A 40,526-nucleotide genomic window follows, 5' to 3' on the forward strand; every position below is an offset into this window, starting at 1 on the left:
GCTTCCTCACGAAACACGGCATCATATTTTCTTCTGGGCGTGGACATCTGAAACGAATCTCCCATCAAGCTGTCTCAGAAAACCATACGACCGCAACCCGGCCAACCGTGAGAGAGCGACCCCAAAAACCCGGCCAACCATGAGAGAGCGATCAGGCTTCGGCTTGGCGGTCCTCCACGAGCTTCTGCAGCGCCGGGAACAAAGGGTGGGCCGGCGTCAGTTCGGTGACCCGCTCCACCAGTTCGGCAGCATCGAGTTCGGCCAGCATGTTGGTGAGCTCCACGGCTTCGTCGTCCGATCCGTCGTCGAATCGAAGGGCAGCAGACATGGCCTCAAGCAACGCAACCGGGGTAACTCCGCGCTCGGCGAGTTCCGCCGCTGGCCCGACAAACCGCTCATGCCGGCCCAACTTCCGCAGCGGAGCACGGCCAACACGCACCACGGTGTCGGGCAGGTACGGGTTGGTGAAGCGCGACAGGATCTTCTGCACATAGGCCTCCTGCTCCGCTTCGACGAAACCGTGCTTCGCCACCAGCAGCTCCTTGGTTTCCTCCAGGACAGCCCGGACCTTCGCCGCAACGGAAGGCTCGGCCATGGCATCCGAGATCTTCCCAAGCCCTGCGGCATACCCGAAGTACGCTGCGGAAGCATGCCCGGTGTTCACAGTGAACAGTTTGCGCTCAATGTACGGGCCCAGCTCATCCACAAACGTGGCCCCCGGAATGCGCGGGGCATTGTCGCCGAACGGAGTGCGGTCGATCACCCACTCGTAGAACGTCTCCACCGTGACATCCAGACCCTGCCCGGGAGCCTGGTTGGGCACGATGCGGTCCACAGCAGTGTTGGCAAAAACCGCGACGGCGTCCAACTCACCAGCCGATTCGTCCCAGGCAGCCTTGATTTCCTGGTGCAGGAGGTCCGTGGCGTTGATCGCGTTCTCGCATGCCATGACCTGCAGGGGAGGCAACTCGGCGGAGCGTGCGGCCAGCCCGCGGGCGATCACGGGTGCCACGAACTTCAGGATGTGCGGCCCCACCGCCGTGGTGACCACATCCGCCGTCGAAATCTCTTCAACAACGGCGTCTTCCTGCGTACCGGAGTTCAGGGCGCGGAACCCGTCCACGGTCTTGACCGCGGGGTTCTCGCCCACCTCATGAACGTCGTAGCTGCTCGCGGATGCCAACTGGCTGATCAAGGCGTCCGCCACATCCGCGAACACCACCTCGTAGCCGGCCTCGTGCAGCAGGAGCCCCACGAATCCGCGTCCGATGTTGCCCGCCCCAAAATGGACCGCCTTCACTATGCGTTGACCTTTCCGAACAGCTCCAGGACTTCCTCAACCGTGGTGGCCTCCTCCAACTGGGCAACCTGGGCTTTGTTGGTGAAGATCTTGGCAATGGAGGAGAGGATGTGGAGGTGCTCATTGTTGAGGCCAGCGACGCCGACCACGAACTTCACCTGCTTGCCGCCCCAATCGATACCCTCGGGGTAGCGGACGATCGACACAGCCGAATGCTTGATGTGCTCCTTGGCGTCGTTGGTGCCGTGCGGGATGGCCAGGAAGCTGCCCATGTACGTTGACACGGATTCCTCGCGTTCGTGCATCGCGTGGACGTAGCTGACATCCACGGCGCCGCGGTCCAGCAGGAGCTGCCCTGCTTCGTCGATCGCGGTGTCGCGGTCACGCGCCTTTCCGTTCAGGACCACACTTTCGCGGAGCAGGACTCCCTTGCCCCCGACGGCGGCAGTCGGCTCAGCGGCATGCGCGCCGTGGCTGGGGGCTGCTGTTGCTTCGGCAGCACCGGTGGGGTGTGCCGCGGCCGGCCCCTCGGTGTTGCTGGTCTTCACAAGCTCCACAATTTCGTCGTACTTGGGGCTGTTCATGAAGTTGTCCACCGAGTAGTGCACGGCGCTGCTGGTTCGCGGCTGCGCGCGCTCGGTGAGGTCCTGGTGTGTGACCACGACGTCGTACGTATCGTTCAGGTTTGCAATGGCCGAGTTGGTGACCTTGACGTCCGGGAAGCCCGCCGCCTTGATCTTGTTGCGGAGTACGGAGGCACCCATGGCACTCGAGCCCATGCCGGCGTCACAGGCGAAGACGATGTTCTGGACGGGGCGGGTGAGGACCGCCACGTCGCTGCGCTCAGCACGGTCGCCCACGAGGGTCGAGGAGACGGAGCTCTTCTTGCCCTTCATGGCTTCCATCCGGGCCGTGGCCTCTGACAGATCTTCCTCGCCCCTGTTCTTGGACGTGCGCAGGATGAGGGACGCGATCAGGAAGGAAACCGTGGTGGCAAGGACCACCGCGAGAATCACGCCGATGTAGCTGTCCCGGGACGTCTGCGCGAGCACGGCGATGATGGAACCTGGCGCTGCCGGAGCCACGAGGCCGGAGTTGGTAATGGCCAGGGTTGCAATGCCGGTCATGCCGCCGCCGATGGCAGCGAGGATCAGGATCGGCTTCATCAGGACGTACGGGAAGTAAATCTCGTGGATACCACCGAGGAAGTGGATCACTGCGGCGCCGGGTGCCGAGGCCTTGGCAGCACCGCGGCCGAAGAACATGTACGCCAGCAGGATGCCGAAGCCCGGGCCGGGGTTGGCCTCCAGCAGGAACAGGATGGACTTGCCCTGCTCCAGCGACTGCTGGATTCCCAGCGGCGTGAGCACCCCATGGTTGATGGCGTTGTTGAGGAAGAGGACCTTGGCAGGCTCGATGAAGATGCTGGTGAGGGGAAGCAGGCCGTTGTTGACGAGGAACCCGACAACAGCTCCGGCTCCCTCGGTGAAACGCTGAACAATCCAGGAAAGACCGTAGAAACCGGCCAACGCCAACGCGGCACCCCAGATACCGGCCGAGAAGTTGTTCACCAGCATTTCGAAGCCGGGCCGGATCTTGCCTTCCCACAGGCGGTCGATCTGCTTCATGGTCCATCCACCCAAGGGACCCATGATCATGGCACCGATGAACATCGGCGCGTCCGTGCCCGCGATGACACCCATGGTGGCGATGGCACCCACCACGCCGCCCCGGACGTCATAGACCATCCGGCCGCCGGTGTAGGCGATCAGGATCGGAAGCAGGTACGTAACCATGGGGCCGACAATGCCCACATTCTTGGCTCCCTCGGCGTCGGTGCCGAAGCCGCCCAACTCGGCTACTGGAATCCAGCCCTTCTCGATGAACAGGGCCGTGATCAGGCCCCAGGCGATGAACGCGCCGATGTTGGGCATGATCATCCCGGACAGGAAGGTTCCGAACTTTTGGACGCCAACGCGCAGGCTGGTGCGAGGCTTCGCAACGGTCTCTGTTGCCATGTGAATTCCTAACGTGTGTCCCGCGGCGGCGCGGGGTCAGTCGATATAGATCGAGAGAGAACAGCTTTAGGAGCTGCTGGAAATACGGTGAAGCCACTCAAGGAAGAGCTTCAATTCAGAGCTGGATAATTGGTCCGAATGCGAGGCCTGCAGTGCCGCATTCAGGGCGATTGCCGCAACAACTACCGAGGACTTGCCGGAGTCCTCCGCTGCGGCGCCACGGGCGGTTTCCGTGGAGACGGCAAAGATCATGGAATCCCGGGTCATCGTTGAGAGCTCGAGGTTCCTCTCTTCCACCGGTTCGGCGATGAGCATGAGCGTAACGCCCACGTTGGCCGCGAGGATGCTGCGTGCCGCTTCGCGGGGCGGCACGTTGATCTGACCGGCGATAGCGGCCTTGTTCAGCATTTCCTCCAGGAGCGCCTCAGCGTCAGCCACGATCGCAGGGCGGCTTTCCGGACGGATGTTGCCGAACATCACCAGATACAGATGGGGTTGGGTGAGGCCGAACTGGACGTGGTTGTCCCACATCCGCCGGACGTCTTCCAAGGGCTCCCCGGACGGTGCAAAATCGCGCTCCCCCGCCACGTACTCTTCAAAGCCGGCTGAAACGACGGCGTCGAACAGCCCTTCTTTGTCGCCGAAGTGGTGATAGAGCGTTGGCGCCGTGACCCCGGCAAGCTTGGTGATCTGGCGCGTAGAGACCGCTGACCCCTCCGAATTCGCCAGCAATTCGGCAGCTGCACGGAGCAACCGAATTTTGGGCGGAAGCTGGTCATCGAAACTCATAACCGCTACCCTAGCACCTATAGCGTTGCTATATGAAGTGGCTCACAACAGAAATTTGTAGGCTTTCTTCACAGGCTCTCGGTGCCGTAGCCGGCGGGTCTTGACCAACCAGCAGGAACAGAGGATTCAGTGCAGAATTTCCAAGGAGTAGGGGTAAGCCCAGGCCGCATCATCGGTTCTGTTCGCCAAATGCCCAAACCGGTGAGCGAACCGCCGTCGGGAGAGCGGTTGGCCGCAGCCGCCAGTCCGGAAGACGCCGTCGCGGGTTTGAAAGCCGCAGCACAATCCGTCCATGACGAGCTGAAACGCCGGGCAGACGGCGCGACCGGCGACGGCAAAGCCGTCCTCGAGGCCACCGCCCTCATGGCTAAGGACACCATGCTTCTGAAGTCCGCCACCAAATTGATCAACGCGGGCTCTTCCCCGGAACGGGCCATCTGGGAAGCCGGCGCCTCTGTCTCCGAAATGCTGCACAACCTGGGCGGCTACATGGCCGAGCGCGCCACCGACGTGCTGGACGTTCGGGCCCGAATCGTGGCCGAGCTTCGTGGAGTTCCTGCACCGGGTATCCCTTCGTCGACAACGCCATTCATCCTCGTGGCCGAAGACCTCGCTCCTGCCGACACCGCAACCTTGGACCCCGGCCTGGTGCTGGCATTGGTGACGTCCGGTGGCGGACCGCAGTCGCACACCGCGATCATCGCGCGCTCCCTTGGGCTCCCTGCAGTTGTCGCAGCCCACGGTGTCGACTCGATTGCTGACGGCTCCGAGGTTTACGTGGATGGCGCTGCAGGTTTTGTGGCCGTATCGCCCTCCGAGGAACAGCGCTCTGCTGCCGCCGCTTGGGCGGAAACTTCCGCTACGCTGGCGTCCTTTGACGGAAACGGCACGACGGCGGACGGCCACTTGGTGCCGCTCCTTGCCAACGTCGGAGGTGCCAAGGACGCCGTGGCAGCTGCAGGCCTTGGCGCCCAGGGTGTTGGCCTGTTCCGCACTGAATTCTGTTTCCTGGAACGGGACACCGAGCCCTCCGTGGACGAGCAAGCCGCAGCGTACAAGGCCGTGTTCGATGCATTCCCGGGCAAGAAGGTGGTCCTGCGGACGTTGGACGCGGGCGCGGACAAGCCACTCCCCTTCCTCACGGACTCCACTGAACCCAACCCTGCACTGGGCGTCCGCGGATACCGTACGGACTTCACCACGCCCGGTGTTTTGGAACGCCAACTCTCGGCGATTGCGCGTGCGGCGTCCGAATCCGAGGCCGACGTGTGGGTCATGGCTCCCATGATCTCCACTGCTGAGGAAGCCGGCCGGTTCGCTTCATTGTGTGCCGCGGCCGGCATCCGCACACCGGGGGTCATGGTGGAGGTACCCTCGGCCGCATTGACCGCCGCCACAGTGTTGAGGGAAGTCGGATTCGCTTCGCTCGGAACCAACGACCTCACGCAGTACGCCATGGCCGCCGACCGGCAACTCGGCCCGCTCGCCGAACTCAACACTCCGTGGCAACCAGCCGTGCTCCGGCTCGTACAGCTCACTGTGGAAGGCGCTGCCCTCGAAGCGTCCGGGCGCGGGAGCAGTCCGAAGCCTGTGGGAGTCTGTGGCGAGGCTGCCGCGGACCCGGCCCTCGCCGTCGTACTCACGGGCCTGGGTGTCAGCACGCTGTCCATGACCGCGCGGTCCCTGGCCGCCGTCGGGACCGTGCTGAAGACTGTCACGCTGGAGCAGGCGCAGGAACTCGCCCGGCTGGCCCTATCCGCGCCCAGCGCAACCGAGGCCCGCGATTGGGTCCGTGCCAAGCTTCCCGTGCTCGAGGAGCTCGGCCTTTAACCTCTGTTTGTTTCGTCATCAAGGAGAAACCCATGCCCGAACGCACAGCCACCATCGCCAGCAGCTCCGGCTTGCACGCCCGTCCCGCCGCACTCTTCGCGGAGGCAGCGGGAGAGCAGCCCGTGGACGTCACGATCGCCATGCAGGGCGAGCCCGCCGATGAAGCCCTCGACGCCGCCAGCATCCTTTCGCTCATGACGCTCGGGGCCGCGAAGGGCGACGTCGTGGTGCTGCGGGCCGAGGGCGATGGTGCAGACGCGGCCTTGGACACGCTGGTGAAGTTGCTGGAGACGGATCTGGACGCGGTGTAACTCCCCGCGTTGCCCGAGCTGTCCGATTCGTGGTCTTGCTGCGTACTGTGCCGCGCGCACGGCACAGTACGCAGCGAACCAACGAAATGGGTGGCTACGGCAGCGCGGTCACCACGACGTCTTGGTACGCGGCACGCCCGTCGAACACGTTCACGCCGACTTTCCCTGAGCCAAGTGCTGAGTCCGTCACGTCAAGGAGCTGCACGCCATCGACGGATACCGTGATCCGGCTCCCGTTGACGGAGGCGTCCAGCGCGTACCCCACCCCATGGCTCAGCGCCGCCGGAACACCCGCGATCACATTGAACACTCCGTTGACCAGCTTGAACACGCGCACCTCGCGGAGGTTCGGGTCCAGGTTCACGTAGTACGCGCTGGAACCGTCCGCCGAGGATCTGAGCAGCACCGAGCCCGCGCCGCCGTACCCCTTCTCCGGAGCCAGGTCCCGGTTGAGCAGCTCGCCGTTGAACGGTTCGCCGCCGAACCGCACGGTGGCCTGCAGGCGCACGTTGCTGTAGGACGACGAACTCATGGCCGTGGAGTCCTTGTCGAACGTCCCTGCCAGTCCAGCGCCCGAGCTTTCCCACTTTCCAGCGGGAACCACGGCGTAGGAGCCGAGGTTGTGGCGGGCCGTTCCGGTCGCTTGGGGCAGAACGTTCGACGGCGGCGCCGTGGTCAGGCGGGCAGTGTCGCTGAGCTGGTGTACTTTGACGGACACCAGCCGCGCATTCCCACCCGTTGCGGAGAAGGACAGCCCTGTGGACGACGGGTCCGGGAAGATCAGCGACGTGATGGCTGCAGTGCCGTTTCCGCCGAAGACCTCCACCGAAGATGCGTCTACGAGGATCCGCAGTTTGACCCTCCGCTCGGATCCGACGGTGCTGGAGGCCCAGGGTGCGGTGGTGTTGTCCGCCGCTGAACCTGCGAAGTACCGGGTGAAGTCCTCCCGCCCGGCGGTTCCGCGATCCACCGTGATGGCGGCAGCACCGGCGTCGTACGTCACACGGGTCTCCTGGGCGCCGGTTGAACCGGTGCCCTTCCGGAGCCCGAACGTGAAGGACGTCGCACCGCCGGAGGAAGGAACTCCCACCTCGGCTTCGAGCTCGAAGGACCGGCCGGAGGCATTCGCGAGCGCGTTGCCTGAGGTTGGGGTTACCGTGACATCGGCCGTCTGCCAGGTGTTGGATCGGAGTGACTCTTCCTCCACAATGGGAGCCTGGGTCAACCGGAGCCCCGTGCCCGGGATATCCACAAGCTTGATCTCGCGCGGCACTGACAGCTGCCCGTTCCAGCGGCCCGTAGGCGGGCTGAAGGCGTAGTCCCAGTTGGACATCCATCCGAGCATGATCCGCCGGTTGTCCGGTGCGCCGAAGAAGCTCATCGCGGCGTAGTAGTCGCGTCCGTGGTCAGCCTGGAGCACCGTGGAGGCGGGTGTGTCCGGGGTGAAGGACGTGCCGTTCCATGTGCCCGTGACGTACTGCGCTGCCGAACCGTTCGTGGCACGGACCGCCCCGGTGCTCCACCACAGGACCCAGCGTTTTACGCCGGACTGTCCCTCCACAGGGAGTTCGAAGAAGTCGGGGCATTCCCACACGCCGCCGCGGACCCAGTCGCCATAGCCAAAGGTACTGGCGAACGTCCAGTGGATGAGATCTGTGGAGGAGTAGAAGCGGATATGGTCCCCGCCGGCCACCACCATGACCCACTTGTTGGAGGCCGCATCCCAGGTGACTTTGGGATCGCGGAAGTCCCAGCCCCCGTTAGGGCCGCCAGGGTTCTCCACCACGGGAGCCGCCTGGACGGTCTGCCAGGTGCGGCCCTTGTCCTTGCTGTAGGCGGCGCGGACGGACGGGTTTCCGTTCCATGCGTCGTGGTTGAAGCTCGTGTAATAGGCAATGAGTCCGGAGCCGCCAGGGAACAGGCCGCTCGCGTTGGATGCATCCACCACCGCTGAGCCGGACCACGACTCCCCCGCCGCCATGTGCGGCAAGGCGATGGGCAACTGCTTCCAATGCATCAGGTCCGCGCTGACGGCGTGCGCCCAACGGCCACGGTCCTGGTGGAAGAGGTGGTATTCACCGTCGTAAAACACCAGGCCGTTGGGGTCGGAGCTGTTCCCCGAGTTCTGCGTGTAGTGGTATCCGGGCTGGTAGAGGCCGTTCATGTACTGGTCCACGTTGTCCGCGCGGACGTTCTGGAACCAAGCGGTTCCGGTGGCCAGCAGGGCGGTTCCCGCGCCTGTGGCCGCCGGAACTGTCCCATTTAGCACGGGTGTGCCATTAATCAGTGCCGAAGCCTCCGTACCGCGGACCGTGAACTGCACGCGGTTGAGTTGCCCCGCCTTGAAGCTGTGGGCGGGCAAGGTCCCCTCGGTCAGAAGCGCCGGTGTCGCCCTGTTGTAGAGCCTCGCCTTTCCGGCGCCCGGGTCGAGTTTCAGTTCCAGGCCGCCGGTACCGTCGGTACCGCTGCGGGCCACAACCGAAGCAGTCGCCGGGGAGGTGACGGTAACGTCCAAGGAGGCAACGACGTCGGGCGCCACCGACGGGACGAACCGCACCGCGGTGCCGCTCGCCACCGTGGCGCGCATGCCAGCGGCATCCGGCTCCCACGAACCCGACGACGTGCGCCAACCTTGAAGGGACGTCTCCAGACCGCGAAGCGTCATGCTCTGGAACACGGCGGTCCCGTTATAGGAGCCCAGGCCCACGTGTCCGGCGGCCTGTGTCGAATCAGTTGCCGTGATGGCGGGAGTGGCGCCGTTCGGGTCCAGGAAGTCCGTCTGCCAGTGCACCGCCAACTGATTGCCCAACGCCGTGACCCGCAAGCGATAGACCTGGTTGAGCGTGATGGTCGTTGCGAAGGTGCCCAGCGTGGCGTTGTCCGAGACCCGGAAGAGACGGAGCCTGCCCGCGTTCGGGTCCACTTCTGCGGCGTAGCCCGCGGTTCCGGCGGCGTTGGTTCGAAAGAGGACCGTGCCGACGCCGTATTGGGACGTGACCTGGATATCTGTGGAAAAGTCGACGTCCGTTGGCGACTGGCCGGTGGCGATGGCTCGGATGTTGGTGTTTGCCGGTGCAGCGCCCTTGAAGCCGGTGGCCGTGGCGGACCAGCCATTGCTGGTGAGGCTCCAGCCGTTCACGTTGGCGTCAACTGTCCTGACGCCAGGAGTGCCGAACGCTACTGTGCCGTTGAACGCATGAAGTCCCACGCGGCCGGACTCGTATCGGAGATCCGTGGTGTCAATCCGTGCCACGCCATCCACGGCAACGTAGATCCGCGGACCATCCACATGGACATCCACTGTGTATGGCTGCCCCGTGTTCAGCGGCAACGGCACGGGCGCCACAATATCCTGGCCGTCTGCGAGGTCGAACAGCCGCACACGATCGAGGTTGGGATCGATCGTCGCCGCGTATCCCGCGCTGGCGTCCGGAGTTGTGCGGAACAGAAGCGCACCCACGCCAAATGGGCTGCCGGCGTCGATCTTTACCGAGGCGGTGTAACGGGCGGTACCGGCCACCACTTGCTCGCTGGTGGCGGCCGCGTTCTGCCCCGAAGGCGCGACGGCGGTGTACCCGCCTTGCGCTGTCCGGGTCCACGACCCGGTGACGCCGACGGCGTCCGGGATGGGACTGGTGGTGCTGTTGAGGGTGACGGGCGAGGGGTTGAGGGCCACCGCCGGAGCAGTGACCCCCGTCCCCACGATCCCGACACCCAGGACTGCCGCTGTGAGGCCGGCAACTATCTTCCTGTTTACCTTGGGTGTGTGCATTCAGATCGCCTTTGATCGCGGTAGGTGAGCGAGCGTTCCCCGGGAACGTCGAAAAGGTGAGAGAGCGTTGGTCCTATGGGAAGAGGGTGCGGGGGCCTCCTTGGATGTCGGGGGTGGTGATGTCGGGGGTGGTTTGGATGTCGGGGGTCCAGATGTCGGCCATGGTCCAGGCATCGAAGCTCAGGAGGCGGACTGTTCCCTCCGTGGCGGAGAGACTTACGTGCCCGCCACCCAGCGTCGGGTAAATGCGTGCCGTGAGGGGCTTGCCGTTGGCGAAGATTTCGACGGCGGAACGGTCCACCAGGACGCGCAGCTTCACCCTGCCATCGGGCATCGAAACGGGCCCCGACTTGTCCTCCACATCCACGGCGGCGTCCAGGCTGCTGCGGGTGCGGTCGAGGCGAAGGGTGCCGACGCCTTCGTGCCCACGACTGAGCTCGATCACCGTCTCCTCAGCGCCATCCCGCTCCCCCGGGACGCCGGACTTAGGGTCGCGGGACCCCAGCACACCCAGCCGCAGCACCGCGCCAGGGGCCAACTGCACGTCGAGTTCCAGATCCAACTGGTTCCCGGCAACCCCGGTTTCCAGCGGCGTTCCCGCACCCACCAGCACGCGGCCAGTCACACTCACGTGGTCCCGTCGCAGCGACTCGAGCTCCGGAACCGGGGCGAAGCGCAGCGTCCCGTCGTCCGCAAGGCTGGTCACACGCGGCAGGCTCATCACGCCGGACCACCCGGCCTCCACCATGGCGGCATCGCTCCGGCCTTCTTGCAGCCAGCCGAACATGATGCGTCGGCCCGACTCGTCCAGGAAAGACTGCGGGGCGTAGAAGAAACGGCCACCAAAGTCCAAGCGGTGCAGGCCCGAGGGCTCGAACGAATCCCCGGAGTAGCGTCCGGTCCAGTACAGCGGGTGGCGCGTATCGCCGTCGTCCCACGCGGAAAAGACCAGCACGTCCGGCGAGCCGTCCACCGCAAGGGATCCAAACGCCGAACCGTCCGCCCGGAACAGGTCCACGCATTCCCACATGGTCCCGGTCCAGTCCGTATCCGCGGGATCTCCCTGCGATGCGTCGCCGATGAACAGCGGCCCCACATACTCCCACGAACGCAGGTCAGTGGACTCGTACAGGAACGCCGTCCCACCACGCCCGCGGATGCCCGACCCCACCAGCTGACGCCAGACGGCGCCCTCCCGCCACACACAGTGGTCCCGGTAAGCGGTGATGTCCACACCTGCCGGAGGAGCCGAAATGACAGGGTTTTCCGGAACCTTGGTCCACGTGAGCAGGTCCGGAGATCCCACGGCAACGCACGGCAGTTCGTGCTCGCCGACGCGGCCCGAATAGACCAAGGTGGGCGTGCCGCCGTCGTTCACCAACACGCCGGACCAGCAGCCGTCGGCGTCCGGACCCGCCGACGGTTCCAGTGCCACCGGCTGGTCCGTCCACGTAACCAGGTCCGTGCTGGTGGCGTGGCCCCAATGGATCCGGTGGTGGAACGCGCCCTCCGGGTTGTACTGGTAGAAGAGGTGATAAGTGCCGTTCCACTGGCTGACGCCGTTGGGGTCGTTCAGCCAGCCGGCCGGGGACACGAAATGGAAGCGTGGCCGGAGGGGGTCGGCCTCGGCGCGGGCAAGCAACTCGTTCCGCGGGACGGTGGCGAGCGGGTGGGTCAGTTCAGTCATGCGGAAGCCTTCTGTTCGTTAAGGTTCGACGCCGGGTGGCCGGGTTGGGCGGCGCTGCCGGCCGTGGGTGCGCCAGCCGCGGCGGTGCCGGACGCCGGGTCGTCCACGGCAGGTTCTGTCGCCAGCGCGTGGCCACCCGCGCCTGCGCTTGGGCGGTACAGGTGGCAACGCACCCAGTGGCGGTTGGCGGGGTCGCCTACCTGGTGCCGGACGGGTTCGGTAGCCGAGCACTGCTGGTGGGGGTCGCCGTCGAAGGCGCACGAGGTGGAAGCCATGACGGCACGGCGAAGTTCGGCTCGCCGGACGGGATCATAGGATCCGGCACGGGCGGGATCGGGAACGGCAGAGACCAGCAGCTGGGTGTACGGGTGGGCGGGGTTGGCCAGCAGGTCCAGGGACTCGCCCTCCTCCACGAGCTCACCGGCGAACATCACCGCGGTCCGGTCCGCGAGGTAGCGGGCCGACGCGAGGTCGTGCGTGATGTAAAGCATGGAGATGCCCTGCTCGTCGCGGAGTTTCCGCATCAGGTTCAGCACACCGATCCGGACCGAGACGTCAAGCATGGAGGTGGGCTCATCGGCGAGGATCACCTGGGGTTCCACCGCGAGCGCCCGCGCGATTGCGACGCGTTGCCGCTGGCCGCCGGAGAGTTCGTGCGGGTAGGAATGCAGCATGTCCGCCTGCAGGCCAACGATGGTCATGAGTTCTTCAAGGCGATGCTGGATCGCGGCCTCGGAACCGCGGCGGGAACCCTTGCCGGAGCCGCCCTTGCCGTGGATCGCCAAGGACCTCCGCAGGAAATGTTCAATCCGGTGCGCCGGATTCAACGAACCGAACGGGTCCTGGAACACCATCTGCAACTGTGAACGGTAAGCGCGTGAGGCTTGGAAGCGGTCGCGCTTGAGGACGTCCACCCCGTCCAGCAGGATCTCGCCTTCGCCCGGTTTTTCCAGCCGGGCAACGCAGCGGGCCAAGGTGCTCTTCCCGGAACCGGACTCCCCCACCAGCGCCACGATTTCTCCGCGGCCGATGGCAAGGTCCACGCCGTGCAGGGCCCTGACGGAGTGCCGCGAGAACAACCCGCCGATGGGGAAGGACTTGCCGAGTCCGCGGACTTCGAGGGAAGGGGTGCCTGTCGCGAGGTCGGGGCGGCGGGTGGACAGGACCGAGTGGCTCATCGTGCCGCTCCTTCCAGGACTGGTGCTTCGGTGTCGGCACCGAACGGTGCCACGAGGTGGCCGGGTGCCGCCTCGGTGAGGTCGGGGATGTTCCGGAACTTCACGCCGTCGGGCAGTCCTGTGAGCGGAACCCGCGGCCCGGTAAGCGGCGGAAACGCGCCCATCAGCGCCTGGGTGTAAGGGTGGCGGGGGTTGGCGTAGACGTCCTGGGCTTTGGCGGTTTCGACGATCCGCCCGCCGTACATCACGGCCATCCGGTGTGAGAGCTCCACCATGAGGGACATGTCGTGCGTGATGAAGAGGACGGAGAAGCCGAGTTCGCGCTGGAGTTCCTTGATCTGGGCCATGATCTCCTGCTGCACCACCACGTCCAGGGCGGTGGTGGGCTCGTCGAGGATCAGCAGCGACGGCTTCAGCGCTACTGCCATGGCGATCACCGCCCGCTGCCGCATCCCGCCGGAAAGCTGGTGTGGGTAGGCCTTGAGGCGTCCGGCGTCGATCCGCACAAGCTCCAGCAGTTCTCCTGCCCGTCGGAGCGATTCCTTGCGCGAGTAGCCTGCGTGCGTGGTGAAGATGTCCACGATCTGCTCGCCGATGGTCAGCACCGGGTTGAGCGAGTTCATGGCCGACTGGAACACCATGGCCACGTCCTGCCAGCGGAAACGACGCAGTTCTTCCGGGCTCATGGCCAGGACGTCCTTGCCGCCAAAGGAGATGCTGCCGCCGTCGATCTTCGCGGGATCCTTAAGGAGCCGCATGATCGAGTTGGCGATGGTCGACTTTCCGCAGCCCGATTCACCCGCCAGGCCGAACACCTCGCCGGTGCCGATGCTGAAGGAAACACGGTCGACGGCGGTGGTTGAGCGGGTATCGCCGACGTACTTGACGGTGAGGTTCTTGACGTCGAGGACGGGCTCGTGGGAGCCGAACGAAACCTGGGAAACGGTCATTTGGCGGCGCTCCTTTCGAGGGCGGGTTCCGCGGGGGACGACGTTGCCGGGGTTGGAGTCATCGGCTTGCGGATCTTCCGCAACCGCGGGTTGGTGACCTCGTCCACGGCATAGTTGATGAGGGCAAGGGCAAATGCGACCAATGCGATGCAGACACCGGAGGGTACGAACACCCACCAGCTTCCGGTGAGCAGGGCGCCTTCGTTTCCGGCCCAGAACAGGTTGTTGCCCCAGGAGACGGTGCTGACGTCGCCAAGTCCCAGGAACTCCAGCCCGGCCTGGGCGCCGATGCCGTAGATCACGCAGGCCAGCAAGGTGCCCATGACGATCGAGGCCATGTTCGGAAGGATCTCGCGGAACATGATCCGGCCGGCCCTCTCCCCGGAGACCACGGCCGCAGCAACAAAATCCTTGGAACGGATGGACAGTGCCTGCGAGCGCAGTACGCGGGCCGATCCCGCCCAGCCCGTCACGATGAGTACCAGGATCACTGTGCCCAGGCCGGGTGGCAGGAACGCTGCAAGGATCACGAGCAGGGGCAGGCCGGGCAGGAGCAAGAAGACGTTGGTCACCAGTGACAGGGCTTCGTCGATGAACTTGCCGAAGTAGGCAGAGGCCAGGCCCACCAGGATGCCGATGAACGTTGACGCGAAGCCCACGGTGAGGCCCACCAGCAGTGAACTGCGGGCACCGTGGATGGTCAACGCCAGAACATCCTGTCCCTTGGCGGTGGTGCCGAGCAGGTGCTCTGCGTCGGGTTCCATGGAGGCCATGGCTGTGATCCTGGACGGGTCACCCGGGAAAAGCACCGGTGCCAGCAGAGCCAGGACAATGAAGACGAGCATCACGGACATTCCCAGCAAGGCTTTCTTGTTGGTGAGGAGCCCGTGGATGAAGCTGCGGTTGGGTTTACGTTGGTTCATGGTTGTTCCCTCAGTTGCTGCGCACGCGCGGGTCGAGGCGGACGTAGAGGATGTCCACCAGGAAGTTCGCCAGCAGCACGGCGGCTGTGATGGTCAGGAACAACCCCTGCATGAGCGGATAGTCGAGGCCTTGGACGGCGTTCAGGAGCTGGTAGCCAACGCCGGGATAGGCGAAGACCACCTCAGTAAGGAGTGCGCCGCCCACTACGAATCCGAGTCCCATGCCGAAGCTCGTCACGGATGGCAGCATCGCGTTCCGTGCTGCGTAGCGGAGCATGATCCGGCCCGGCCGGAGGCCCTTGGCCTCGGCCATGGTGATGTAGTCCTCGGAGTTCGTGGCGATCATGGTGTTCCGCATTCCCAGCATCCAGCCCCCAATGGACACCAGCACGATCGTCAACGCGGGCAACACAAGGTGCGCCCCGACGTCGCCGATGAACTCCCACGTGAACCCGGGCTCCAAGCCGTCCGAGAACGCGTGGCGGATCGGGAACCAGCCCAGCACCACGCCGAAGAGGTACAGCGCGCCCATCGCGAGCCAGAAGTACGGGAACGATCCGATGAAGACCAGCACGGGCGGAAGCGCCGAGTCGATCGCGCCACCGCGACGCCAAGCGGCCAGGATCCCCAGCAGGTTACCCACGACGGCGGCAATGACCAGAGCGGTTCCGCCCAGCAGGAGGGTCCACCCGATCTGGGACGAGATGACCTCAGTGACCGGCGTGGGGAAACGGGAGATGGAGACGCCCATCTGGCCGGAAAAGATGTTGCCCAGGTAGCCGATGTACTGCTCCCAGAGAGGACGGTCGTCCACCCCGAGCAGCCTTCGCAGGGCCTCGATCTGTTCGGGCTGCATTCTGTCCTGGGATCGGGCGAACATGCGGGAAACAGGGTCGCCGGGCATGAAGCGCGGGAGCAGGAAATTCAGGGTGATGGATGCCCAGAAGGCGATCAGGTAGAAACCCAGTCGGCGCAGGATGAAGCGCACGGTTTCCCTCCGTTCGGGAATTGCGGAAAGTGTGGAGGCACGCCCGGCGGGGTTGTCCTTCAGCGATGCGAAGCACCGCCGGGCGTGCAGTGTGTGGCGGCAGGATTAGCTGCGTGGTTCCAGCGTGGTCAGCACCAGGACCGTGGTGGGTGCCCGTACCGAGAGAGTCGCGTACGGGTTGGCTTCAGTGGGCCAGCCGGTGAAGCGGGTGTCGTTGAAGGCACCCCATTCCGGGCCGGAGAAGAGCGGGACCAGCGGTGCGACGTCGTTGTACTGTTCCTGCAGCTTGTTGGCGATGTCCTTTTGCTTGGACTCGTCTGCTTCTGCGGCAAACTCGGCGAGCAGGGCATCGGCCTTGGGATCCCCGAAGCGGTGGTAGTTGTCGAACGTCTTGGTGCCCACGGGCTTCACGGTTGCCGTGCCCATGGAGGTGTTGAAGTACTTGTAGGGGCTGGGATCGTTGGCGCTCCAGACGATGCCGGAGTCGAAGTCACCGGTTTCGTAGCCTGCAACCACGGCAGCCCAGTCCGGGGAGTCCACCTTGGCCGTGACGCCGACCTCTGCCAGGTTCTGCGCGATCACGTTGGCTACGGACAGCCAGTCGGACGAGGAAGCCCCCACGGAGATCTTGAACTCGAACGGCGAACCGTCCTTGAGCGTGCGCTTGCCGTCGGCACCCTTGGCGTAGCCGGCTTTGTCCAGCAGCTCATTGGCCTTCTGGACGTCCAGCTTGGTCCAGGTGCAGTTGTCCTTGACCTCAGCGTTCTTCCAGGTCTCGTAGTTGCCGGACAGGCCCGTGCAGTCTGCGGGCTTGGCGTAGCCGCTCATGCCGATCTTGGTGACCTGGTCACGGTCGACGGCCATGCTCAACGCCTTGCGGACCTCAACGTCGTTGAAAGGTGCCTTGGTGGTGTTGAGCTGCCAGTTGATCATGGCACCCGTGGCCGGGAACCAGTACTGACGGTGTTCCTTGTCCTTGGCGATGAACGTCTTTTCGATGTTCGGGATGTACTGCGGGGCCCAGTCGACGTCGCCGTTCGCGGCGGCGAGGTTGGCGCCGTCGTTCCCTGCGAAGGCGAGCATCTTGATGCCGGCGATCTTCTGCTTCTCCGGCTGCCAGTAGTTGGGGTTTTTCTTCAGTACGAAGGACTGGGCCTGGAAGCTGTCCACCTCCGTGTACGGGCCGGTGCCTACGGGCTTGGCGTTGGCGTCCTTCTCCGGATCGGCCAGTGCGGACCAGATGTGCTTGGGCAGGATGGTGAGCTGTCCGACGTCGTACAGGGCGGGGGACCACGGCTTGTTGAAGTTGAAGGTGACCTTGTTGCCCTCTGCGGTGACGGTGTCCAGGTACTCGTAACCGCCCTTGATCTTCTTCTGCAGCTCGAACGTGTAGGCAACGTCGTCAGCAACGAACGGCTGGCCGTCGGACCACTTCACGCCGTCCCGGAGGGTGAACGTGATGGACTTGCCGTCATCGGCGGCCTTCCACTCGGTGGCGAGCCACGGCGTCGTGTTTCCCTTGGCCGGATTGAAAATCAGGAGCGATTCGTAGATCGACTGCTGGACCATCGGGTTCACGGTGGGAGCGAACGGGTTGAAGTTCTGCACGAACGTGCCCATGTCTTCGCGAGGAATGGTCAGGAACGCGCTCGCGTTCGCTCCGGCGTCGTTGGTCTTTTTCTCTCCGGTGGCGGCGCAGCCGGTCAGCAGCATCGCGCCCACGGCCAGGCTTGCCGCCGTGATGCGGGCAGCCCTGAAAAATCGGGGTTGTGTCATGATGGTTATCTCTTTCCTGTCTTCATCGTCCGAGGTGAAGGAATGGGTGAGGGGTTTGCTCTTCGGAAGTGATTTCGCGGTCAGACCGAGGAGCGTTCTAGCAGCGGACAGTCGACCAATTGCTGGTCGGCAGTGATCGGCTGTCCTGCTGTGAGAGCGGCGAGCGTCTGGACTCCCAGGGCGCCCATTTTTTCGAACGGCAGCGCAACCGTGGTCAGTTTGGGCCTGAGGTAGGCCGCAATCAGTTCCTGGTTGTCGAAGCCGATCACAGCGATGTCTCCGGGGATGGTCAGGCCCCGTTCCTTGATGGCGTCGTAGGCGCCCATCGCCATGCGGTCGTTGAGGCAAAACAATGCGGTTGGCCTGCCTGCGTTGTGTGGATAGTGGTCCAGAATCGCACAGGCGGCCTCGTAGCCGCCGTCAGCCGTGGCGTTTCCGGACACCACCAGCTCCGGGTCGAGTTCCAGTCCGGCGCCGGCCAGTGCTTCGCGGGCGCCCTCCAAACGTCCCACAGCTGCGGGGATGTCCGGGTCCAGGTTGATGATGCCGATCCTGGTGTGGCCCGCTTGGAGCAGACGTTGGACGGCGACCCGTCCACCGGCTCTCTCGTCCGGGACGATCGAGGGCAATCTTCCGTCGGCGTCAAAGCAGTTGATCAGGACGGTGGGTACCTCGTTGGCGCTTTCCGGAACGTGAACGCCGCGGTGGTACGTGGCCGCGTAGAGAAGTCCTTCCACTCGTTGTTCCAGCAGCTTTTCTATGGCTGCGTCTTCCATGCCTTGGTTGGGCCCTTGCGCATCGGCCTGGTCGGAGGGCGCGATGAGCAGGAACCGCCGATCAAGCCACGCTTGATCCTGCGCACCTTTGATGATGTCCACGGCGAACGGTGCCGTGACGATCTCGGTGACGATCCCGTACCAATCACTGCGCTGTGATGCCAGTGCCCTGGCTCCGGCGTTCGGGCGGTAGCCCAGTGCTTGCACGGCGTCGTTGATCCGTGTACGGGTTTCCTCGGAGATGCTGGCGTTTTCGCGGTTGCTCAGCACAAACGAGACTGCAGTCCTGGAGACGCCGGCATGTTTGGCGACGTCATTCATGGTGACTCCCCTTGGCCGCCCGGGTACGGGCTGCTTGGAGGTGGTGCTTTTCGCCATTGAATGCTCCGGATGCTTGGATAGTAGGTAACGCGCGTTACTTCGAGCGTGTGAATTAGGTTACGCGCGTTACCTCAGAACTGTCAACGCTTATTTTTCTCCATTTCGTTGCCTCGCTGCGTACTGTGCCGCACGTACGGCACACTGCGCAGCGAAGCAACGAAACGGGCTGCCGGCACAGAGCTCCCTGCCCCCGCGTTAGGCTTCTGCCATGGCATTGATAGCTCCCCGCGTCACGGCCGGGCTCCCCGCCGATGAAGCCCGGAATCTGGCACGCTCCCTCCAGGACAGCGACGACATCACCGTGTTCGTGGATGGCACCGTCCACCGCCTCCCCGACCAGGCGAGGGACGCCGTCGTCGACCTTCTCGCGAGGCTGGGCCGAGGCGAAACCGTGACCGTAAGCAGCGTGGAGGAAATGCTCACTACCTCGCAGGCGGCCGAACTCGCCGGCATCTCGCACACCTACCTGCGCAATATGACCGACCGCGGCGAGATCCCGGTGGAGTACCGCGGAACCCACCGCAGGATCCGGCAGGCAGCCATCATGGAGTGGCTCGAAACGCAGAAGAGGAAGCAGGCCGAGGCGGCTGCCGGGCATGGCGCCGCAGATGACGCCGACACCCACTAAAGTGTCGGAGTGATAAGGATCAAGCAACGATCCCAGCCAACGGACCAGCACCTGTAAAACCCGGGGTTACGCTTGTTTGGTGGGCAATTTCAAAGGGTGGCATATAGTGGCCGGGGTGGCCGCAATGGCCCTTGCCGCACCCTTGGGTTCCGCCATGGGATTGAACTTCGTTGCCACCTTCATGTTTGCATGCGTCGTGTTCGTCGCCGTCGCCATGTGGACCGAGTCCAAGATTGCCCGACGCCGGGACGCCGCTAACGCTGCTGCATCACCTGATGCCCCGCACCCTGCAGGCGACCCCGCCGAATCCGACGACGCTGCCCGGGAGTAAACACTGACAGCACTACTATCCGCCGACGTCGAAGCGCGCGGCCTGACGGGCCGGATCCTCTGGACGAATGGAACGCCGCCGCCGGGCGCCCAGGCAAATGGCGAGCCCGTGTACGTTCTCATCCACGGCATCGGCGTTTCCCATCGCTACCTCGCAAGGCTGCACGCCGTCCTCGCAGCCGGTTCACCCACGTATTCCTTGGACCTTCCGGGCTTTGCAGGAACCCCCAAGCCCGGCCGCCAACTGTCAGTCGAGGACTATGGCGCGTACATTGCTGAGGCACTCAAGTCCTGCGGCATCGAATCATACGTGCTTGTGGGCCACTCCATGGGTGTGCAGTTCGCCATCGAGGCAGCCTTATGCGAGCCCGAACGGGTGCAACACCTGGTGCTCATGGGTCCCGTGGTGGATTCGCGGCACAAGAACATCGGGAGACAGTCCCTGGCCTTGTTCCTGGACGGCCTCCTTCGCGAAAGCCCGTCCTCCAACTGGATCGTGGTCACCGATTACCTTCGTTGCGGCCCCCGCTGGTACCTGACTGAACTACCCGTGATGATGGAGTACCCCACGGAGAAACGACTGGCCAACGTGGACGTCCCGGTCCTGATCCTTCGCGGCAGCAGGGATCACGTGGCTGGCCCCGAATGGTCGCTGCGCCTTTCGCGGGCAGTACCGCAGGGCAGGCTCGTGGAGATCAACGGCGTCGGCCATGTAGCACAGCACATGCGCCCTCAAGCGGTAGCCGATGCCATCCGGAGCTTCGTCTCGGCAACATCCCGGCAGAATTAGTCGCTTACCGTCGACGCCCCCGCCTCGGGTGCGGCCCTTGTTGGCTCGGGCGCGCCCCGGTTAGGCTGACAGGGCAAGGTCGAAAGTAAGTTTGCTGAGGAAAGGGTTGACCATGACCAGCTATGACCCGGAAGACGATCCGCAGACCTTCGGAGTGAGCGGCGCGGCGGAGCCCGACAGCATCCACGAAGATCCGGACATGCGCAAGGACGAAGACAGCGACCCCGCAGCATCTGCCAATCCCGATCCCGCCAACGGCAACGTCACGGGGCTGGAGCCCGGCGGAGGTGTACCCCCGGGAGAGACACCGCCGGCCGAAGACAGCATGAGCCGGGACCAGGGACACGAGGAGTAGTCCAGGACTACGTTCGGCCCGGGGCTACGGCAGCTTCAGGATCTCGGAGAGGTCGTAGTCCGCGGGTTCCTCGATCTGCTCGTAGGTGCAACTCTCCGGGGTCCGGTCCGGACGCCACCGGCGGAACTGGGTGGTGTGCCTGAACCTGTCCCCCTCCATGTAGTCGTAGGCAACCTCAATCACCAGTTCCGGCCGCAGCGGCACAAAGGAAAAGTCTTTGCCGCCACTCCATCGGCTCTGAGCGCCGGGCATGCGCGTTCCGCCTGTATCCTCTTCGCTTTGGGCGGCCCACTGACCCCAAGGGTGTTCGCTGAGCTCAATCCGGTAGGGCTCCAATTCCGCGACCAGGCTTTCGCGCTTGGCCATGGGGAACGACGCCACTACGCCGACGTGCTGCAGCCGCCCCGCATCGTCATAAAGCCCCAACAACATGGAGCCCACCACTTTCGCCGTTTTATGCCAGCGGAACCCGGACACCACGCAATCGGCGGTGCGCTCATGCTTGGTCTTGAACATCACCCGCTTGTTCGGCTGGTAGGTGCCGTCCAACGGTTTGGACAGCACGCCGTCGAGCCCTGCTCCCTCAAGCTGCACGAACCATTCCCGGGCTTTGTCGAGATCTGAAACGGCAGGCGTCACATAGACGGGGGCCGAGGCATGCGCGAGGGCTTTTTCAAGAATGGCGCGACGCTCGGAGAAGGGCCGGACCATGAGGTCGTCGTCGCCCAACGCGAGGATGTCGAAGGCAATCATGGACGCCGGTGTTTTGTCTGCCAGCATCCTGACCCTGCTGTCGGCCGGGTGGATCCGCTGTTGCAGCAGCTCAAATTCAAGTTTGTTGTCTGCGATAAGCACGATCTCGCCATCGATCACGCACTTGTCCGGAAGGTTCCTTCGCAGTGCTTCGACGAGCTCCGGGAAGTACCTCGTCATGGGTTTCTCGTTCCGGCTTCCCAGGATGATGTCCTCGCCATCCTTGAAAACGATGGTCCTGAAGCCGTCCCACTTGGGTTCATAGTGCCCAACGTCCGGAATGTTTGGCACGGACTTGGCAAGCATGGGCGAGACCGGCGGCTTCACAGGGAGATCCATAGCTCATGTCTACCTGCCGGTCGCAGCGTAAGGCTAGGGTTGGCGACCGATATGTGGATAAAACGTCGCTGCGGACAACGGCTCCGAAGCCTAGGCCCTCAGCACGCGCCGCGAGGGCAGGCGTTCCGTCCGTTACATTAATGTGACTTTACTTTCCGGCTCATGTACCGTCGAAGGGCGACCCGACTCTCCGCTGGGCCGCTTCCGGGGTGACGCCGAGCTCTGCCGCACTTCGGAATCCGCCAGACCCGCGGCAGAGACGGGGGACCCAGAGTTCCCGGGCCTGACCCCCCAACAGGCCCTCGGGGTGAAGCCGCCATGTGCGGCCGGACGGCCTCGTCCGAACCCGACAGCTAACCTCGCAGGCGTTGAGAGGCAACCACCATGTCCCCAACCATGGATCAGCCGCGCCGCGCCCAAATTGCACGCGAGCGCCTAAAGCCAACCGGACGCCGTCGGGCCGAACCCAGCGGATCCCCCACCAGCGAACCAACCGCGCAAACCTCGACGCCGGAACCCGCCACGGCGGCGATTCCTACCGTCGCTGCGCCCACCACCCGTGCGGCCGCCCGGGCGGCCGAGCGTGAGCGCGCGGCACAGGCCGCAGCTGTGCCGGAAGCGGAACAACCGGAGCCGGCTACCGCGGCCATTCCCGTCGTCGCTCCGGCAGGGTCTGCCGAGGAAGTTCCCGAAGAACCGGTACCCGCCGAGCCCGCCACGGCGGCGATTCCCGTCGTCGCACCCGTTGAAGAAGCACCAGCGGAACCCGCGACGGCAGCGCTTCCGGTGATCACAGCATCCGAGTCCGTCCCCGCCGGGTCACCCGCCCAGGCCAAATCCCCGGCGCAGATCGCCGCAGCAGCCACAGCAGCCGCAGGTCTCGCGAGTCGCAAGGCCGCCCGGAGCCAGGCGCGCGAGCACGGCACGGCCCTGAGCACGGCAGAGGCGGCCAACTCTTCGGCTACCCAGTCCGGCTTCGGCGGCCTGTCCCTCGGAACGTCGACGTTGAGCCGGGAGCCGCACGCTGCCTTGACCAAGGCTGCCTCCGTCAAGACCATGAGCCAGCGCATGGCCGTGGTGGCTGGAGCTCTTGGCCTGGTGCTCACCGCGGGAACCATGAGCCAGGCCCTCGAGCTGCCGTTCTTTGGCCAGGAAACGCAGAGCAATGAGGCCGGCGGGACCAAGGATGGCGAAGGACGCCAGACAGGTAAGGCATCCCCGGCACCGACCCCTTCATACTCCACTGCTTCGTCCACGTCAGCTGCGACGGAAGCCACAACAGGGCCCCCTGCGGAAGCCGGCAAAGCAACAACTGATGCCCGGCAGCCCGCCGCCGAGGCACCTACGGGAGCGTCGTCGTCCATTCCGACTCCGGAAGTGTCGCTGGCGGACCCTGTCTGGGTACCATCCGCCGCGCCGTCGGTTGTCACCCCGGTACCCGGCGTGACCACCCCGGTACCCACTCAACCGGTACCCACGCAGCCGGCTACCCCCACGCCCACGACGACGCCGACAGTCACCCCCACGCCGACACCAACCTCGGATCCGTCCAAGAAGCCCAAACCGACGGGAAGTCCCACAGCTGCACCTTCGCAGTCTGCCGTGGATCTGGACACGCTCCTTGACGCTGCGGACGGGTTGCTGAAATGAGCACACGGATGCCCCGGACCACCACGCACACCGGATGGCACGGCAGGTACTGCAGCAGCAGCCGAACCGCGACGTTCCGCCGTCGGATGGGTCGCTGGAGCTGCCAGCGGCTACGGCGCTCCTAGTCTCGCGAAACCATGAGGCAGGCACCCTCGGGTGCCTGCCTCATGATGTTCCTCAGCGAAACTAGGCGGTGGCGCTCACTTTGTCCGCCGACCGAACCTCGCCCACGGCGCCGGTTTCTGCATGAGGAGCGGCGTCCTTCTTGCGTTCCCGCAGGAAGTAGACCAAGCCGGCGGCAATCGTGGAGGCTGCTGCCAGGGCGAACAGTCCGGGGATCACGCTGCCTGTCTGCTCCTTGATGATGCCGAAGCCGAACGGGGCCACGAATCCGCCAAGGTTGCCCAGCGAGTTGATGATCGCGATGGCCGGCGCCAGGACTGCGGGGTGGAGGCCGGACTGCGGAATGGTCCAGAAGAGCGGCGACGCACTCTTGAAGCCCATGGCCGCGACGGCCAGGAAGACGAGCGCCAGGACGGGCGTCGCCACGGCTGCCGCGTAGGTCCCGACGGCGGCAATCAGCAGGGCGACGACCAGCAGGGGCCGCTTGGACTTGGCTTTGTCCTGCAGCTTCGCTGCGAAGTACATGGCAAACACGGCGCACACCCAGGGGATGGCTGAGAGGAACCCGACGCTGAGGTCCGTGGTGCCCGGGATCTGCTTGACGATGGTCGGCAGCCAGAAAGTGTTGGCGTAGATGGAGAGCTGCACGGCGAAGTAAATGGCGCAGAGCAGGAGGATCTGCGGGTTCAGGAGCATCTTCCAGCGGTTGATCTTGCCGTTCTTGCCCTTGGTGTGCTGGGCGTCTTCCTCGGCGATCGCAGCGGAGAGCGCAGTCTTCTCTGCCGGCGTGAGCCACTTGGCGTCCTGGATTTTGGCATCGAGAAGGAAGTACACGATGCATCCCACGGCCACGGAGAGCAAGCCCTCAAAGCCGAAGAGCCACTGCCAGCCGCGGATGCCCAGTGCACCGTGCAGGCTCAGCAGCATGCCCGCGATCGGACCGGACAATGCAGCCGCGACTGAGGAACCGGCGATGAAGATCGCGGTCGCCTTCCCTCGCATGCCGACGGGAACCCAGCGTGCGAAGTAGAAGATCACGGCCGGGAAGAATCCGGCCTCGGCAGCACCGAGCAGGAAGCGCAGAACGTAGAACATCATTTCGTTCTGTACGAAGGCCATGAGGAAGGACACCAGGCCCCAGCTGATCATGATGCGGGTCAGCCAGACCTTGGCACCGTACTTTTCCATGAGCACGTTGCTGGGGAGTTCGAAGATCGCGTAGGCAATGAAGAACAGGCCTGCACCAAAACCGTAGGCGGCTGCACCGATTCCAACGTCGGCTTCCAGGTGCTCGTGGGCGTAGCCGATGTTGGAACGGTTGAGCTGGTTGCAGACAAGCATGACCAGCATGATGGGCAGCACGCGCTTGAAGAACTTCTTGGTGGCGTGGGCGACATCCGTGACGGCAGCGTCAACAGATTGCATGGGGTAAATCCTCTTTGACTAGGCGAAGCTTTGTGACCGTGGGCCGCTGGGGTAGGGATGAGGTGGCTCACTGCTGGGACAGCTGGCCTGTGGCCTCCGCCACACGATCTATGTCAACTTTAGAGGGCTTTTGTGATGCACGTCCAACACATAATTTGCATCGGAAGATACCCTCAGGGCATCACTCAACCCTCCGGTCAACCTAAGAGGGCAGCAACCACCAGCAGTGCGCCGATGCAGAGGACGGTGGTGCACAGGATGACGTCCCGGGCCACCACGGTCCCGCGGCCGTACGGAGAGGCGAAGAGGAAGACGTTCTGCGCGGTGGGAAGAGCCGCCATGATGACGCTCGCCAGGAGATGCTGGCCCTCGAGACCGAAGACAAACCTGCCGAGTGCCCACACGATCACCGGCATGCCGGCGACCTTCAGGAGCGTGGCGACGACGGTTTCCACCCGGCCGTCGCCCTTTTGCAGCGGGGCCTTTCCTGCCAAGGACATGCCGAAAGCCAGCAGAACCATGGGCACTGCTGCGGCGGCAAGCATGTCGATGGGCTTCTGCACGAGTTCCGGCGCTGTCCAGCCCGTCAATGCGACCACCACACCCAGGGCGGAGGCGATAATCATGGGATTGGCGAACGGCTGGAGAAGGATGCGCTTCCAGGAGATCCCGGCGCCGCCCGCGAGCCCCAGGATGGTGACGTAGAAGGGCGCCATGACAAGGAGTTGGACCAGCAGTACGGGCGCCACATGTTGGGCGGTCCCCACCGCATACAAAGAGACCGGAATACCGATGTTGTTGGCGTTCGCGTAACTGCTGGCCATCGCCCCTACCGCGGTTTCGGCAACCGGCCTTCGGAAGAAAAGGAAGCTCAGGAGGCAATAGAGAAGCCCCACCGCCGCTGCGGAAAGCAGGGCGAGTGGGGCGTCGACACCGAGGGCTGCCCGGATGTCGCTTCCGGCTACCACCGTGAAAAGCAATGCAGGGTTGGTGATGTAGAAGGCAGTCCTGGTCAACGCGCCTTGGACGTCGGGGGCCAGCACCTTGAATCTGGCCGCACAAAAGCCCACGGCAATGACCGCGCTGACAATAAGGATGCCGGAGACAACGCCGCCCACCCTGCTCCCTTCTGAAATTGGTTTCCGCACGGCCGCTTCCCGTTGCGAGGAGTGCAGCGGCCGTGCGGAAGTGTTGCCGTTACCGGGCTGCCCTTACCTGACCAGGCAGGGCTTCTTCGGATCGAACTGCCAACCTTCGATGTAGTACTGCATGCCAATACTGTCGTCGCGGGCGTCCAGTCCGTGCTCGAGGTACAACTGGTGGGCTTTATCGAGGGCATCACGGTCCAGCTCGATGCCGAGCCCCGGAGCATCCGGAACCTCGATGGCGCCGCCCTTGATCTGCAGTGGCTCCTTGGTGAGGCCTTGGCCGTCCTGCCAGATCCAGTGAGTGTCCAGCGCGGTGATCTCGCCGGGTGCCGCTGCACCGGTATGCGTGAACATGGCCAACGAGATATCGAAGTGGTTGTTCGAGTGAGAGCCCCAGGTGAGCCCGAACTCGTGGCAGAGCTGCGCCACGCGGACGGAGCCGTGCATGGTCCAGAAGTGCGGGTCCGCCAACGGGATGTCCACTGCGTTGCTGCGGATGGCGTGCGACATTTCGCGCCAGTCCGTGGCAATCATGTTGGTAGCCGTCTTCAGCCCGGTGGCGCGGCGGAACTCGGCCATGACCTCGCGGCCGGAGAAGCGGCCTTCGGCGCCGCACGGGTCCTCGGCGTAGGCCACGACGCCCTGCATACGCTTGCCCAGCCGGATGGCTTCCTCCAGGAGCCAGCCACCGTTGGGGTCCAGCGTCACGCGGGCATCCGGGAAGTGTTTGGCCAGGGCCGTGACGACGTCCACTTCCTCGTCGCCGGACAGAACCCCGCCTTTGAGCTTGAAATCGCTGAAGCCGTAACGCTCCTGGGCGGCTTCAGCCAATGCGACGACGGCTTCCGGCGTCATGGCCTCTTGGCGGCGCAGTTCTTCCCAGCGGTCCGACGGCGCGTCCTCCACGAGGTACGGCAGGTCGGTCCGCTTGTGGTCACCCACGAAGAACAGGTATCCGAGCATCGGCACCGAGGTGCGCTGCTGGCCATCACCGAGCAACTCAGCCACGGGGACGCCGAGGAACTGCCCGTGCAGGTCCAGAAGCGCGGACTCGATGGCAGTGACGGCATGGACCGTAGTGCGGAGGTCGAAAGTCTGCAGGCCGCGGCCACCGGCGTCGCGGTCCGCGAACACGGCCGCAATCTCACGCAGCAGCGAACGGTACCGGGCCACGGGCTTCCCGTTGATGAGTGCGCCGGCTTCTTCGATGGTGGCCTTGATCTTCTCGCCCCCGGGAACCTCACCCAGGCCAGTGCGGCCCTCGGAGTCGGTGATGATCACAACATTGCGCGTGAAGAACGGCCCGTGCGCGCCACTGAGGTTCATCAGCATGCTGTCGTAGCCTGCAACGGGTACAACCTCTACCCGGGCGATGATGGGTTGCGTGCTCATGCGCCGACCTCAGCTTCCTGTGCTGCGGCAACAACTTCGCCGTCGATCCTGCGGTTCAAGTGCCAGGGGTTGGCGTCCTGAAGGGATTCCGGGAGGAGTTCCTGGGGCAGGTTCTGGTAGGCGACCGGCCGCAGGAAGCGGTTGATGGCCAGTGTTCCAACCGATGTGGTGCGGGAGTCGGACGTGGCGGGGAACGGTCCACCGTGAACCATTGCGTGCCCAACCTCAACTCCGGTGGGCCAGCCGTTCACGATGATGCGGCCCACCTTCTGTTCGAGGACCGGAAGCAGCCGTGCCGCCGTCGGGTAGTCCGCCTCGGTGAGCTGCAACGAGGCGGTGAGCTGGCCTTCAATCCGGGAAGCGGCCTGCAGGAGGTCCTCCACGGAGGAGTAGCGGATCACCAGGCTGGCAGCACCGAAGATTTCCTCGTGCAGGACGTGGTTGTTCACGAACTGCTGTACCCCCGTACCGAAGATGGTGGGCGCCGGCGCATTGTGGGTGGCCCCGGGAGTGCCCTGGCCGATCACGTCGACGCCTTCGGCCTTGCCGAGTGCCTCGGTACCGGCGTTCCAGGAACCGGCAATGCCTTCGGTCAGCATGGTTTGTCCGCTGCAGGCCGCAACGGCACGTCCGACGGCGGCAGCAAGTTTGTCTCCTGCCTCGCCTTCGGGGGCAAACAGCAAACCGGGCGAGGTGCAGAGCTGGCCGGAGCTGCCGGTCACCGAGGCGACGTACTGCCGGGCCAAAGCGTCGATGGTTTCGGCGTCACCTTGAAGGGTGCCCTCGAACACGAAGACCGGGTTCAAGGAGGACATCTCCGCATAGACGGGGATGGGTTCGGCGCGTGCGGCGGCGGTTCGCATCAAGGCAACGCCGGCTGCTTGGGAACCGGTGAAACCTACGGCCTTGATGGCCGGGTCCGACACGAGGGCCTGCCCAATGCTGGCGCCCGGTCCGTAGATCAAGGAGAACACGCCCGGGTGCAGCCCGGCCTCCTTGACGGCCTTGGCAATGGCCTGGCCCACCAGCTCACTCGTTCCCGGGTGGGCGTTGTGTGCCTTGAAAACCACGGGGCAACCGGCGGCGAGGGCCGACGCGGTGTCTCCGCCCGCCGTCGAGAATGCCAGCGGGAAGTTACTGGCACCAAAGACGGCCACGGGGCCAAGCGGGATCTGGCGCTGGCGGATGTCGGCACGCGGCAGGGGCGTGCGCTCCGGAAGGGCGGGGTCGATGCGGACGCCGCGGAAGTCGCCCTGGCGGACGACGTTTGCGAACAACCGCAACTGCCCGGTGGTGCGGGCGCGTTCGCCCTGGAGGCGGGCTGCGGGCAGGCCGGTTTCCTGGCCGGCGCGGATAATGAGCTCATCTCCGATGGCCTCGATGTTGTCCGCAACCGCGTCAAGGAACGCAGCGTGGGTTGCGGGATCGAGCGTGCTGAAGGACGCGTACGCCTCCTGCGCCGCGGACGTTGCTGCCTTCAGCTGCTCTTCCGTGAGCAGCGTGTAGGCGGGCTCGAGGGCTTCATTGGTGGCGGGGTTGAAGCCGAAAGTGGTCTTGCCTTCGCCGACGACGGACTGTCCGGCAATGAGGGAGTGTCCGGTGAGGGTCATGGGTTCCTCCTGGGTCTCTGGCGGTTGGGGAAAAGCCTGGCTCTGGCGAAGAGTCAGGAAACGCGGGCGATCAGGGCCTTGAGGTCCGCGAGGTCCTGCTCAGCCAGGTTCTGCAGCGGCGGACGGACGGGCCCGGCGGAGCGGCCGATCGCGTCCAGGCCACCCTTGACGATGGACACCGAGTAGCCCTTCACACGGTCACGGATGTCCAGGTACGGGATCACGAAGTCGTTGAGCTTCTTGTTGACGGCGTCGCGATCGTTGTTGCGGACGTCCTTGTAGAAGTCGAGGGCGAACTGCGGAACGAAGTTGTACATGGCGCTCGAGTAGGTGCTCATGCCGAGCTGCAGGAGCGGGAGCGCGAAGGTCTCGGCCGTCGGGAGGCCGCCAAGGTAGAACAGGCGGTCGCCGAGCTTGGCGTAGACGCGGGCGTCGTGTTCGAGGTCGCCTACCCCATCCTTGAAGCCGATGAGGTTCTGGTGGCGCTCCGCGAGCGTGGCCACGGTGGTGTCCTTGTAGATGGCGTTGGCGCGGTTGTAGATGATGACGCCAAGGTTGGTCGCGTTGCAGACTGCGCTGACGTGGTCGATCAGGCCGCCCTGGTCCGCTTCCGTCAGGTACGGCGGGAGCAGCAGGATGCCTTCGGCGCCCGCGGCCTCGGCCGCTTTGGCGTTCTCGATCGCCTGGGCGGTGGAGCCGCCCGCCGAGGCGAGGACCGGAACGATCGATCCAACCTCCTCGACGGCGGTACGCACCACGCGCTCGGATTCAGCCGGCGTGAGCGAGAAACCTTCGCCCGTGCCGCCCGCGGCGAACAAGCCCGCTACCGGGAAGCTTGCCTGCCAGGCAAGGTGCTTGCGGTAGTTCTCCTCGTCGAACTGCAGCTGGGCATCGAACGAGGTGACGGGGAAGGAGAGGAGTCCGTCCTTGAGGACGTTTGCCAGTTCCTGGGGTGTGTACGTTGCCACTGTGGTCCTAACGAAGAATGCGTGCCGGTTGGCCCGGATGTGTTGGTTCCTTTCCAGACTAGGCTCGGCACTAATGCCTGTCTAAGTGTTCTTTTGTATCCATTGATACCCTCCGGGCATCATCGCGAGGGTGCGTGGACGGACTACTCCAGGCCGAAGGAGAGCTCCTTGAGAAGGCGGCGGAGAGCGGGATTCTCGACCTTGCGACGCCAGATGGCATGAAGCTCCACCGGCTCCCCTTCGCCGCCTGCCAGATCCAGGAATTCGACTCCCTGGATCCCCAGGACCTTGGCCGAGTGCGGCACGAACGCCACCCCGCGTTTCGCTGCCACGAGGGACACCATGGTGAGGATCTGGCTGACGGTGTGGACCACGTTTTCATGCCGGATGGGCATCAACCGGACCACAAGGTCGTAGAAGTAGCGCGCATCCGATGCCGAGTGCATGATGATCCGCTCATCGATCAAGTCCGCATGGGTAATGCTCCGCTTGAGGCCGGCAAGGCGATGGCCTGACGGAACAGCCAGCAGGATTGATTCCCGGTACAGCAAGTGGGAGTCGAAGGCCTCCGTGTCGAACGGTGGCCGGGCAAGCCCCAGGTCCAGCTGCCCGGTGAGGAGTCCGTTGATCTGCTCGCCGGTCACGAGCTCCTGCAGATCCACATCCACGTCCGGAAGAATGCCGGCAATCTCTTCCAAAAGGGGACCGAGAATACTAAAGCCACTCGCTGCCGTGAAGCCGATCCTCAGCAGCCCCGAGCGTCCCGAAGCAATCCGCCGAGCGGCGACCGGCGCACGCTCCGCGAGCGCCATGAGGCGTCGGGCCTCCTCCAGGAAAGCCTTCCCGGCGTGGGTGAGTTCCACTTTGCGGTTGTCCCGTTCCAGGAGCTCGGTTCCGACGATCTTTTCCAGTCGCTGGATCTGGCGGCTCAGAGGCGGCTGGGTCATGTTGAGCCTCTCGGCCGCCCGGCCAAAGTGCAGCTCCTCGGCGACGGCGATGAATCCGGCCAATTGGTCGAAAGTGAACATGATGCCTTCCAGGTATCAATCGATGCAATTTTGGGCTTAGACATGCATCATAGCGGCTCCCTACACTCGACAAAGCGCACCGGGCGTGACCCGGTTCACATGGCGAGGGACTCAGCCCTCACATGAACCACCCGTGCCAACCAGGAGTTCCCAATGATGCACTTCCCCAACCGCCGCGCTGTCCTCGGAGCGGCTTCAGCCCTTACCCTGCTAGCCCTGACCGCTTGCGGCAACGTCGCCGGAGGCAGCGCAGGGGCAACAACCAAATACCCCAACGGCCCCGTCAACCTCACGGTGGGCCAGGCAGCCGGTGGCAGCACCGACCTGATCGCCCGGGCCGTGGCCGAAGGAGCCGGCAAGACCCTCGGCTCCCCCATGCCGGTAGTCAACAAGCCGGGGGCCAACGGAGCCCTGGCCACCAAGGAAGTCGCCGGCAAGCCTGCCGACGGACAGAACCTGGTCCTGCTGACCGCCTCCCTCATCACCATCACACCGCTGGCCGTGTCGGCAGACGAGGCCGTCAACATTGACGACCTGGACATCATCGCCGGACTTTCGCAGGACGACTACGTCCTGGTGGCCAGCAAGCAATCAGGGTTCTCCTCCTTCAAGGACGTCACCGACGCCAAGCGCAACGTCACCTTCGGCACCACCGGCGTGGGCACCGGCAGCCAGCTGGCCCAGACCGTCCTGTTCAAGCAGGCCTCAGTCCAGGGAACCGACGTTCCCTTCGACAGCGGCAAGCCCGCGCTCACCGCAGTCCTGGGCAACCAGGTTGAACTCGCCACCATCCAGCTGGGTGAGGCCATGCCGCAGATCGAAGCCGACAAGGTCACCCCGCTCCTGGTGTTCTCCGAGGAACGCAACTCCTTCCTCCCTGACGTTCCTTCCGCCAAGGAAGCGGGCTACGACGTTCCAGTAGCCCAGTACCGCGCGCTGGCTGCCCCCAAGGGCACGCCGCAAGACGTGAAGGACAAGCTCTACTCCGCACTGCAGGACACCTTCAAGACGGACGCCTACAAGGAGTTCAACAAGAAGAACATGCTGACGCCGAAGGAGATCTCCGGTGAAGAGGTAGTCAAGGAATGGAAGGAGTACGCCGCCAAGTACAAGTCCTTGGTGGAGAAGTACGACATCAGCCTCAGCGGAACCAAGTGATTCCAATGAACGCGAGCAGTGCGGCACCCGGCGGTGGCAGCAGCGCAAAGGCCGCTGCCGCCGTCGAGGGTGCCCCATTCGATGGCACCGACGACCTGACGCCGGAGCAGCTCGCTGCCCAATGGGAGGAGGAAAAGCCGCCCGCTGCCGGCCCCCTGGCCAACGCGGCGTCCTCACTTGTGGTGATTGGCGTCGGAGTCGGGGCTGTGATCCTCTCCCTGGCCATGGGCCTCGGTACGCTGGCCGCGCCGCAGCCGGGCCTGTGGCCGTTCATCATCAGCTGCGTCATGGTGGCCCTTGGCCTGTTCCAGCTGGTCATCGGCAGGCGGAACGTTGACGCCGAGAAGTTCACGCGCCTCTCCCTGGCACCGCTGACCGGACTCGTATCCCTCGCAGCCATGGTGGCTTTGATGCCCCTGATCGGCTTCGAGATCCCGGGTTTGATCCTCTGCATCATCTGGATGAAGTTCCTGGGCAGCGAAACCTGGCGGTCCACGCTCCTGATCAGTGCGCTGGTGATTGCCGCCTTCTACGGCATCTTCGTCCTGGCGCTCAACACGTCCATCCCCCACCTCTTCTAGGAGACAACCGTGGATTTCCTGAATCCCGTGATCAACGGCTTCGCTGTTGTCCTGGAACCGATGAACCTGCTGTACTGCCTGATCGGCGTACTCATCGGCATGCTGATCGGTGTGCTTCCGGGGTTGGGGCCGGCAGCGACCATCGCCATCCTCCTGCCCCTGACCTACAGCGTCGAGCCCGTCACAGCCATCATCATGCTGGCCGGCATCTTCTACGGGGCACAATACGGAGGCACCATTACCTCCGTGCTACTCCGGCTGCCCGGCGAAGCGTCCTCCGTAGTGACCGTGTTCGACGGCTACCAACTGGCCAAGCAAGGCAAGGCCGGAACCGCCCTTGGCCTCGCCGCCATCGGTTCGTTCACCGGCGGTACCGCAGCCATCATCGGCCTCACCTTCCTGGCACCGCTCGTGGCGAGCTTCGCATTGGACTTCGGGCCGGCTGAATACTCCGCGCTTGCCCTCCTGGGCATCCTGCTCGTGGCCACCATCAGCAGTGGTGCAAAGGCGAAGGCACTCATCGCGGCGGCCATCGGGCTCCTTCTGGCCACCGTCGGCAGGGACGTCTTCACCGGCGAAAACCGGTTCACCTTCGGCAGCCTCGAACTTGCCGACGGCATCGACTTCGTACCCATCGCGATGGGCATCTTCGGCCTGGGCGAAATCCTGTACAACCTCGAGGAGCGCCACCGCGCCGCCAAGGCTCCCTCCGCCGTCGCAAATGTCTGGCCGTCCCGGAAGGACCTGAAGCAGGCGTCCGGTGCCATCGGCCGCGGCTCCATCCTGGGGTTCTTCCTCGGCATCCTGCCCGGCGGCGGCGCAACGATCGCTTCCATGGCCTCCTACGCCATGGAGAAGAAGCGTGCCAAGCAGCCCGAGCGCTTCGGCAAGGGCGCCCCGGAAGGTGTTGCCGGACCGGAGACGGCCAACAACGCCGCCGCTACGTCCTCCTTCATTCCGTTGCTGACTCTGGGCATCCCTGCAAACGCCACCATGGCCCTCATGTTCGGCGCGCTGCTCATCCAGGGAGTGACGCCCGGCCCGCAGTTGGTGGACCAGGATCCCGAGCTGTTCTGGGGCGTGGTGAACTCCATGTACATCGGGAACATCCTGCTCCTGATCATGAGCCTGCCGCTGGTGGGAATCTTCGTGAAGATCCTCCGTGTCCGCGCCGCTATCCTCGCTCCCATCACTGCCTTGATCACGTTGCTGGGTGCGTACACCATCAACAACAGCATGTTCGATGTGACCCTGGTGGTTGTCTTTGGCGCGGTGGGGTACTTGATGAAGAAGTTCGGTTTCGAACCCGGCCCGCTGGTCCTGGCGTTTGTCCTGGGCTCGCTGCTGGAAAGCTCGCTCCGCCGTTCGCTGCTGGTGTTTGGCGGCGATCCCTTGGGGTTCTTCTCACGGCCCATCTCGGCAACGCTGCTCATCGTGTTTGTCGTGGTGGCACTGTTGCCTGCCATCCGGAAGGTGTTGGCCAAGCGTTCCCGGCCTGCTGATTCCGTTCCCGCCTCCAAGATCAAGGAAAAGGTATGAAAATCATCGTCGGCTTCGTTCCCACCCCGGCTGGAGAGGCAGCCCTTGCGGCGGGCATCGCCGAGGCGCAGCTCCGGAAGCAGGAGCTGGTCATCGTGAACTCGGCGCGCGAAGGTGCCCTGGTGGACAAAGCGGTGGCTCCTGCTGCCGTGCTGGACCAAGCAGTGCAGCGGGCCCGCGAAGCCGGCGTGATAGCGACCGTCATCCAGCCGCCCTACAAGGACGATCTCGCCGACGAATTCCTGGACGTCGCCCGGGAAGTCGATGCCTCGCTCATCGTGATCGGGCTGCGCCACCGCACGCAGGTGGGCAAGTTCATCATGGGAAGCCACGCCCAGCGGATCCTCATGCAGGCAGACCGTCCCGTGCTTGCGGTGAAGGCCGGAGCTTCCACTTTCTAGATCCGTGGGCGCCCCGCCCAGCGCCGGGCCTTCAACGCCGCATGCAGCTCGAGCCGGATCGCGCCGCTCAAGGGATCAGCCCCGATGAGTTGGCGGATCCGGCCGAGGCGGTTGTAGATGCTGCTCCTGTGGAGATGGAGTTTGCCGGCAACGTCCTGGACCGAGCCGTCATTGTCGTACAGCAACTCCAGCACGGGCAGGAGTTCGCCATTGCGGTCGTGGTCTTCCAAGGCCCGGAAATGCACGGATCCGGTGTCGTCCCATCCGCCGGGTGCCTGCAGCCGGTCGAACAACTGATAGACACCGACGGACCGGCTGTCCACCAACTCACCCAAGGGAAGATCCACGGCGGCGGCCTGTGCTGCGACCTTCGATTCCCGGTACGCCCCTGCCAGCTGCCGGATCACCGCGAACGGCTCACTGATGCCCAGGATCACCCGATCAACGGACCGCCCTGCTCGCTTGGCCAGCTCCAACTGGTAATGAACCAGGACCTGCGCATGGTCTGCCCGGCCTCCCGACTGCCGGAACAGGACCACGGAGTGCGTTTCGGTTCCGGCACTGAACAGGGCAGCGTCCACTCCGATGGTGGACTGCAAAGCCGCCGTCCGGTGCGTGAGCGTCGCGGCGATGGGGTCGACGGCGGCTCCCCCGCCATCAGCGTCGAGAATGGTCACCAGTTGCCACGGACCCCGGCCCTGGATCTCCTTCCAGCCGGCCACGGCAGCGACGGCGTTGGATTCGCCCCCGCAGGCGGCCAGGAATTCCTGTTCCCTCCGCCGCCTGAACTCCGATTCTGCGGTGTTCGAGTCGAGCAGCAGTCCCGCCAACAGGTCCAGCTCATCACGCACGCCCGGCAACTGGGCGAGTATCGCCGTCGCGGTTTGCTCCTCCAGGTCCTGCTGGACCCATAAGTACCCCACGCGGAACCCGCGCACCAGCAACGGGACGCAGACGCGGCCCAGCATCCCGAGCTCGTCGTTGGCAGGAACGACGACGGGACGCACCGCCGTCGCGATCCCGTGCGAGAGCTGCCACGCGCTGACGTCGCCGGGTACCCGCTTGCTGAGGAGGAAGTTCACGCGCACGCGGTCGGCGTGGGACTGGTTGGAGCTGTAGGCGAGGAGGACGCCGTCGAGGTCTTCCAGGGACAGTCCGCGGCCGAGCTTGAGTGCCACCTGTTCCACGATCTGCTCGACGTCCTGCTGCACGCTGACAGCGTACCAACATCAGGCGACACCTGACGCTCGAGTGCTCGACAAATGTCGATCCGTAGAGGTGGGAATCCTTGATTTTCCGGGGATCTCGGCTTCGCCTGCCTTGCCCTCCATGTCGCCTGCCTCACAGCCGGATCTATTCTGGAACCACAGCCCGCAGCAAGTATTCGGCCGAACAAGCCGCTAACGATGGAGCCAGTCAGATGATCATCGGCGTCCCCAAAGAAATCAAGAACAACGAGTTCCGCGTAGCCATCACGGCGGCCGGTGTCCACGAGTTCCGCACCCACGGACACACCGTCCTGGTTGAGCGCGGCGCAGGCCTCGGCTCGGGCATCACCGACGAGGAATACTCGATCGCCGGAGCGGAGATCGTTGCCGACGCCGACGACGTGTGGGGCCGGGCCGACATGGTCATGAAGGTCAAGGAACCCATCAAGGCCGAATACCACCGCTTCCGCAAGGGCCTGATCCTCTTCACCTACCTGCACCTCGCCGCCGAGCCCGAGCTCACCGCCGAGCTCATCAACTCCGGCGTCACGGCCATCGCCTACGAAACCGTGCAGGAAGGCCGCACCCTCCCGCTGCTCGCCCCGATGTCCGAGGTTGCCGGACGCCTGTCCGTGGTAGTTGGCGCCTCCTCGCTGATGGCACCGGCCGGTGGCAAGGGCATCCTGCTGGGCGGCGTACCGGGTGTTCGCCCGGCCAAGGTTGTTGTCCTCGGAGCCGGCGTTGCGGGAACCAACGCCGCTGCCATGGCCCTGGGCCTCGGTGCTGATGTCACCATCATGGACATCAACATCAACCGGCTGCGCGAACTTGACGCCCTCTACCAGGGCCGCCTGAAGACCGTCGCCTCCAACGCCTACGAGATCGAGAAGTCAGTCGTCGACGCAGATCTCGTGATCGGCTCCGTCCTGATCCCGGGCGCCAAGGCACCCAAGCTGGTCACCAACGAACTCGTGTCCCGGATGAAGCCGGGCTCGGTGCTGGTGGACATCGCAGTGGACCAGGGTGGCTGCTTCGAGGACACACACCCCACCACCCACCAGGAACCGACGTACAAGGTCCACAACTCGATCTTCTACTGCGTTGCCAACATGCCTGGCGCTGTTCCGAACACCTCAACGTACGCACTGACCAACGTCACCCTGCGCTACGCCGTGGCACTGGCCAACCTGGGCGTCAAGGCCGCGTTCGACCGCGACCCCGCCCTCGCCGCAGGCCTCAACATCGCCGCAGGCCACGTGGCACACCACTCTGTCTCCGAGGCGCACAACCTGCCCCTCGTTGACGACTGGCACAGCTTGGTGACGGCCTAAAGCCCCGCCGAGTTGGCACTTAATGACAATGTTCCTGGGGAACATTGTCATTAAGTGTCATTTCGCGGGGTCGGGGATCAGGTGCGTGGGCACCGGTACGGGAGCGCCGGATGGGCCGAGGGTCGGCGGAGTCACGTTTGGGTGTGCCGGGTTCGCCGGATCGATGCCCGGGGCGGTGACCGGCGGAGTTGGAATCGCGACGTTGCCCGGCTCTGCCTTCCCCGGATCTCGGGGAGTCTGCGGATCCACGCCGGCGGGCGTCTTCGGGGAAACGATGCGATCCGAACCGGGGTTGGTCTTGGCAGCGTCCGGCGAGACCGTCGCGGGGCCGGTAGCGCCGGGCGCAGGAGCGGGCTGAGCCGGAACGTCCTGACCGGCGCTGCCGTTGCCTGCCGGCTCCTCACTTGGCATAGCAGGGCGGTCCTGTGCCGGGCTCCCTGACCCGGGAGAGAAGGGTGCTACCACGGACCCGATTGCCGCCCCCAGATGCTGGAAGATGGCGCCCTCCGTGGCAGCCGCGGCCGTAGCCCCGCCTGCGAGTGACACAACCACGGCCAACCCTGCAATCCCGGCACGGCGTTTACGACCACGTCGGACTGCGAGCTCATCCATGGAGCCACGGGATGCAGCACCGGCAGTAGCACCCTCGGCTTGGCCACCGACCGGGGTGAGTACCGCCGTCGGCGCCCCGGACGAAGAGCCGCCATCCGCCGTCGTGATTCTGATTGCCGCGCCGGTGTCGCCGGCCATCAACGCGCGGACGGCGGCCGAAGGCGCAGGGGCCGTGCCGGCGAGGGCACGAAGTTCAAGCAGCTCGGTGCGGACGTCGCCGGCTTCCTCGAAGCCCGCGTCGGCCAACAACCGGTCCACGGCCTGCTCCGCGGCTTCGTCTGCAATGCCGCCGCGCGGGGAGATGTGTTCGCTCATGATTTGCCGTTCCTTCGTAATGCACGCTTCCTCAGTGCACTCAATGCCCTGCGCTGCAGCTGTTTCACGGCACCCTGGGACTTGCCCATGATGTCCGCTGTTTCTTCCACCGAGAGGTCCGCCACGACCCTCAGCGCGAGGACCTCACGGTGGTCAGTGGCGAGCTCCTCCATGAGCTCCGTTACTCCGAGGCTTCCAACCGCCTGGTCCTCCGCCGACGGTGACTGCCGGCCGTCAAGGTCGGCCTCATACGGCGTCGCATCCGGAGTTCGTTCCCGCTTGCGGTAATGGTCCACCATCCGCGCATGGGCCATGGTGAACAGCAGTGTCTTGGCACCTTGCAGTCCGCCGTGGAGGGTTTCGAGCTTAGGGTAGAGAGCAAGGAAAACGTCCTGCGTGACGGCCTCGGCATCGTCCACGCCGCGGGCCCGGAGGTAGCCGAACACCGGGCCCGCGAAGTTGTTGTAGGCAGCCGTGAAGAGCAGCGCGGGATCGTCGTCGTCCGCCTGCACATATTCATCAGCCAAAGGTTCCAGCACCCGCGGATGCCTCCATCCCACGCAGCTCAGCGACGTCCATGCCGGGAGTCGCTGCCGCTGCCGTCAGTTACGTAGCGGGGCTCCCTGCCGTGGTCACAATGACCGTTCGGCAAGGAGCCCCCACCTTTAAACCGTAGCCGCTTGAGGCTTAGCGGACAGAATCGAGGGCGGCGCCGGGAGCGGCCGGGACCTCACTCGGGACCTGCGACGGCAGTTCAGGAGCGGCAGGCGCTGCCGGTACTGCGGGAACAGCCGGGGTTGCCGGAACCTCAGGGGTGCCGGGAACAGCCGGGACGGCAGGCGTGGCGGGCTGCTTGGACGTTACGGAAGCGTCGGCGTCGGCGTTGACCGAACCGTCAGCCTTGAGTCCTGCTGCCTTCCCGGCATCCACAACAGCCTCGCAGTGTGCCTTCACCTTTGCTTCGCCGCCTGCAGCAACAACCAGGGATTCGTAGCCGGGTACCTTGGCTTCGGCCTTCAGCCCGCCGTTGATGAATGCAGTGCAGAGACCGAACGCCTCGGGCGTTGCGGCAACCGTCTCGTCCACCGCGGACTTCGCAGCGTCAACGGCGTCGGCGGCCTTCGCCTGGCCGGCTTCCGCAGCGTCAGTCGCCTTGGCCTGGGCGGTCTCGACGGCGTCAGTCGCCTTCTGGCGGGCAGCTTCAGTGGCCTCGGCTGCTTGTGCTGCTGCCTTGTCGGCGACGGGAGCCGGGGCGCCGACGAGGTCATGCGCGGTCTGCTGGATCTCCGTAGGCAGAGCACCGTTGAAAGCGGCTACGCCGGTTCCGCCGGCAGCGACGGCTCCTGCGGCCAGGACGCCAGCGGCGACTTTGCTCGTGGCAAGGACAGTGAACAAGGACATGAATTCCTCCGACAAACGATTTGGGGATTGCCCCGGAAGCGGTTGGGCGCTTCCGGATGATCAGTGCGCGGATGTGGCCCGCACACCCCCTACATCGCTGGGGCGGCCGGCCAGGTTACGCCCATCCCGAAAAAACTTTTGACCTTGCGCGCTGGTCACGTCGGGGCGCACCTGCGCGCATTAGCCGGGGAGTTCTGCCCATCGCGGCCGGATTCCGTTTGGCGCTAGGCTCAGGGCATACTTGGCAGGGCGTACACCGCGCCGGCATACAGGGGGATGTGCGATGGGACAGGGATTGGTCGGCGCCGACGTCGAAGATCTTCGGCGGCTTTCGTCGGTGATGGATAACGAAGCCGAGAAAATCACCAGCCTGCAGCGCCAGTTGGGTTCGTTGATCGAGAACGGGCGCTACTGGAAAGGCAACGACGCGGAGCAGTTCCGCAGCATGTGGCGCAGCGATCTCCACGCACGCCTGGGCGCTGCAGCCCTGTGCTTGAAGACGAACGCGCGCACCCTGCGAGCCAACGCGGACCAGCAGGAGCAGGCATCCCTCGGCTTGGCTGGGACAGGTTCATCCGGAGCGGGTGCGCCTGGTGGTAACCCAGGCGGTAATCCGGGCGGTAATCCCGGTACAGTGCCGTCCGGACTTCCCGGCTTCACCATGGGCCTGTAAGTCTTTACACGGTTGCTCTGCGAGTAGCTGACAGTCTGGTGCTGTGGCCCGACTTGGACGTGACTCACCCATGGGTTTGCCTCCGCACC

General features: G+C 64.7%; 35 protein-coding genes and 1 riboswitch. Of the genes, 13 read left to right on the top strand and 22 right to left on the bottom strand.

The window, feature by feature from the left end:
- Nucleotides 1-151 precede the first annotated feature (151 nt).
- The 3 genes from AB0N65_RS19540 to AB0N65_RS19550 all read right to left on the bottom strand — a co-directional run bounded on the left by AB0N65_RS19540 (nt 152) and on the right by AB0N65_RS19550 (nt 4,107).
- Complete coding sequence (locus AB0N65_RS19540) at nt 152-1,300, bottom strand: mannitol-1-phosphate 5-dehydrogenase (RefSeq protein WP_364165559.1); 1,149 nt, start codon at nt 1,298-1,300, stop codon at nt 152-154.
- Nucleotides 1,300-3,318, bottom strand: a complete 2,019-nt coding sequence (locus AB0N65_RS19545) for a PTS mannitol transporter subunit IICBA (protein WP_364165562.1) — start codon at nt 3,316-3,318, stop codon at nt 1,300-1,302. The genes AB0N65_RS19540 and AB0N65_RS19545 overlap by 1 nt, the downstream gene beginning before the upstream one ends.
- 66 nt (nt 3,319-3,384) lie before the next feature.
- Entirely contained in the window at nt 3,385-4,107 is a 723-nt protein-coding gene (locus AB0N65_RS19550) for a TetR/AcrR family transcriptional regulator (protein WP_159706494.1), read from the bottom strand.
- Nucleotides 4,108-4,236: 129 nt separating this feature from the next.
- On the opposite strand from AB0N65_RS19550, the gene ptsP reads away from it, so the two are divergent.
- Nucleotides 4,237-5,937 (top strand): phosphoenolpyruvate--protein phosphotransferase, encoded by a 1,701-nt coding sequence (gene ptsP, locus AB0N65_RS19555; RefSeq protein ID WP_364165565.1) that lies wholly within the window; start codon nt 4,237-4,239, stop codon nt 5,935-5,937.
- A 32-nt stretch (nt 5,938-5,969) separates the two neighbouring features.
- The gene (locus AB0N65_RS19560) at nt 5,970-6,248 is read left to right on the top strand and encodes an HPr family phosphocarrier protein (protein WP_364165568.1); all 279 of its coding nucleotides are present in this window, start codon (nt 5,970-5,972) and stop codon (nt 6,246-6,248) included.
- 94 nt (nt 6,249-6,342) lie between these two features.
- Here AB0N65_RS19560 and AB0N65_RS19565 read toward each other — a convergent pair whose 3' ends face one another.
- From AB0N65_RS19565 to AB0N65_RS19600, 8 genes are all read right to left on the bottom strand, one after another.
- On the bottom strand, nt 6,343-10,020 hold the full coding sequence (locus AB0N65_RS19565; RefSeq protein WP_364165571.1) for a glycoside hydrolase family 32 protein: 3,678 nt from the start codon (nt 10,018-10,020) through the stop codon (nt 6,343-6,345).
- 73 nt (nt 10,021-10,093) lie between these two features.
- A complete protein-coding gene (locus tag AB0N65_RS19570) occupies nt 10,094-11,707 on the bottom strand; it encodes a glycoside hydrolase family 32 protein (protein ID WP_364165574.1) in 1,614 nt (537 codons plus the stop codon).
- Nucleotides 11,704-12,885 (bottom strand): ATP-binding cassette domain-containing protein, encoded by a 1,182-nt coding sequence (locus AB0N65_RS19575; protein ID WP_364165577.1) that lies wholly within the window; start codon nt 12,883-12,885, stop codon nt 11,704-11,706. The genes AB0N65_RS19570 and AB0N65_RS19575 overlap by 4 nt, the downstream gene beginning before the upstream one ends.
- Complete coding sequence (locus AB0N65_RS19580; protein WP_364165580.1) at nt 12,882-13,835, bottom strand: ABC transporter ATP-binding protein; 954 nt, start codon at nt 13,833-13,835, stop codon at nt 12,882-12,884. Before AB0N65_RS19580 ends, AB0N65_RS19575 begins: the two co-directional genes overlap by 4 nt.
- The gene (locus AB0N65_RS19585) at nt 13,832-14,758 is read right to left on the bottom strand and encodes an ABC transporter permease (protein ID WP_364165583.1); all 927 of its coding nucleotides are present in this window, start codon (nt 14,756-14,758) and stop codon (nt 13,832-13,834) included. The genes AB0N65_RS19580 and AB0N65_RS19585 overlap by 4 nt, the downstream gene beginning before the upstream one ends.
- Before the next feature lie 10 nt (nt 14,759-14,768).
- The gene (locus AB0N65_RS19590; RefSeq protein ID WP_364165586.1) at nt 14,769-15,746 is read right to left on the bottom strand and encodes an ABC transporter permease; all 978 of its coding nucleotides are present in this window, start codon (nt 15,744-15,746) and stop codon (nt 14,769-14,771) included.
- Nucleotides 15,747-15,851: 105 nt separating this feature from the next.
- Nucleotides 15,852-17,522 carry an ABC transporter substrate-binding protein gene (locus tag AB0N65_RS19595; protein WP_364165589.1) on the bottom strand — a complete coding sequence of 557 codons (1,671 nt, stop codon included), beginning with the start codon at nt 17,520-17,522 and terminating at the stop codon, nt 15,852-15,854.
- 80 nt (nt 17,523-17,602) lie between these two features.
- Entirely contained in the window at nt 17,603-18,676 is a 1,074-nt protein-coding gene (locus tag AB0N65_RS19600) for a LacI family DNA-binding transcriptional regulator (protein ID WP_364165592.1), read from the bottom strand.
- A 211-nt stretch (nt 18,677-18,887) separates the two neighbouring features.
- Here AB0N65_RS19600 and AB0N65_RS19605 point away from each other — a divergent pair, with 211 nt between their 5' ends.
- The 4 genes from AB0N65_RS19605 (at nt 18,888) to AB0N65_RS19620 (ending at nt 20,782) form a co-directional block, all read left to right on the top strand.
- Nucleotides 18,888-19,307: a helix-turn-helix domain-containing protein gene (locus AB0N65_RS19605; RefSeq protein ID WP_364165595.1), complete on the top strand. Its 420-nt coding sequence runs from the start codon at nt 18,888-18,890 to the stop codon at nt 19,305-19,307.
- 124 nt (nt 19,308-19,431) lie between these two features.
- Entirely contained in the window at nt 19,432-19,638 is a 207-nt protein-coding gene (locus AB0N65_RS19610; RefSeq protein WP_364165598.1) for a hypothetical protein, read from the top strand.
- A 3-nt stretch (nt 19,639-19,641) separates the two neighbouring features.
- Entirely contained in the window at nt 19,642-20,427 is a 786-nt protein-coding gene (locus AB0N65_RS19615) for an alpha/beta hydrolase (RefSeq protein ID WP_364165653.1), read from the top strand.
- Nucleotides 20,428-20,539: 112 nt separating this feature from the next.
- Complete coding sequence (locus AB0N65_RS19620; protein ID WP_364165600.1) at nt 20,540-20,782, top strand: DUF6480 family protein; 243 nt, start codon at nt 20,540-20,542, stop codon at nt 20,780-20,782.
- 24 nt (nt 20,783-20,806) lie between these two features.
- Here AB0N65_RS19620 and AB0N65_RS19625 read toward each other — a convergent pair whose 3' ends face one another.
- Nucleotides 20,807-21,874: an ATP-dependent DNA ligase gene (locus AB0N65_RS19625; protein WP_364165603.1), complete on the bottom strand. Its 1,068-nt coding sequence runs from the start codon at nt 21,872-21,874 to the stop codon at nt 20,807-20,809.
- Between the two features lie 230 nt (nt 21,875-22,104).
- Nucleotides 22,105-22,256: riboswitch (cyclic di-AMP (ydaO/yuaA leader) on the top strand.
- Between the two features lie 2 nt (nt 22,257-22,258).
- Between AB0N65_RS19625 and AB0N65_RS19630 the strand changes: the two genes are divergently transcribed.
- Nucleotides 22,259-23,524: a hypothetical protein gene (locus AB0N65_RS19630; protein WP_364165606.1), complete on the top strand. Its 1,266-nt coding sequence runs from the start codon at nt 22,259-22,261 to the stop codon at nt 23,522-23,524.
- A gap of 186 nt (nt 23,525-23,710) precedes the next feature.
- Here the strand turns inward: AB0N65_RS19630 and AB0N65_RS19635 are convergent, their stop codons facing one another.
- The 6 genes from AB0N65_RS19635 to AB0N65_RS19660 all read right to left on the bottom strand — a co-directional run bounded on the left by AB0N65_RS19635 (nt 23,711) and on the right by AB0N65_RS19660 (nt 31,218).
- Complete coding sequence (locus AB0N65_RS19635; RefSeq protein WP_364165609.1) at nt 23,711-25,072, bottom strand: MFS transporter; 1,362 nt, start codon at nt 25,070-25,072, stop codon at nt 23,711-23,713.
- Between the two features lie 197 nt (nt 25,073-25,269).
- A complete protein-coding gene (locus AB0N65_RS19640; protein ID WP_364165612.1) occupies nt 25,270-26,190 on the bottom strand; it encodes an AEC family transporter in 921 nt (306 codons plus the stop codon).
- 93 nt (nt 26,191-26,283) lie between these two features.
- The gene (locus AB0N65_RS19645; RefSeq protein ID WP_364165614.1) at nt 26,284-27,612 is read right to left on the bottom strand and encodes an enolase C-terminal domain-like protein; all 1,329 of its coding nucleotides are present in this window, start codon (nt 27,610-27,612) and stop codon (nt 26,284-26,286) included.
- Nucleotides 27,609-29,222 carry an aldehyde dehydrogenase (NADP(+)) gene (locus AB0N65_RS19650; protein ID WP_364165616.1) on the bottom strand — a complete coding sequence of 538 codons (1,614 nt, stop codon included), beginning with the start codon at nt 29,220-29,222 and terminating at the stop codon, nt 27,609-27,611. Before AB0N65_RS19650 ends, AB0N65_RS19645 begins: the two co-directional genes overlap by 4 nt.
- Before the next feature lie 53 nt (nt 29,223-29,275).
- Entirely contained in the window at nt 29,276-30,190 is a 915-nt protein-coding gene (kdgD, locus tag AB0N65_RS19655; RefSeq protein ID WP_364165619.1) for a 5-dehydro-4-deoxyglucarate dehydratase, read from the bottom strand.
- Between the two features lie 143 nt (nt 30,191-30,333).
- Entirely contained in the window at nt 30,334-31,218 is an 885-nt protein-coding gene (locus AB0N65_RS19660; protein WP_364165622.1) for a LysR family transcriptional regulator, read from the bottom strand.
- Nucleotides 31,219-31,371: 153 nt separating this feature from the next.
- On the opposite strand from AB0N65_RS19660, the gene AB0N65_RS19665 reads away from it, so the two are divergent.
- The 4 genes from AB0N65_RS19665 to AB0N65_RS19680 are packed head-to-tail and all read left to right on the top strand — an operon-like array spanning nt 31,372 to nt 34,897.
- On the top strand, nt 31,372-32,376 hold the full coding sequence (locus AB0N65_RS19665) for a tripartite tricarboxylate transporter substrate binding protein (RefSeq protein WP_364165624.1): 1,005 nt from the start codon (nt 31,372-31,374) through the stop codon (nt 32,374-32,376).
- Between the two features lie 5 nt (nt 32,377-32,381).
- A complete protein-coding gene (locus AB0N65_RS19670) occupies nt 32,382-32,957 on the top strand; it encodes a tripartite tricarboxylate transporter TctB family protein (protein ID WP_364165627.1) in 576 nt (191 codons plus the stop codon).
- Nucleotides 32,958-32,966: 9 nt separating this feature from the next.
- Nucleotides 32,967-34,496 (top strand): tripartite tricarboxylate transporter permease, encoded by a 1,530-nt coding sequence (locus AB0N65_RS19675; protein WP_364165630.1) that lies wholly within the window; start codon nt 32,967-32,969, stop codon nt 34,494-34,496.
- Nucleotides 34,493-34,897: a universal stress protein gene (locus AB0N65_RS19680; protein ID WP_364165633.1), complete on the top strand. Its 405-nt coding sequence runs from the start codon at nt 34,493-34,495 to the stop codon at nt 34,895-34,897. The genes AB0N65_RS19675 and AB0N65_RS19680 overlap by 4 nt, the downstream gene beginning before the upstream one ends.
- Here the strand turns inward: AB0N65_RS19680 and AB0N65_RS19685 are convergent.
- On the bottom strand, nt 34,894-36,108 hold the full coding sequence (locus AB0N65_RS19685) for a helix-turn-helix domain-containing protein (RefSeq protein ID WP_364165635.1): 1,215 nt from the start codon (nt 36,106-36,108) through the stop codon (nt 34,894-34,896). The two genes, AB0N65_RS19680 and AB0N65_RS19685, sit on opposite strands and share 4 nt — an antisense overlap.
- 209 nt (nt 36,109-36,317) lie before the next feature.
- On the opposite strand from AB0N65_RS19685, the gene ald reads away from it, so the two are divergent.
- Entirely contained in the window at nt 36,318-37,436 is a 1,119-nt protein-coding gene (gene ald / locus AB0N65_RS19690; RefSeq protein ID WP_364165638.1) for an alanine dehydrogenase, read from the top strand.
- Nucleotides 37,437-37,493: 57 nt separating this feature from the next.
- On the opposite strand, the gene AB0N65_RS19695 is transcribed toward ald, so the two are convergent.
- From AB0N65_RS19695 to AB0N65_RS19705, 3 genes are all read right to left on the bottom strand, one after another.
- Entirely contained in the window at nt 37,494-38,363 is an 870-nt protein-coding gene (locus AB0N65_RS19695) for a hypothetical protein (RefSeq protein ID WP_364165641.1), read from the bottom strand.
- Complete coding sequence (locus tag AB0N65_RS19700; RefSeq protein WP_364165644.1) at nt 38,360-38,902, bottom strand: RNA polymerase sigma factor; 543 nt, start codon at nt 38,900-38,902, stop codon at nt 38,360-38,362. The genes AB0N65_RS19695 and AB0N65_RS19700 overlap by 4 nt, the downstream gene beginning before the upstream one ends.
- 148 nt (nt 38,903-39,050) lie before the next feature.
- Entirely contained in the window at nt 39,051-39,764 is a 714-nt protein-coding gene (locus AB0N65_RS19705; RefSeq protein WP_364165647.1) for a hypothetical protein, read from the bottom strand.
- Between the two features lie 283 nt (nt 39,765-40,047).
- On the opposite strand from AB0N65_RS19705, the gene AB0N65_RS19710 reads away from it, so the two are divergent.
- Complete coding sequence (locus tag AB0N65_RS19710) at nt 40,048-40,437, top strand: hypothetical protein (RefSeq protein ID WP_364165650.1); 390 nt, start codon at nt 40,048-40,050, stop codon at nt 40,435-40,437.
- Nucleotides 40,438-40,526: the final 89 nt, after the last annotated feature.

This window comes from Paenarthrobacter sp. NPDC089322 (assembly GCF_040684895.1).
In the GTDB taxonomy this organism is placed as follows: Bacteria; Actinomycetota; Actinomycetes; order Actinomycetales; family Micrococcaceae; genus Arthrobacter.

What these genes read in the sequence shown, in the direction of transcription:
- ald (WP_364165638.1), top strand. Translation starts at nt 36,318, where the DNA reads ATGATCATCGGCGTCCCCAAAGAAATCAAGAACAACGAGTTCCGCGTA.
- AB0N65_RS19600 (WP_364165592.1), bottom strand. Translation starts at nt 18,676, where the DNA reads ATGGCGAAAAGCACCACCTCCAAGCAGCCCGTACCCGGGCGGCCAAGG.
- AB0N65_RS19580 (WP_364165580.1), bottom strand. Translation starts at nt 13,835, where the DNA reads ATGACCGTTTCCCAGGTTTCGTTCGGCTCCCACGAGCCCGTCCTCGAC.
- AB0N65_RS19630 (WP_364165606.1), top strand. Translation starts at nt 22,259, where the DNA reads ATGTCCCCAACCATGGATCAGCCGCGCCGCGCCCAAATTGCACGCGAG.
- AB0N65_RS19635 (WP_364165609.1), bottom strand. Translation starts at nt 25,072, where the DNA reads ATGCAATCTGTTGACGCTGCCGTCACGGATGTCGCCCACGCCACCAAG.
- AB0N65_RS19625 (WP_364165603.1), bottom strand. Translation starts at nt 21,874, where the DNA reads ATGGATCTCCCTGTGAAGCCGCCGGTCTCGCCCATGCTTGCCAAGTCC.
- AB0N65_RS19550 (WP_159706494.1), bottom strand. Translation starts at nt 4,107, where the DNA reads ATGAGTTTCGATGACCAGCTTCCGCCCAAAATTCGGTTGCTCCGTGCA.
- AB0N65_RS19665 (WP_364165624.1), top strand. Translation starts at nt 31,372, where the DNA reads ATGATGCACTTCCCCAACCGCCGCGCTGTCCTCGGAGCGGCTTCAGCC.
- AB0N65_RS19645 (WP_364165614.1), bottom strand. Translation starts at nt 27,612, where the DNA reads ATGAGCACGCAACCCATCATCGCCCGGGTAGAGGTTGTACCCGTTGCA.
- AB0N65_RS19705 (WP_364165647.1), bottom strand. Translation starts at nt 39,764, where the DNA reads ATGTCCTTGTTCACTGTCCTTGCCACGAGCAAAGTCGCCGCTGGCGTC.
- AB0N65_RS19605 (WP_364165595.1), top strand. Translation starts at nt 18,888, where the DNA reads ATGGCATTGATAGCTCCCCGCGTCACGGCCGGGCTCCCCGCCGATGAA.
- AB0N65_RS19560 (WP_364165568.1), top strand. Translation starts at nt 5,970, where the DNA reads ATGCCCGAACGCACAGCCACCATCGCCAGCAGCTCCGGCTTGCACGCC.
- AB0N65_RS19575 (WP_364165577.1), bottom strand. Translation starts at nt 12,885, where the DNA reads ATGAGCCACTCGGTCCTGTCCACCCGCCGCCCCGACCTCGCGACAGGC.
- AB0N65_RS19545 (WP_364165562.1), bottom strand. Translation starts at nt 3,318, where the DNA reads ATGGCAACAGAGACCGTTGCGAAGCCTCGCACCAGCCTGCGCGTTGGC.
- AB0N65_RS19595 (WP_364165589.1), bottom strand. Translation starts at nt 17,522, where the DNA reads ATGACACAACCCCGATTTTTCAGGGCTGCCCGCATCACGGCGGCAAGC.
- AB0N65_RS19565 (WP_364165571.1), bottom strand. Translation starts at nt 10,020, where the DNA reads ATGCACACACCCAAGGTAAACAGGAAGATAGTTGCCGGCCTCACAGCG.
- AB0N65_RS19710 (WP_364165650.1), top strand. Translation starts at nt 40,048, where the DNA reads ATGGGACAGGGATTGGTCGGCGCCGACGTCGAAGATCTTCGGCGGCTT.
- AB0N65_RS19660 (WP_364165622.1), bottom strand. Translation starts at nt 31,218, where the DNA reads ATGTTCACTTTCGACCAATTGGCCGGATTCATCGCCGTCGCCGAGGAG.
- AB0N65_RS19585 (WP_364165583.1), bottom strand. Translation starts at nt 14,758, where the DNA reads ATGAACCAACGTAAACCCAACCGCAGCTTCATCCACGGGCTCCTCACC.
- AB0N65_RS19610 (WP_364165598.1), top strand. Translation starts at nt 19,432, where the DNA reads ATGGCCCTTGCCGCACCCTTGGGTTCCGCCATGGGATTGAACTTCGTT.
- AB0N65_RS19695 (WP_364165641.1), bottom strand. Translation starts at nt 38,363, where the DNA reads ATGAGCGAACACATCTCCCCGCGCGGCGGCATTGCAGACGAAGCCGCG.
- AB0N65_RS19620 (WP_364165600.1), top strand. Translation starts at nt 20,540, where the DNA reads ATGACCAGCTATGACCCGGAAGACGATCCGCAGACCTTCGGAGTGAGC.
- AB0N65_RS19650 (WP_364165616.1), bottom strand. Translation starts at nt 29,222, where the DNA reads ATGACCCTCACCGGACACTCCCTCATTGCCGGACAGTCCGTCGTCGGC.
- AB0N65_RS19670 (WP_364165627.1), top strand. Translation starts at nt 32,382, where the DNA reads ATGAACGCGAGCAGTGCGGCACCCGGCGGTGGCAGCAGCGCAAAGGCC.
- AB0N65_RS19570 (WP_364165574.1), bottom strand. Translation starts at nt 11,707, where the DNA reads ATGACTGAACTGACCCACCCGCTCGCCACCGTCCCGCGGAACGAGTTG.
- AB0N65_RS19680 (WP_364165633.1), top strand. Translation starts at nt 34,493, where the DNA reads ATGAAAATCATCGTCGGCTTCGTTCCCACCCCGGCTGGAGAGGCAGCC.